The following is a 55,670-nucleotide window of genomic DNA, read 5'->3' on the forward strand; positions in this document are numbered from 1 at the left end:
TGTCACTATCTAGGAACTACAGGCTGGCGAAGTGCTATAGGCATTATACGTTGTGCTTATCGTCAGTTGGGGCTGCGTTGATATCGCTATTATTGACGTTGTCAGTAGCTGAGCGATCTGTGGTACGGGTATTGTTATCGTGATCAAGGACGGCGTGCTTTTTAGCATGCTCTGTATTTTCGTCTTTGACCGCTTCTTTGAAGCCCTTAACTGCGCCGCCCAAATCTTTGCCAGCATTTCTCAGTTTAGAGGTGCCAAATACGACGACCACCACAACCAATAGTATCAGCCAATGCGTAATAGAAAAACTGCCCATAAAGCTATCCTCATGTCTTGGTTTTCAGTCTGTATATGAATACTTTACATTTATAGCTTTGCGTTTATCACATAGCAATATAGTAAACAAAAAGTATCGACATATAATGCGACGTTAAAAGAGCTATATTATAACCTGCAGTTGTGACAAAAGGGTGAAATCGCAAAATAATCAAACACAGTAGCTGATTATTTTACGATTTCACAAGGCTGTCTTCATTAGACTGATTTTACAATATCACAAGTTATCGTGACGCCTTTTCATCAATGCCTGAGAGTCCAAAGCGACGACCTAACTCGTTTAATACAGCGTCTGATTCAATATCGAACCATGCCAGTCCAACCAACGTATGAAACCAGACATCAGCCACTTCATAAATGAGCTCATGACGTGCCTCATCATATTGCGCTTTGTCTAGGCTTTCATCACAACTGGCAAAGTCTTTGGCAGCGATGATGCTTTCGGTACTTTCTTCACCGACTTTTTCTAATATTTTATTCAACCCTTTGGCGTATAGGCTTGCCACATAAGAGCTATCAGCATCTGCTTGCTTACGTTCGGCCAATACATTATCAAGCTGCTGCAAAATAGAGGCGTTCTCTGTTTGATTAGACTCAGCGTTAGTGTCATCTTTAGCAGTGGTGTTATTGGGTTGCAGATTGGTTTGTAGACTGCTATCCGCCGTCTCAGTTGATGCATAAATATCCGCAGGGTCTTTTAGTACTTTATCAACGGTTTCCCACTCAGGCGTTTGTCCAGATAAATCTAAACGCTGATAAAAACAAGACTCTCGGCCAGTGTGGCAAGCAATGCCGCCAGCTTGGGTGACATTGAGTACAATCACATCTGCATCACAGTCCAAACGAATATCGTGGACGGTTTGAGTATGACCTGACGACTCGCCTTTATGCCATAATTTGGCACGTGAGCGCGAAAAATAAACCGCCGTCTGCGTTTGTGCAGTCAACTGTAAGGCTTCCGCATTCATCCATGCCATCATCAAAATACGCCCAGACTTATGGTCTTGAGCAATTGCAGGAATCAAACCATCATCATTAAATTTTATGGCAGCCAGCCAAGCAGGTAAAGTCATAATATATCTGTCATCTTATAAGTATGAAGTAAGGAATGGTCAATGCATCAAGCGTGCTCACTCTCTTGATATGGTGAGCGAAGAAGCTGCTTAAGCAAAGACAGTATTTTAAGAAAAACAATGTTAAAGATTAACTAAGTGTGGGTATAGCGCTTCTTTTAAAGTGTTATTGAGCGCAGTCACTTTATTTAGCCGGAAGTCGTAACTGAGAAAATGCAGCCGTGCTTTAGCCACTGTTTCACCCGTATGCATCCGAGTGGCTTTTATAACCATATTGCCGCCGTTATCATACAACGGCTCAACGCCTATCTCAAACAGGAGTTGGTCACGCAATCGTACACGACTATCAATGTTTAACTGTAACTCATCAATAATTAAGCCTTGATAGTCGGCATTGATCTCTTTAATTCCTTTGGAGTATAAGAATCGCGCGCGCGCTTCAGTTACCAAGGCTGTCAATGACTCGAGTGTCAGATGCTGGCCTATATCAACCTCAGTATGACGTACACGCATGACTGTTTCAAAGACAAATAAATCGTTATCAAAGTCCAACTCTTTTCTTGGCACATTATTTCCTAGTTTGACGGCAGGTGATGAGTTCTGCTGAGCTTGATATAGATTGGTAACATCGTAACGATGCCGACCGTATGATATACGGCTAATAAGTGTGATAAGCAGTTTTGTATTATTAGCGCCTAAACTATACCAATACTCACTCTCTACTTAAGCACAGCTTAAGCTGACATTCAATCTATTTGCAGAGGATTTTCCTGTTTTATTGGTGTTTTTATGAGAAAGGCTAGCAGTCGGTTCATACTCGTTATCTACTATGATGGTTTACTGGGGCAAGATTAAAACTTTCCTTGGCAAAACAGCGTGCTATCTGCTAAAATACGGCCTCCCACCTCGAGGCAAATAGAGGTTTAGTGGTTGTTTTTAAAGCCACTATTCGTTATGTACTATTTGACGACCAGGTTCTATCAAAGACAAAGAGGCAAATCATCATGAAAGTTAAGATGAAAACCAGAAGCGGTGCAGCTAAACGCTTCAAAAAAACAGCAAACGGCTTCAAGCGTAAGCAAGCAAATAAAAGCCATATCTTGACCAAGAAATCAGCTAAGCGTATTCGCCAGTTGCGCGGTCTTAAGATGGTGGACAAGTCTGACGAAGCAGCAGTTCGTCGTATGTGCCCATACATCTAATAGCCTATCGTCATATACATTTAATCAAGCGCTATTCAATTAATAGCCACTTAATTAAAAATATTTGACCTTGCAATCTGATAACGATGTCTACTATTCGATGACATCGTGATTCGTTTAATAATGATTAAAAATATCTTGGAGTAATTTATGGCCCGTGTAAAACGTGGTGTACAGGCGAATCGTCGTCACAAAAAAATCCTAAAACGCGCAAAAGGCTACTACGGTGCCCGTTCACGTGTTTACCGTGTAGCGGTACAAGCAGTGACCAAAGCTGGTCAATATGCTTATCGTGACCGTCGCAACAAAAAACGTACTTTCCGTCGTCTTTGGATTGCACGTATCAATGCTGGTGCACGCTTAAACGGTTTGAGCTATAGCCGCTTTATCAATGGCATGAAAAAAGCTAACATCGCAATCGATCGTCGCGTACTTGCTGACATCGCTATGCATGATGCAGCTACTTTCACTGCATTGGTTGAAAAAGCAAAAGCGGAACTAGCATAAATATTAGCCTATTTAAATGAATAGAACTAATATTGATTAATAGTACGATATTAATAAAAGCTACCGCTGGTCGGTGGCTTTTTTTATATTAAAATATTTTAGAGCTGACTTTGTTTGCACTATCCGAATTCAGAAAAATTTCGTTTGATGTGCAATTAAATTTTTCGTTGTCTAAATATTCAAGCCATTCATATTATTAGCCTTTATTTTAAAATGAATGGGTAAATGGTTTGCAATATTTGGTCAAACCCCTACAATTACCAATCACTATTATTAATAGTCCGTTTAAATCAGGAATAATGCGTCTTATGACTACCCCTGCTGCTATCAACGATTTGTCGGCGCTACCGACCTTATCCTCAGAGCTCAGTGAGCTGAATGAAGCTCAACTGACTGAGTTTGCTAGTGCCGCTGAAGCATTGGTTTTACAGATTACTGATGCGCGTGAGTTGCAAGATTTGCGTGTGCAATTGACAGGTAAAAAGAGCCCATTAACTGGCTGGTCAAAGCAAATGGGTAAACTCAGTGCTGATGACAAAAAAACCTACGGTGGCTGGTTACATCAAGTCCGTAGCCGTATTCAGCAAGCATTGACTGACCAGCAACAACAGTTGGAAGTGGCCGCATTAAATGCCAAGCTTGAAGCAGAAAGTATCGATATTACGTTGCCTGCTCGTGGTGGTCAAAAAGGTCATTTGCATCCAGTAACGATGATTACTCAGCGCATGCAGCAGTATTTTATTCAAGCAGGCTTCAATGTCGCGACTGGCCCTGAAGTTGAGAGTGATTATTATAATTTTGAAGCACTCAATATCCCGTCGCACCATCCAGCACGTGCGATGCATGATACATTCTATTTTGATGCGCATTACTTACTGCGTACGCATACCAGTCCTGTGCAGATTCGCACGATGGAAAAGAACGAACCACCCATTCGCATTATTTGCCCAGGTCGCGTCTATCGCAATGATTCAGATCAAACCCACTCGCCGATGTTTCATCAGTTAGAAGGGCTTATGGTTACTGAGTCGAGCACCTTTGCTGAGCTAAAAGGCTTGATTAGCGAGTTTTTAGAAGCATTCTTTGCCAAAGAACTGACCGTTCGTTTCCGCCCATCATTTTTCCCGTTTACTGAGCCTTCTGCTGAAGTAGATATCTTAGATGACAATGGCAAGTGGCTTGAGGTCATGGGCTGCGGTATGGTACATCCACAAGTACTAACCAACTGCGGCATTGATGCTGAAAAGTATACTGGCTTTGCATTTGGCATGGGTATCGAGCGCTTTGCGATGCTGTATTACGGTATTGACGATTTACGTCTGTTTTTCCAAAATGACGTGCGCTTCTTAAAGCAATTTGGCTAGAGTTTTCCTTATGCCTATATAGTCAGTTCAAGATAATTTAGATTCAAGGAAGGTGAGTGAAAGTGCTACAAATTGTAGACTGAGCGAGCCTGACGCTGTATCTAGTTTATATAGGATTTACTATAGCAAGTTAATTCGCCAAGCTTTACTCCAACACTTTATTATAAAATTCTGATCCGAGATATTTATGAAAATTAGCGAACAGTGGCTACGTCAATGGGTGAACCCCACGAATACCAGCGAACAGTTGGCCGAACAGTTAACCATGGCAGGGCTAGAGATTGATGATCGTTATGCGGTTGCTCGTGCTTTTAGTGGTGTGGTCATCGGAGAAGTCGTCAGCGTTGAGCAACATCCAGACGCTGATAAACTGCGAGTCACGCAGGTAAATATCGGTGAAGCTGAGCTGCTACAAATTGTATGCGGCGCACCTAATGTCACCGTTGGTATGAAAGCACCTGTTGCCACCGTTGGGGCAGTACTCCCAAGCGATGACAAGAAAGGCTTTAAAATTAAAAACGGTAACCTACGCGGCGTGGCTTCTAACGGTATGCTTTGTGGTGCTTCCGAAATTGATTTAACAGATAGCATAGACGGCTTGCTTGAATTACCTGCAGATGCGCCGATTGGTACAGATATCCGTGAGTATCTAGGCTTAGACAATCAAATACTAGATATCTCTATCACGCCAAACCGTGGTGATTGCTTTAGTGTACGTGGTATTGCACGCGAAATATCAGTCATCAACGACTTACCAATGCAAATGCCAACCATCGCTGAAAACATCACCATTACTGAAAATGCTGCAACGCCAAGCGTTACAGTAAATGCAGTTGAAGCATGTCCACGCTACTTATTACAATCGATTAGCAATATTGATCGTAGTATTGAGACACCAAAGTGGATGCAAGATGCCCTCGTTCAATCAGGACTACGCTCACACAACTTCTTGGTTGATGTGACCAACTATGTATTGATGGAATTGGGTCAGCCGCTACATGCTTTTGATGCAGATACCATCGTTGGTGATATCGTTGTGCGTTTGGCAGAGCCTGCTGAAACCATTACTTTGCTCAATGAGCAAACCATTAGTCTAACGGGTGATGAGCTCGTGATTGCCGATGATAAAGGCGCATTGGCACTTGCTGGTATTATGGGTGGCCAGCGTAGTAGCGTTACGGATAGCACGACCAATATCGTTGTAGAAAGTGCTTTCTTTGGTCAGCTTGCTATCGCTGCTCGTGCACGCCGCTTTGGTTTACATACTGATGCGTCGCAACGTTTTGAGCGTGGAGTAGATTTTGAGTTACCAGAGCTCGCATTGGCACGCGCTTGTGATTTGATTATTAGCGTCACTGGCGGTCAAGCAGGCCCTATCGTAAAAGCTGAGAGTAGTGAGCATTTACCAGCACGTGCGCCAATTACTTTGCCAATCGCGAAAGTACGTGATGTTATCGGGATTGATATTGAGCCAACAGAGATGGTACGTATATTGACTCAATTAGGGTTCGAAGTTGAGCAACAGGCAGATGCTTTAGTCTGTAAGCCTCCATCTTATCGTTTTGATATGAGTATCAAAGAGGATCTTATCGAAGAGATTGCCCGTATTTATGGTTATGACAATATCCCAAGCGTCCTGCCACATTTGCAAGTCAGCATGGATTATGATGATACCGCAGACTTGACTCATGAGATGAAGCTGGCGTTGGTTGATACCGGTTATATGGAAGCTATTAGCTTTAGCTTTAGTGATGCAAAAATAGAAGCATTACTTGATGATGAAGCACTAGGAGAGGTATTAGCACTTGCCAATCCTATCTCTAGTGATTTAGCCGTTATGCGCCGCACCTTACTGTCAAGTTTATTACCATGTGTGCAATATAACTTGAACCGTCAGCAACCACGCGTACGTTTCTTTGAAACAGGCCTTAGCTTTGTCGGCCAGAGTATCAGCGAATTAGTACAGACCCCAAGTATTGCTTTGGTCGCAGTCGGTAATGTGTGGGATGAGCAAGCCTATCAAAATCGTGCTTTAGACTTTTATGACCTCAAACATGATATCGAGCAGTTATTACCTGCGCAAATAGAGGGTGCTCGTATCCGTTATGAGCGCAGTGGACTAAACTTTTTGCATCCTGGTCAAAGCGCTAAATTATATATCGATGATCAGTACGTTGGTTGGCTTGGTCAATTGCATCCTAATACCGCAAAACAGTTAGACCTACCAGCTACTTGGGTTGCGCAGTTGTCACTTGCACCATTACTGACAGTCGCTCGTGAGCAGCATGCCATCAACACACCTAGCAAGTTCCCACAAGTACGCCGCGATATTGCCATTCTAGTCGATAGCGATATTAGTTTGCAGACACTAGAAACCACGATTCGTGCTGCTGCAGGTGAGCTATTGAGGGATCTGTGGTTATTTGATGTTTATCAAGGCGATAAAGTACCGGAAGGTCAGCGCTCACTGGCATTTGCACTAGTATGGCAAGACAGCAGCCAGACTTTGTCTGATGACGTGATAAAAACGTCTACTGATAAGGTTGTGCAAGCGCTAACAGAACAGCATTCTGCGCAGTTACGCGATAGCTAGTATTTAATATAGACAGTAAGCAATGCTCTGTAGCTTTTCTACTTATAAGGCTACGGGGCATTGCTATTAATAGAAAGCCTTAAAATACGTTAAGTAGTTATTAATAAAGGACTTTCATGCGCTTTTTATTAAAAAAACGTCCAAAAACCTTTATAATAGCTAACATTAACCCTCATACCGCTAAACCATGATATTCGACATCACGACATAGCATAGGAGTTGTACTGTGAGCACCTTAACCAAATCTGACATGATCGAGCATTTGATGAGTCACCTTAACCTAACACGCCAAGAAGGTCGCTGTTTGGTTGAGAACTTTTTTGATGAGTTGTCAGAGAGTTTGATTGATGGCAAAGAGGTCAAGCTTTCAGGCTTTGGCAATTTTGAGCTTAAAGATAAAAACAGCCGACCAGGCCGTAATCCAAAAACAGGGGAGCCCGTTGCGGTATCAGCACGCCGTGTGGTTACCTTTAAAACAGGACAGAAATTTCGCCAACAGGTTGATGAACGCCTATTTGATGCCTAATCTAGATGTTTGTATTGATGATGACGGCTTAAGTTTTGATATTTAGGTCGTCGATTGATACTCGTTATATAGTCTAGGTATGTAAGCTATAAGCTAAACATGTTGATGTGCTTAAACTATATATGAGTAGCAATATCAGTGAACATTACAGTATTAGCTTTTTATACATCATAAATAACAGGCACAAAAAAAGAGAGCTAATGCTCTCTTTTTTTTACTACAGTATATTCATCGTATAAACGATAAAATTACTGAGCTGGTTCTTCAACAACAACTTCGTCAGCAGCGTCAACAGCTGGAGTTTCGCTAGCTACATCCATGCTAGTAGTTGCTTCGCCGTCTACAGGAACTTCAGCGTCCATTTCGTCAGTAGCAGTTGCAGCTTGAGCATCAGCGATGTCAGCTTCAGCGCCAGCAACAGCAGCGTCAGCATCAGCAGTTACTTCGCCTTCAGCAGCAGCTTCGTCTAATTCTGCAGAAGCGTCTTGCACTTCTTCTGATGCGTCAGATAAATCTTCAGCAGCGTTTTCTTTGCTGCTGTCACAGGCAGTTAGGCCCATAGTTGCAGTCATGATACCAGCTAGAGCAAGTAATTTAAGTTTCATAGTGTTTTCTCCGGAAAAATGAAATGATCAATAGCAGCAACATGGGTTGAAATCCGAGATTTCTCAGTATTCAACGACTTCCAGTTACAGCTACTCAGCTTGCACGCATTCTATATGTTTTCTATCTAAATGGAAATAGTCCGTACAATTAAGTAACAATAAAATTGTAAGTTTAATTTTACTTCGTATATTGATTATAATTTTTAACACCCTGTTGGATATCAAAAAAATGTAATCAATGACATCAGATTGTTTTTAAAGAAGTTTTTTGGATATTAACTTCTAAATTTACTTGCAATAATTTACTGCTTTCACGATGATTAATCAGTAAATAAATGTAACGTTTGATGTAATGTGAGTAAATTAAAGAGGTGTTATCTATCGAAAGGCCTATTCAGGCTATTATTTTTAATATAATAGGCTAAAGCACCAAGATAAAAAGCAGTATTGGCCGTAACATTATATGAATAACTATCAATACGAGCAGCAGTACCTATCGTATGTTTGAGGAATAAAATTATGAAATGGCAAGGTCGACGTGGTAGTTCAAACGTACGCACCAGTAGTGGTGGCGGTGGAAAGATGGTTGGCGGTGGTATCGGCGGTATTATCATTGCTGGTATCTTATGGCTAGTATTTGGGGTAAACCCCATGACGGCTTTGCAGACAGGTCAAGCTGTTACTGGCGGTGGAAGTAGTGAAACCTCTACTGAAATTGCAACCAGTACGGATCGGGATACACAGTTTGTAAAAGTAGTACTGGCTGACACAGAAGAAGTGTGGCATCAAATATTCAATGAAGCAGGTAGTACCTATAAAGAGCCTTCATTGATTTTGTTTAATGGTCAAGTGAGCTCAGCATGCGGTAGCGCTAGCTCTGCGACAGGTCCGTTTTATTGCCCAGCAGATCAGACTGTTTATTTAGATAAATCATTTTTTGTAGAAATGAGTCAAAATCTGGGTATCACAGGTGATAAGCAAGGCTCTAGCGACGAAGGTAACGAAGGTAACGAAGGTAAAGCGGGTGATTTTGCTCAAGCCTATGTCATTGCGCATGAGGTTGGTCACCATGTGCAGACGTTGCTAGGTATTAGTCAGCAAGTCAACGAAGCCAGCCGTCAAGTCACGCGCGCAGAAGCCAATAAGTTGTCAGTGCTACAAGAGTTGCAGGCAGATTGTTTCGCAGGTGTTTGGGCGCAGCGTAATCAAGAGCGTGTACAGTTTTTGGAAGCGGGCGATATCGATGAAGCCATCAATGCAGCCAGTCAAATCGGTGATGATCGTTTAGCGAAGGCCAGTGGCGGAGCAGTTGTACCTGATAACTTTACTCATGGTACCAGTCAGCAGCGCGTGCAATGGTTTACTCGTGGTTTAGAGAGTGGTAGCGTACAGTCTTGTGATACGTTTAGCGGAGCGCTATAAGTGTATTAGGTATCACTATAAGCGTATCGTAGATCACGATAAGCGGATTTACTTTCAACTTATGAGTTAGAAACAAAAAAGCCTGCAATCAATTGCAGGCTTTTTTGTTTCAGCTAAGATTCCATCAAGGTAATATTCAGCCTTGATAAGATCAATTAACGAGTTTGGTCAAGAATATAAGCACCAGCACCACCTACAGCAGCACCACCAAGTGCGCCACGAGCGATATCTTTGCTGTCGCCGTTACTTTTAAGAACAGCACCTGCAGCAGCGCCCACAGCAGCACCTTTAGCAGTGTTGCTCAAGCCACTGCTATATCCGTTAGTTGCACAGCCGCCCATGATAAGAGCAGAGCTAGTAAGGGCAGTCATCGCAATAGTTTTAGCAAATTTCATAATATCACCTGTTAAGTTATCAAGTTGGTTGATCATAATCAAAACACGATATTTGTATTGTCCAAGTATTTTGATGCTGATATAAAGTATCAAGATACTTGGGCAATAGTCTTAGAATAACCTATTGTGTTACCGCAAGACATATCGTGGTCTGTATTAATAAAGACTGCATTAAATGTATCAAAAATTGATACTGCTGTCGATTTGTGTAGCAGAGTATGCCTATACTAACCCAACTAATAATTTATGCGCGTAGTAAAAGCGCTATTCTTTGCAAATATCCTGTAAAGGATGTTTCTCCACTGTGTCCTTGACGGATATTTTTCAGGAAGTTATTGCACTTGTATAGATAGTAGGTCGGTTGAGATTATCGATTACAACTTTCAGTCCTAAAAATAGAAAAGACCGCTCGAAAGCGGTCTTTTTTGTTTAAGCTAAATGTGTGCTGATTATGCTAAAGCAACTCGGTGTGAGCATTAGTTCTGTGATTTGCGTTTCATTTGCTCAAAGAATTCGTCATTGGTCTTCGCTTCTTTTAAACGATCCAATAAGAATTCAGTGGCTTGTACGCCATCCATCGGCTGTAGCAATTTACGTAAAATCCAAACTTTACGCAGTTTATCTTCATCAAGTAGACGCTCTTCGCGACGAGTACCAGATTTTTTGATATTAATCGCAGGGAAGACACGTTTTTCAGCCAAATCACGCTCAAGCGTAATCTCTTGGTTACCTGTACCTTTGAATTCTTCAAAGATAACGCTGTCCATCTTACTACCAGTATCGATAAGGGCACTGGCAATAATCGTCAAGCTACCACCTTCTTCAACATTACGTGCAGCACCAAAGAAGCGTTTTGGACGCTCTAGCGCATTGGCATCCAAACCACCCGTCAATACTTTGCCAGATGAAGGGATAACGGTGTTGTAAGCACGAGCAAGACGGGTGATTGAGTCAAGTAAGATAACCACATCTTGCTTATGCTCGACCAAACGCTTGGCTTTTTCGATGACCATTTCAGCCACTTGAACATGGCGCTGTGGTGGCTCATCAAAAGTAGAGGCAACCACTTCGCCGCGTACCGTACGTACCATCTCAGTGACTTCTTCTGGGCGCTCATCGATCAATAGTACGATGAGATAACACTCAGGGTTGTTACGGGTAATCGACTGTGCGATGGTCTGTAGCAGCATCGTTTTACCAGCTTTTGGCGGTGCAACGATAATAGAGCGCTGACCTTTACCAATCGGTGCGATCAAGTCGATGATACGACCTGTCAAATCTTCGGTGGTACCATTACCAAGCTCAAGTTTTAGCTGTTCAGTTGGGAATAGGGGCGTCAAGTTCTCAAAGATAAGCTTATGACGTGAGCGATCTGGCGTGTCAAAGTTGATTTCGCCGACCTTTAGTAGCGCAAAATAACGCTCAGAATCTTTTGGTGGACGAATCGTACCAGCGATACTATCACCCGTCTTTAGGCTAAAGCGACGAATTTGGCTAGGGCTGACGTAGATATCATCAGGACCCGCTAAATAAGAGCCTTCTGATGAGCGTAAAAAGCCAAAACCATCAGGAAGAACCTCAAGTACGCCGTCACCATAAATGGCTTCACCGTTACGGGCATGGGTTTTGAGGATAGCAAAGATGATGTCTTGTTTACGGCTACGTGCCATATTATCAAGACCCATTTCTTTGGCGATAGCCAATAGCTCAGCGATTGATTTTTTCTTTAATTCAGTAAGATTCATAGATAGGTCATTAGCAAGTGATCAGATGAGAGATGCCATTAGCAGCACAAGTCACGACATTGATTAAAACAACGATAATATGGCGATAGAGGGTGCGTGCACAGAGCTAGGATTTATGTAGTTTGGGTGTTACGTGTCAGCTTATGTACGAATTGCAGTCGTTTGGTGCAAGGTAATAAGAAATAAATATAAAGAAGGCTACATAAGAGTCTGCGTCAAAAACTCAATATCAGTAATTGTGTTTAGTCATTTCGTTCAGCAATGGTGTTTATAACGACGATTGTGTTTTTGTTGATAAACACGAGGAGAATAGCGATAAGACACTTATGAAAACAATTAGTTTTCTGTTGTCAGCAGACTATACGGTCTTCACAATGGCATTGTCAATAAATTTTGCCAAAAAAGTCATATAATCGAGTCTTTTGCATAAAAAATAAGCAAAAAAGCCACTATCTTAGTCAGATAATGGCTTCTTCTATTACATTGCAGTTTTTAACATGTGCTTGGCTAGCACAAGCTTATAGATGTTTGTCTAGTACTTTTGCCAATTCAGCTTTTGGCTGTAGACCCATTACTGAATCAACTTTTTCGCCACCTTTGAATACAAATAGGGTTGGGATGTTGCGAATACCGAAACGGCTAGCCGCTTGTGGATTGCTATCAACATCTACCTTAACAATTTTGATTTTGCCTTGGTAGTCAGCGGCTAAATCTTCTAAAATAGGAGCGATGGCTTTACAAGGACCACACCAAGCGGCCCAAAAGTCTACCAATACTGGTACGTCTGACTCTAGTACGTCTTTATCAAAGTCGGCATCGGTGGTGTGGAAAATAAGATCTGACATAGTTTTCTCTCTTGTTTTATTATTTCTATCATCATGCATCACATTATATCTTGGTTAGATAGTAGCGTGATGAGTGACCAAAGAATCGTTTAGAAGTGGTGAAAATGTGCCATTATATTAACATGTTTGCTCAAACTTGACAGATGCAGGCTGGTTAAATTGTTTAACAATTGCCATTAGCACAATAAATCGACACACAATAATATAGATTATATTTTGCCTGCCAGTTAATTCTGCCATTTGTATTTTTGATTGAATGATTGCCACTATTTAACATGTCTGACGTATCTCCTTTATACTTGAAATCGCTATCAGTCTCACATTTCAGTCCATAAATAAGTCTGTTTTTTACCTTTACGCCCTAATATAAGTAGCCCATTTTTATGCTTTTTACTGATGAAGAAGTCAACGCTCTTAACGCTCAAGAGAACGCCCGTCCGCTTGAGTTTTTTCAAGCATTTGCACGAGATATTACTGTCTATGAAGACGATGATATTTGGATAGTAGATAAACCCGTAGGGTTATTAAGCGTCAATGGTAAAACGCTGAATGTGAGCTTGCTGGCAAGGCTTGAGCGTGTCAATCCAGCAGTCAAGTTGATTCATCGTCTGGATATGGATACCTCAGGTTTGCTCATTTTTGCAAAAAATGCGGCAGCACAAACCCATATCAGTAAGCAGTTTATTGAACGTTTGCCACAGAAAAAGTATCAAGCCCGTGTCTTTGGACAGTGGGAGAGTGTTGGCGCAACTGGCAAGATATCAGTGCCAGTACGCTACGAGCCTGCGACCAAACCGCGCCATATCGTCGACCACGACTGGCCAAAGCATGCGTTAACTATGTATGAAATATTGGCTCATGAAGAGTGTAATGGTCATGCAGTGACACGAGTGATGCTAAAGCCGGTTACCGGTCGTAGCCATCAGCTGCGCGTCCATATGGTGCATGTTGATCACGTGATGATTGGCGACCCTATTTATGCTGAAGGTGCTGCGTTAGAGATTGCTCCAAGGCTCAATTTGCATGCACAGCACCTGCGTCTAAAGCATCCCGTATTGGGTGCATGGATGGACTGGGAAAGCCCAAACCCTTTTTAACCAAACCCTTTAGATAAGTCATGCAAATTGGATAAGTCATGCAAAAACAAGGACGGTATTATGCTTGATATCATAGCAGCAAAGCAGGCGGCAAAGCAGGCAATGAAGAGACGCTTTCAATCTAAAAAGGCGCGCTTAGACACGCCAGTAGATTATGAAGTGCTTATCATCGGCGCAGGAATTGCTGGTATAGGTATGGCTTGCCGATTGCAGCAGCAAAAACACAAAGGGCTGTTTGGTCATAAAAGCCCAAATCAACGTAAACGTCAATCATCAAAACAGCAGCAGAAAAGCTCACAGCGGTTTGCGATATTAGAAAAACGTGCAGATTTGGGTGGTACATGGGATTTATTTACGTATCCCGGCATTCGCTCTGACTCTGATGCATTGACGTTTGGCTACAGTTTTAGGCCGTGGTTGAACCACAGGATTTTGGCAAAAGGTGGGGACATTAAGCGTTATATTGCTGATACGGCGCAGGAGTTTGGTATTACTGAGCATATTCGCTATCAGCATGAGGTGCAGCAGCTTTCTTGGTCAACTAGCAGCCAACGATGGACGGCTATGGTAAAAAACCACGTTAGCGGTGAAGTGTTTACTCTGACAGCCAAGTTCGTCGTCGGTGCCACTGGTTATTACGATTATGAGCAAGGTTATAAGCCTCATTTTGATCAAGAAGAAGCATTTGAAGGCCGGATAGTCCATCCGCAGCATTGGCATAATGTCGATTACCAAGACAAAAAGGTCGTCATTATCGGGAGTGGTGCGACGGCGATGACGTTGCTGCCAGCGTTAGTAGATGAAGAAGCTGAGCAATGCGCACAACATGTCACTATGCTACAGCGTTCACCAACTTATGTGGCGAGCGTGCCAGGCGATGATTATGCGCTTGATTGGCTCTCAGGCAAGTTTTCACCTTTATCAAAAGAGCAGGCTTATACGGTATTGCGTACCCGCAATGTACTCATACAACAAGGTACTTACCGAGCGGCTATAGTAGCCCCCAAATTTATGAAAGCGCTACTAAAGCGCGGCGTCAAAACAGAACTAAAAGGCAGCGATGTCGATGTGACGCATTTTGTACCCGATTATAATCCTTGGGACCAACGGATATGCGCAGTACCAGACAGTGATTTATTCAAAGCATTACAGGGTAAACGTGCAGCAGTAGTGACTGACCAAATAAACCATTTCACGAAGACAGGTATCATGCTCAACTCTGGCAAACATCTCGATGCAGATATCATCGTGACAGCGACAGGTCTAAAGATACAAATGCTGGGTGGTGCAAAAGTATATATCGATGGACAGGCAGTAGATATCGGTACACGCATGACTTATAAAGCGGTCATGGTTGAAAATGTGCCCAATATGGCAGTGCTGTTCGGCTACACCAACGCCTCATGGACATTAAAGATTGATTTGGCCTGTCAGTATGTGATGCGACTACTTGGCTATATGGATAAGCATGGTTATCAAGCAGTATTACCAACAGCGCAAAGTGAGCATGGCACCGCCCATAGCCAATCAGAGACTGTGATGGGCGCGCTATCCTCAGGATATGTCAATCGCGCTCAACACGAGCTACCCAAGCAAGGAGACATATATCCTTGGCGGGTTACAAATAACTATCTCAGCGACCGAATAGTGCTCAAATACCGTAAGATAAAAGATGATTGGCTACGATTCAGTCGTTAGATTTGATGAGTGGTTGTCTTTTAATGCGTATTGATAAAATCCGCGACTTGTTTGCTTAGCATCTGCCACAGCGTCTCTTGTGCGCTCTTACTGCCCCAAGCGTTATGCGGGCTAAAGATGACACGTGGATGGTTCTTTAAGCTCAATAGCGGATCGTTGTTAGCAATAGGTTCTTGTTCAAACACATCACTGGCATAACCAATGATTTGCTCGTTATTAATCGCATTGGTCAACGCTTGGCTATCGACGATACCACCACGAGCGACATTGACGATGAGCGGCTGTTTGGCCATTTTTGCTAAAGTATCTGCATTAATAAGGTGCTGAGTTTGTGCATTTAACGGGCAGTGTAAGCTTAGAACATCGGACTGAGCAAGTACGTCCTCAAACGCTGTATAGTCGTCATTGCGCGGCGCACGTCCTTGTTGCTCCGCCCATAATACATTCATACCAAAGGCACGCGCGATTTCGGTGACGCGTTTACCGATGGTGCCAACCCCAATAATACCTAGCGTCTTATCTTCCAAATCTATCAGCGGGATATCAAGCAGGCAAAAATCACCTTTCGCTTGCCACGTACCATCAGAGACTTTTTGATGGTAATGGATGCCTGCGCGCATTGCGTTTAGCATGAGCATGAACGTATGCTCGGGCACGCTTTTGACCGCATAACCAGCAACATTAAAAAGCGCAACATCGTGCTCATTGCAAGCATCTTGATCGACATTGTTCATGCCAGTGGCAGTCAGTTGAATGAGTTTAAGCTTGGGCAGCTTGCTTATTACTTCAGCGTTAATCTGCACCTTATTGGTAATGATAATATCGGCATTTTTACAGCGCTCTAAAATAACAGCCGTATCTTTTGGGGTGTCGTTATAAGTAACGTAGTCGCTGATGCCTGTTGGGGCAGGTAAGTCGATGCCCTCAGAAAAAGTACCTTTGTCTAAAAAAACCGCTTGCATGGTTATTCCTTATCGAATGGTTATTTTAAAGTTTGTTTTAATGATTATCGAGGTAATGTAGCATGTTGCCTTGGTCAATCAAAAGCGGTTGATTAAAAACATTGTAGTATTAAAGCGACGATCAGAAGCAGTAATCAAAAATAATGCGTGGAAAGTTGAAGCTGACCTACTGAGCGACTATGAGTCAAAAACTGCGAGGTCTCAGTTATCAATGAGCTGTCTGGTGCTTAACGTTTTTAATATGAGAGATAAAATGATAAAAAACCCTTACGCCACAATTGATGTAAGGGTTTTTTATAAGGGTTTGCCGTGTTTATTGGTTATAAATAATAGGCTATAGCGAAAAACGCTTGCGCAATTTTCCAATAAAACTACGTACCCGATTGCTTAAATCAATACGAATATCATTTTCAGGATCGTGCTCTACTTCGTGACGTTTGACCAAATCAGGGCTGGCTTTGAGATTGCTATGATGGCGGAACGCGCGGTTGACGCTAATCTCTAGCAGGCTGGCACGCATCGGTTTTGGTAAGCAGCGATATACCTGACCTTTGTTAATAAGATCAATCAATAAACTGGCATCTTGAAATTGTGTTTGTACTAACACCACTAGGTGCGGTGCATCTTGCTTTAAGGTGAAGATAATAGGAGCGATATTCTCACCGGCAACATTAATATCTGTGATACAAACACCGATATCATAGTTCGCAAGATAATCGTAGGCAGTTTCTAAACTGGTAGCATGTAGTACTTTGTAGCTGTTTGAAAACTGCTTACGAATTTGCTCAATCAGCTCGTCGTTCTCATCTATGACCAATAGTGTTTGCTTATTATCTGAGCTGTCGATTTGATCTGCATTTTCATCAGGGTTGTACGTCAAAGCAATTTCGGTGGCGCGGCCAACAACTGATTGAAGCTCTTCAGATTTACACGGTTTGGTCAGATAACGATAAATTTCGCCGTCGTTAATAGAGCCAATAATAGCGTTTAGATCGGCATACCCAGTAAGCAAAATACGCATGGTCGATGGTGAAACTTCTTTGACTTCTCGTAATATGTCAACACCAACACGCTCAGGCATACGCTGGTCGCTGACGGCCACATGCACGTGGTTATTTTTGATGTAATCAATATATTCGTTGGGGTCAGTGGTGATAAAAACATCATGACTTTTGCGAAAGAGCAGTTTCATTGAGCGCAAAATGCGTTTTTCATCATCGATAAACGCAATTTTTGGTTTAGGTTCAGTACTTAGAACAGACGGCTGTATATTGTCTTCAATCTCATTCATGTTCGTATCCTTACGATGAATAGTAGGGGCTAAATTATAGGTATTGTTCCTTTTATCAGTGCAGCTCGGTTATGCGCTGCACTGACAATATAATTAACGCTTCGCTTATGCTTACATATTTTGTTCTGTTAAATTATTATCGATGGGTAAGGTTAGGGTAAACACCGTGCCAACGCCTTCGGTTGAGGTGGCTTGAATCGCACCATTATGTTGTTCCATAATTTGTTGACTGATAGCCATGCCGAGGCCAGTACCTTCACCTGCTGCTTTTGTGGTAAAGAACGGCTCAAAGATTTGATCCAATACGGACTGGCTCATGCCTTTACCGTTATCGCTGACCTCAATATAAACGTTGATATCATCAGCGTAGGTACGCACTTCGATTTTGTCATCAGGATTGCCGTCCATTGCTTGCGAGGCATTGTTTAATAGGTTGACCAGCACCTGATTGATTTGTGATGGTGAGCATTTGATTTCAGGCGTTGGGCCAAAGTTGGTGACAATGTCTTGATGTCTAATAGAATTACCAGCGATTTTTAGCGAAGATTCTATACATTCGCGAACATCGATCGTTTTGACTTTTGACTCATCAAGACGTGCAAAATTACGCAAATTGAGTACCATCTCAGTAATTTGTTCTACTCCAAATAAGGAGTCTTTAATCAGCTCTTTGAGCTCATCTGATAGGTCATCTTCTTCGATTTCATCAGAGGCACGAACGATATCTGCCAATAATTTCTCGATTTCAGTGGTAGGCACTGCTTCATTAGTATTAAGTGACTTCAACCCTTGCACCAAAGTAATCAAATCTTCATATTGTGCTGTCAATTGCCCGATGATTTCGAGGTTGTTCTGCACATAGGATAAAGGTGTGTTTACTTCATGAGCAACGCCTGCGACCATCTGACCGAGCGTGGCCATTTTTTCAGAACGTATCAATTGCAATTGTGAGTTCTTTAGCTCTTTTAGGGTGTCTTGCAACTCAGCAGTGCGTTCTTCGACTTTTACCTCTAGCTGTTGATTGATATTGGCAAGCTTACCTTCATTGGACTGAATACGATGAAGTAGCTCGTTAATAGAGTGGTTAACTAGACCAATCTCATTACGTCCACCCGCAAATTTGACCTCGCTGAGCTTGTTGTATTGCTTGTCATCAATCAGTTTTTCAGCGAGCGAGATTTTGTCTGTGGTCTCTTTCAATGGTTTAAATGCCAAGAATGTCAGCATGAAATAGATCAGCACAACGGTGATAAGTAACGCTAACATGATTGATCTGATCAGGTTTTTGCTTAAGTTATCTGCAATGGCATTGACAGCAGAGTCGGGCTGTACCACGATGAGTTTCCAGTAGGTTTCAGGAATCTGGAAAACATACGCCTGACTACCATTATAATAGTTGTCATTGGTCAACTCGAAATTCTGTAATAGGCGACTGTCCATCGTACTTTGATGGTTTTCACTGGCATTCACATAAGCTGCATAATTGATAAGTTCAGAGCTACTAACAGCAGTTGATTCCGTTTTATTAAGTGTTGCAATGATTTGCTGGGCTTCTGGAGAGATTTTCGCCGCAACTTGTTTGATGATATCGCTATGCTGAGTATCTAAAAAATCTAAGATAGGTTGCCAAGCAGGGTCCGAATCAATCACTTGCTTAATATCAAGCGGTGTACCAGTGTCTTCATCGATATAGTTTAGGCTTTCGGGGTTGGATGAGGCGATGACCTTATTGCTATTATCAAGCAATAGAATATAGCCTGAACCTGAGCTTTCACTCAGGTTGACGATGTTTTCTTGTAATTGATTGAGTGTAAAGTTGACTGTGCTCACACCCCAAAACTGATTGTCACGATCGATGGCCACGCCGCAGCTCATGGCAAGCTCGCCTTTGGTCTGAGTTGGGCTCACATCAGCCCAAATACAACCGTCAGGATTGAGGGCTCTTACCTTATTAAACCAGTCTTGTTTATAGTAAGGATTAGCAGGATTTGGATCGGTTAGTATGGCTCGGTAATCACCATCTTGGCGTACCATCAAAAATGGATGAGTAGCTGCACCCTCACCAAGCGCACCAATATCAGGCCAAATGCCACCACTGCCTAGCAAGCTATAGTCTCGCTTATCAAAAGCATTGGCAGTACTGGCTTGCAAAATATTTTCTTGTAGTGGTAGTGTCTGGGCACTTTGCTGTAGCTGCAACGCACTACGCATCACGCGATTGACATCTGAGGAGATACTATTGACTGCCGTATTACCTCGTTGAGCCACTAGTTTTCCGGACTCAAGTCGGATTTTTTCATAACCTTCTTTTTCGACAATATAGACGACAACGGCAAGAACAACGGCAAAAGCAAGAAACAAAATAACGGTCACTTGGGTACTGACTTGGTTGAGCAAGCCAACTTTTTTGGAGGCACTCATAAATGTATTCATCCTTGAATTATATAAAGTACGAAAAATACCAACAGCAGTATTTTTGGGTAGAAAAAGAGCCGTGATTATTAAAGCGTGTCCTCAATCTGAATATCAAATGTCGAATGGGCTAAAAGAAAAGGTCAAGCGAATAGCTTTAAGGCTTAACTGTTATGTTTATCTAAAAGTTAAGTGTCTATAAAAGCAGTGATATTCGTACAGTTTTGAACAAAACTAGTTTTAGATATTAGGCCACTAGATATTTTTGTTAATAATAAATATGAATAATCAACGTAACAAAAAAGACATCTATTTTCATAAAGTAACAGTATAGAAACAATTTTATGATGTAAATGTTTTTTATATACTTGCGAGTCGTTATCTTATTGTTTTATATGACCAACTTATGCTTAGCATTGACATAATCTTGCATGAATCTGCTCTTGAAAAGTCAACTTAACGCACTCATCTACCCGCTAACGTTATATAATGGTCGGCTAAACTGCTGGCTTGATTAATGTTGTGGCACTTTGTTTATGTCTTTTTGACATTTTACGGTGTGAACAACCTTATTTAGCGGTTATTAGCCGCCATTGCTGTTTTCTAAGCTATCTATCTAATTTCTTACTACCTGAGTACAAAAGACATCGCCCTATGACTATCTCTATCGCTTCATTGCACAGTACTGAATTCGCCGTTGGTCAACGTTATTTATCTGATACGGAGTCTGAGCTTGGCTTGGGTGTGGTCATCGATGTTGACGACCGATGTGTGCATATCTTATTCCCGCAAAGCGAAGAGACGCGCGTCTATGCCAAAAACTCTGCGCCACTATCGCGCGTGGTGTTCAAAGCTGGTGACAGCATTTATGACCAAGACGGCAAATGCTATACGGTCAATGCTGTCGATGAAGTGATGGGTGTGCTCAAATATAGTGTCGATGAACACGAGCGCGGCATCATGGAAACTCGTCTCGCTGCCAACATCACGCTTGCCAAGCCGCTTGAGCGCCTGCTGGCTGGTCGTATCGAACGTGGTGATTGGTATGAGCTGCGTCAAGATATCTTGCGTATGCAATCAGCGCTGGCTGGTCATCCACTCAAAGGCCTGATGGGTGCGCGTGTCGATATCATTGAGCATCAACTCTATATCGCTCATGAAGTTGGTAAACGTATTGCACCGCGTGTCTTACTCGCTGACGAAGTTGGCCTAGGTAAAACCATCGAAGCTGGCTTGATTATTCATCAGCAGCTATTGACTGGCAAGGCTGAGCGCGTGCTCATTCTTGTTCCAGATAGTCTGCAATACCAATGGATGATTGAGCTACGCCGTCGTTTTAATCTAAACTTTGCTTTGTTTGACTTGGTACGTACGGCAGCGATTAAAGAGCACGATCCTGAACAAAATGTCTTTGCGACCGAGCAATGTATCATCGCTGGTATGGATCTATTGCTTGACCATCCTGACTTGTATGACCAAGCGATGGATGCAGGGTTTGATTTATTGGTCGTCGATGAGGCGCATCACCTGCATTGGGATGAGGCACAAGGCGGCAACGATAAATATGACTTGATTGCTGACTTTGCAGAAGAGACGGCAGGCGTCATGCTATTGACAGCAACACCTGAGCAGCTTGGTGCACAAAGTCACTTTGCGCGTTTGCGTTTGCTTGATCCAGATCGTTTTGATGATTTAGATGAGTTTATCGATGGTCAAGCCGCTTTTGCTGAGACGGCATCGGTCGCTGGTGTACTGATAGAAGATAAGCCATTGAGTGACGGGCAAATCGCTGCTTTGAGTAGCTTGCTTACGCTCGGTGCTGATGAGTTGGCAGGGATCAATGACGACGAAAAACTGCGCACTTATGCACTTAACGAGCTGCTAGATCGTCATGGTACTGGTCGTATCCTGTTCCGTAATACCCGTGAGAGTGTCAAAGGGTTTTATGGTCGTAGTAGCCAGCCTTATCCGCTGCCACTACCTGATGCATGGGTAAACAGCTATCAAACCACGGGTAAATTGCGTGAGCAGCTATGGGGCGAAGAAAATCAACCTGATGGTGGCTGGCTAGAAGATGATCCACGTGTGTCTTGGTTGGTTGATATTTTGCGCGGCGAGCTGAAACATCAAAAAGTACTGTTGATTGCCCGTAGTGGCGCGACGGTTGAAAGTTTAGAAGCGGTATTACGTCTGCATGCAGGCATTAAGACAGCTATCTTTACCGAGCAGATGACATTGCTTGAGCGTGACCAAGCAGCCGCATTCTTTGCAGACAGTGAAGGCGCACAGATACTACTATGCTCAGAGATTGGTTCAGAAGGCCGTAATTTCCAATTTGCGAGTCAGTTGATATTGTGGGATTTGCCTGCGAATCCAGATACGTTAGAGCAGCGTATTGGTCGTCTAGATCGTATCGGTCAGACACAACAAATCATGCTACATGTGCCTTATGTACAGGGCACGGCGCAAGAGCGTCTGTATCAGTGGTATAACGATGCGCTCAATATGTTCAATCAGATTTCACCGACAGCGCAGAGCGTGCAAGAGCAGTACATTCAAGATCTAAAGCCAATGCTTGAAGGTGCAGATACGGCCGAAAACAAGGTTACTCTACAAGGTGTTATCGCAGAAGCGCTACAGACACGATTGGGACTAGAAGCACAGCTACAAGCTGGTCGCGATCGTCTGCTAGAGTATAACTCGTGCCGTCCACGTGTCGCTGGGCGTATCGCTGACGCCATGCGTGACTTTGATAGTCACAACCTATTGCCACAATTCATTGAGCGTTTCTTTGCTTCGGCCAATATCGATCATAATATTCAGCGTGATGGCTCATGGGTTATCGCACCGATTGATAGCACTGAAATTAGTGACTATATCGATGGTTTGCCACTTGGTGACGAAGACGGCATGACGTTGACGTTTGAGCGTGATCAAGCGCTACAGCGTGAAGATATCGAATTCATTACTCATGAGCATCCATTGATGCGTGCTATCTATGAGCTGGCGAGTACCAGTACCTTTGGTAATACGACAGTTGCAATGCTCAAAAGTGCTGCCGTACCACAAGGCATGGTACTGCTAGAAGTGAATTTCCGTGTAGAAGCGATAGCGCCAAAGCTGTTGAATTTACCAGCGACATTGACCACGCAAAATATCCGTGTCTTTATCAGTGAGCAGGGCAGTGATTTGTCAGCACGTATCAGCGCTGAGATGATTATGCCGCACATTGAGCGTTTGGATAAAAACCGTGCACGCCAAGTGATTAAAGTACGTGGTGATGTGATTGAGCAGCGTTATTATGAAGCTGAGGACATTGCCCGTCAGCAGCTGGCTGAGATTGGTGAGCAAGCAAGCGCGCGCTTTAGCCAACAGTGGTCACGTGAAATCAAACGTCTACAACATCTCCAAACCATCAACCCTAACGTGCGCCCTGCAGAGATTGAGCGTTTAGAGCAACTAAAAGCGCAAGGCGAGCAAGCACTAAGCAACTTGTCATTAGTACCTGACTCTATCCGTGTGCTAGTAGCTGTGAAGCCATAAGTTTAAAATAAACATAAAGAACGAGGCGTTATAACGCGCCTCGTTTTACTGTTTAAGTTGAATAAACGAATGGATACTCGCGAGTGGCCTGTCAGTCGCTAGCCAAAGCCACTGATATTGGGTAAGATGTTTATCGCTTTCTATTTATAATAAATACTAGTGCTGCTATGGCCGTATTTTCGTTCTAAAATTTCTCTTGTTTACATTCAGCAAGTGATTTCATATTATTTTAACTTCAAGTACAAATACAAAGGACCTGTCGATATAGCCTATTGATATCGTGAGGTGCTGTGCGTTTTTGATGAAAATAAGGAAACATATTGTCATGCCCGATTATTTGCAACTGATTGATGAGTTACTGGCTACTGTGGCACTTATCGAAGTTACCCCCGATGTCTTCGAGGGTAAGAGCCATGACTATGTGGGCAGTCGTATTTTTGGTGGGCAAGTATTGGCACAAGCCATCATGGCGGCAGCGCATACGCTCGAACAAGACAAACCTTGTCACTCATTGCATGGGTATTTTTTGCGCGGCGGCGATATCAACCAACCAGTGATTTATCAGGTGCGTCGATTGCGCGATGGCCGTAGTCTGTCTGCACGTGAAGTGACCGCAATTCAGTACAAAGAAGTGCGTGGTAAGCCACCGGTTGAGCAAGTCATATTTTCGATGATTGCCTCGTTTTCACCAATGGAGGAGGGGCTTGAATATCAAGAAGACATGCCGGTCTATCCGCCACCAGAAGATCTGCTGACTGAGCAAGATTTAAAAGAAGAAAATGTGGGCAAAGTACCAGAAGCACTAAAATCAAGGTTTATGCGTCGCCGTCATGTGGAGATTAAACCGGTCAAACCACGTAACCCGATCAGCCCAGAACCCATGAAGCCCAAGCAGGCAAACTGGCTACGTATCCGCGAGTTGGGCAATCAACCGGTGGCGATTCAGCAAGCATTATTGGCGTTCTCGTCTGACTTTTACTTGGTTGGCACGGGACTCATGTCGCATGGCGTCAGCTTTATGACCAGTGGTCTACAAGCGGCCAGTATTGATCACTCAATGCATTTTCATCGCGATTTTGATTTGAACGAATGGATGCTGTACGACATGTGGAGTGACACGACATCCAATGCGAAAGGGCTAAACCACGGACAGTTTTGGCAAGATGGTAAGCTGGTTGCCACGGTGCAGCAAGAAGGCCTGATGCGTTTGCGTGTGCCAAAGTCTTAGGTTTCTAGGGCTTATCTTTATTCCCACGTATGTCAAGGTTGCTTAGTAGGCGCAAAAAAATAATAAATACTTGTTGAGATTATAATAGTGAAAAATATCTTTCTTATTAGAGACTTAGCGTATCGGACTTTTGGAAAAAATGCTTTTGAGCATGGTTTATTTTCTTTGCATGAACAGTCACTGCGTTTCGAGCTATCTGTAGAGGGCTCATTTGTGGAGTTGTTTAATCAAGCTCTTTCAAAAGGCATTGAGATTCTTGACAATGTATTTGGTAAAAAAAATGACTTGTATGCATGTGTCAGTTTTTATGGTGGAAAAGGGTTATTAGCCAACTTATCAATCTTCAAGCAATTGAAGAGCCTTGATATTGAGCTTAATAAATCATCATGTGAAATTTGGCAAGAGCAATATTCTCAAGAAGAAAACGATGACTTAGAGGAAAATTATTTTAGAACATTTATTATCTTTCCTATCGGACGAACGGAGATGTTGAGCTTATTATGGTCTGCTGTTTCTTCTGACTTTAATATCAGTCCAAAAGTGAGTGCTCATATTTATTTTTTTAGTTCTAAATTGCAGATTCTAGCCCACCCATATGATGACAGAGGAATGGATATCATCGGATCGAATCATGATTTAAAACAAATATTATTTGATAGTTTTAATAGTTATTTGCTTGACTATGACCGTGAAATTATGAATAAAAACTTCATGAAGTTTTAAACCAAATTTTCCTTTGGTAATTCTATAAAAAACTATCCATATAACTTTTTAAATTGTTCTAAAGAATTCAGAAGATAGGTAATCCATAGAAACTACTGAAGTAGCTCAATAATTTTTTCCATAGCACGAGGTAGTCCTAAACTGTCTTGCGCCGTTTGTTCAGTAAGCCATTTAAAGTCAATCTCGGCCGCTGCTAATTTCTCATTAAGCTCTAGTATTTGCGCGGCATCAACAGTGAGTTTTTGCGGGGTTAAATACCAATGAAAATGGGTCAGTGAGTGCTTAATAGGCGCGTCATCAAGCAATGACTTACTGACTGATTGTGCGGCTAGCTTATTCTTCGTCAACCATTCATTGATAATTTGCTCAGCCGTGGTAAATTCTGTCTCGTATACTTTTTCATGACTACGGACGTCACTTGGTATATTAGTTGGCTTATCATCGCTCGCTGGTTTTTTAGCATCAGTCTTACCAGTGGCTTTACTACTTGTCTTACCGTCAATTTTTTCTATAAACTGTAAGGGTAAGCTCCACAGTCCACCCCAAATACCATTATCAGGACGTTGTAGCCATAAAATGTCGTCATCAGTATTTTTAATTAATAGCGCATTACTAAACTTACTAGGCTTGGGCTGCTTTTTTGCTTTGACGGGATAATCTGTCTCGCGCCCTTGCGCATGTGCTAGGCAGTCTTCCTTGAGTGGACATAATAGGCAGGCAGGCTTGCTACGGGTGCATAATGTCGCGCCCATATCCATCATCGCTTGCGCAAATAGTCCTGAGTTCTCTGTAGGTGTCAGGCGCTCTGCCAATGCCCACAGCTCTTTAGTCGTAGCAGACTTGGTGATATCACCATCAATCGCTGCCCAACGCGTGATTACTCGTTTGACGTTGCCATCACAGATGACGCCATAATGATGCAATCCCATCGCCATAATGGCACCAGCGGTCGACGGCCCAACACCAGAGATAGCTTCCCATCCTGCTAGTGTCTGTGGAAACTCGCCCGTTTCTTCGATGACTTCAACCAACTGCTTGGCACCTTTATGCAAATTACGCGCGCGCGCATAGTAGCCAAGCCCTGCCCAATGCTCTGCTACGGTATCCCACTCTGCTGTGGCCAAATCCTGCACGGTCGGAAATGATTCCATAAATCGCGCAAAGTAGGGCAGAACAGTGGTTACTTGTGTTTGCTGGAGCATGACTTCTGATAACCATACGATATAAGGGTTGGGCGTATCAGTCTGGTGCTGTTGCCAAGGCAGATCATGGCGACCATTTTCGGCAAACCAATCGAGTAGGCGTGGGGCGAAGGAGTTTAGGGAAGAGGTGGAGTGGCTAAAGTTGGTATCAGAAGGTGTAGAGTTGGCAGTTAGCTGGGTCATAGGCTCTTATATTTGGTTTTTTAAAGGTATCCAATTATAGCTGATATACGTATTTGCTACGACCCAACTTTGACGTGATATTATTGAACAATATAATAAAAATAACTACTTAACAATATCAAAAAGTAAGAGGTTATTGATTGTATGGTCTATATATTCATAAATGTAAGAATTATTATCTTTAAATTTCATTAAATAATTTGTTTCTGCACCAAACTTATAAATAGCTAGGAATTCACCTAGTCTCTGAGTAGCACGTTGGCGATCAAAGTAGTTTGTAGGTAAGAATAAACACTCTTGACCAAAGTATTTATTAAAAATAATAGAAATTATATCCTTTAACTCCAAGTCCTCTACGGAGTATTCATACTCTGAGACAGTGGACTGAGATGCATTAGTAAAGCGTAAAAAATTAACGTCATCGATTTCTTTATTATTTATCTCCTGAAATATTCCTTCATCCATCATATAAACAAATGATAGGAAGACCATCAAAATCTGCTCAACAATCGGTGACTTACTTTGCTCTTCATTTTCAAAAATGGTTAGCGTTTCTATACAACGAACAGTCTGTTCAATTTTACGAAGTGATAACTTTCCCACATCAAGAAAGGTTGGAATCTCGTAGATAAATTCGTTGTCTTTAAATTCTTGTCGGATGACTTTGCTGGCTTGTACTACCGTTCTAAAGTAAGTGACATTATTTTCGACTGATCTACCCTCAGTATCTTTGGCAGCAGTTGGTAAATTGATCTGATACTTAAAGAATTTATATAGATAGTCGTGGGAGTTGGTTTCGCTGCCATAACTGTGTTTGATAGTAGCTTTTAACTGCTCAGCATTTGTAATCAAAATGATCTGTACATTTTCAACGTCAAAAACGTGTTTAATAGTCTCTAACATCATTACTGCAAAATCTGGACGGCAGCGGTCTAACTCGTCAATCAGTAAAATAACAGGATTGTCTGTTGCAACATTATTCAATGCATTTTTTAGGGTGTTTAGGCTTCTGTCAGCCTCAGCTTGGTCTTCAATAAGAGATTCTAAAGAAAGGTCTATTAACTCTTTTGAACCTTCTTCTATGGTTTCCATACCCTTAGAAAACTCTGTAGGTATATCTGCAGCATAGCGCCCAAAAGCAAAGCCTAATCCTGCCTTCAAACCAACACCACCGACTAAGCGTAAATAAGGAACAGCATTTTTTATCAGTCTTTTTCGCTGATAACTTTTTTTAGGGTAAAAACTTACAATCTCTGAAATTAAAGTCAGTAACGGCTCGTTAGTGTGGTCAGCTTGAAAGGCGTTCACGTAGCCAACTTTATAATTATTGGGATTAACGTCTTCAATGAGGTTTTTGAGTTTGAAGCAAAACTCTGTTTTACCTGTACCCCATTTACCGTCGATGATAAGTGGTGAGACATCAATATCTGAATCTAATAACTTAATGATTTTTTCAGCGATAGGCTTACGTGTGAACTCATCTCTACTAGAAAAAGTTAACTCTTTCATTACGCTGTAATCTGTCATTAAGCACTCTCTATATTTATAATTTTGATATACGATACTGATGTTATACAGATAATACAGACATAAAAAAAGCCCATAAGGGCTTTTTTATAGGTAGTAGCTTTTTGAATGAGCTTTTAAACCAAACCTACTTCCGATTCTTCCGCGTCTTCAAACGACGTAAACGCTTTTCTTCTTCTTTGGCCTTCTTTTTCTCTTCAGCTGCAATGCGTTGTTTAGCGACCACAATTTCTTCAGCTTCCGTCATGGCTGGAGTCTCAAGCGTAATACGTCCAAGTTTCGCACTACGTAGCTCGTTAACTAGAATCTCAGACATGCGGTACGTATCGACTTGATTGCCCGAACGTACACAGCCGCGATTGCGTCCAGCGACTTCAAAAAACTGCCAATCGGTCTTTGGTAGTTCTTCAATTTTATAACGGGTTTTTAGCAGCTCAGGATAAGCATGCATTAGGTACTCAGCGGTGTAACTGGCCACATCAGCGAAGTCAAAAGCCGTATCACGAATACCACCAGTCGCTGCCAGACGATAGCCAGAGTTCTCGTTCTCAACTTTTGGCCACAGCATGCCAGGCGTGTCATAGAGCATGATGTCATCGTCTAGCTTGATTAGCTGCTGCGATTTGGTCACGGCGGGTTCATCACCGGTTCTGGCCACAGCGCGCCCTGCTAAGGTATTAATCAACGTTGATTTACCAACGTTTGGAATGCCCATAATCATGGCTTTGATTTGACGACCCGTACCGACTTTATTCGGAACGAGTTGTTTGCAGATGGCGATGATGCGTTTTACGTCGTTGGCCTTTTCAGTATCACAAGCAATGGCTCTTACACCGCTCTGCTGCTCAAGATAATCCATCCATATTTGGGTCAACTCTGGATCAGCAAGATCAGCTTTGTTCAGGATTTTGATGACAGGTTTTTCGCCGCGTAGTGCCGCGACCATTGGGTTTTCACTACTATAAGGGATACGCGCATCGATGACCTCGATGACCAAATCCATCTGTGGCATGATTTCTTTGATTTCGTTACGGGCTTTGTTCATATGCCCAGGGAACCACTGAATACTTGCTCTCTTATCCATCTGCTTTCATAACCTTTTATAAAAAATGCTAAAAGTAAAACAATCAACGTTTACTTTCTAATGGTGCTCAGTTTACTACAGAACCACATTGCTCACGCCACAATTTCACTTAACCATCATGTGAGATTGTGATCAGGTTATGGTTACGTCTTGTCCGTGATCTCATCTTGTGTGGGTGGTAGTGGTGCCAAATAACCAATGAGCAGAATCAAACTACCCGCGCCAAGGAAGGATATCACCCGCCAAATCGCTTCAGTCTGTGACAAATCGACTAAGACCAGTTTGAGGACGACGACACCCAATAGCCCAATACCCATAAACCACAGCGCACGCTGCCAGTAGCGGCTAGCGATGATAGTGGCGACCAAGGCAAGGAGCGTCCACAACATGGTCAGTCCAGTCTGCACTTGCTCGCTTTGCCAAGCACCTGCATACCATAATGGTGTGTCAATAAAGGCATGAAGCGTTCTGATGAGGATGCTAGATATCAGCCAAAAGCCAACAAGTCCTAAAATAATCAGCAAATTATGAGCGGTAAATACTTTCTGAATATTCTTTTGGATGACTGCGTTTTCTTGGTTTGACTGCTCGTTATGATATTGCTTATTCAGATAATAAATGCTAAAACCAACGAGTAGCGCTAGCCCTGAGGTAACATCATATAGGTTCAACAATGGAAAATAGGACATGCCCCAAATCACACCATCATAAGACCAATTGGTAATAATGACCCAACTTAATGTAATGGGCGCAATGATGGCGGTGCAGCTCAATAATGCCTGTTGCCAATCAAACCAGTACAGTAATCCATGCGTTGAGGTCTCACTGATTGATGGGGCTGTCTGATAATAGTTGCCATAACGATAACCACACCACAGTCCTGCTAGTATTAAAATGGTTGGAGTTAAAATAGCCATCACGCCAGCAGAGGCGGGCAGACCATAATGTGCCGCCGCCGCGATGACTAAAATACCAGCGCCGAGCCAACTCGCACCATCATAGCGCGATAGACTGGCATCGTCGTGCCAGACCTTTAACCACAGTTGTCCAATAGTGAGCCAACCAATGAGTAAACTGGCAAATACCAGCCATTCTGCTGATGACCATGATAGATTCAGCTCAAACTTCTGTGGTAGTTGCAGTACGAGCATCAGATAAAATAGGAGTAGCAATCCATGACTCAGCTGTTTGGCTTCTACCCATGGCTGATAGCGGTTGATACTCCAATAGATAGCAAGACTGACCAGTGCAGCCAATGCAATCGTCATCGTATCGGGCTGCCAAACCTCAAACCAATGATTTAAATCAAGTACTAAGACTTGTAGCATCCATACCACAGCCGTCAAGGTCAGACACCATATCAATCTAGGACTGCGCCAAACGAGGCCAAACACTTTGCTTTGGCTATTGACTGAAGTCAGCCACTGCTGCGCGGCTTGGTCACTGATACCCAATGCACTGGCGTATGTCGTGATTGAGTCTGATGTGGTGTTTTTTTCTTTAGCATGTGCTAAATGACTGTCTGAGTTTGCACTTAATTCGACATCCAAGCGGTCGTTTAACATGGCTGGCGAGTTGCTAGCGCGCAAGATGAATACGGTGGCTAGATAAGCAATCGCTGAAATACTTAAGGCTAAAATTGGATAGTCATTGCTAGAGAATACGATGGTCGCCATCAACATGACGACACTGACGAGCTGCAATAGCACACCGAATAATACCGACCATGCGCGCAGTGAGCGTCGTCCAAACCATGCCAAGGCTAATCCTTGTACCGACCAGCCAAAGGCAATCCATTCTGCATCGAGTGCCAACGGAATTACTAAGGCCAAAAATCCAAACCCTAACGCCAACATACCTTCAGTAATTAAGGCATATCGCTGACTACGTTGGATAAATAGCCAGCCTAAACCAAGGTAAACCGTGCCTAAAACCGCACTGACGATAGTCAAAGCATGAGGAATATCTTCTAATAAAGCAGAAAATAAGCCGAAAGCCAGTAGCGGTACTGAAAACAATAAGCCGGTATCAATGGGGAATAAATACGTGCTACTGCCCACATGGACTTCGTTTAAATACTCTATGTCATCTGCGCTATCGGTATGGCTGAGATCTTCTTCATTGAGCGTGTTATAGGCAATGATTTGTTGTGCATAGCGAATCACGACAAAGAGATACAACATTAAATGTAAAGCAACCAGTAATACCAATGACCAGCGCTGTGTCTCAATGATGGCGGTTAAGTTCTCACTGATGCCCCAGTAGTAGGCCAAGCCAAAGGTTACCGTCACACCGAATAAATTCAATATTTTCCACGGGCGATAATGAGCGATGACGGCAATCGTGACGTTCAATAATAGATAATAGCTGAACAAGGCGACCAAGCTGCCAGTATCATCACTGGTCAAAATAGGCGCAAAGAAACCACCAGATAATGACAGTAAGGCTAAAGGAAAAGCGTTCTGACGGACGGCGAGCGCAATGGTGATAGCGGACAATAACCCAAGTCCGATAAAGCTCGGTAAACTCGGAATGATTTCATAAACGCTGTATGCAAAAAAGGTGCTCAAATATGCAATGGCTAAACCTGCGCCTTGTAAAGTAATACCATAAGAAAAGCGTTTGGCGGTTAATTTCAGCCCCAATCCCGCCAATCCTAACCCTACGCCACCGATTGCCATCAGCTTGAAGGCAATCGGAATCTCAATATAATCACTCAGTAAGCGCAGTAATAGTACGACGCCCACCAGTAGTACCAATACACCGACCCGCACCACTAAATTGCCACCAAAAAACCAGTTTTTAACAGAGTGGAATAGCGAGGTGACGATAGGTAGCGAGCGCTCATCCGGTTGAATAGATGTGATGGGCGTTTTGTTTTTGATTAAATTTGGGTTTTCTACAAGTTTATTATTAGAAGTGTTGGATACAGGGGTTACTGTCAGGTCTGAGGTAGAAGAAACCGTTGGCGGTAATGATGGCCACGTAGATGTCGAGGTATCGGTTGCTGATTCTTTTGTATTAACGGATGTATTTTCAGTAATATGCTCTGAAATAGTATCGTCGTTAGTATAAAAGTTCTTGTTAGCTAAGTGACGGTTACTATCTTTTTGCTGCTCAAGCTCGGCTTGTAGCTTGGTGACATCACGGTGCAGTTGTCCAATATGCCGATTTATCCTGACATATAGGGCGACCACCACAATTAATAGTGCGGCAAAAGCCATCCAGCCTAATTGGGCTATTAATAGATAGAACATCCTCATTACTCAATACAGCTTATAATGCAGTGATAATGACGCTATTTTCCTAGAAGTACAATACTGTCCTTGCGACTTATAGTCAGAGAACGACTAAACTGCTACTGCGTTACCCTCCTTAAATTTACTACTTGTACAATTTGCAGTCGGCTGTCTTGTATCTGTTTTAGACTTTTTTGACCATATTTGAAAAGTAACTTATGAAAAGCTATTCAAAAAGAAGGGCCGCTTAAATATTAAGCGGCCCTTCTTTTTCTTTTATTTGCTATTTAAGCTTTACGATATACAGAGAGCATTTAGGCTTCTCTGCTGTTGCAACTTATGCCAAGTTAGCTTTCATAAACTCAAGCATGTTTTCCCAGCTCTGCTTTGCAGCGGCTTCATTGTAGCCAAGATCCACTTCATTTTTGGCAGCACGTTCGTCAGCGTGCGGGTTGGTAAACCCATGCTTGGCGTTGTCATAGACATCGATAGTGTAATCAACATCGGCTGCGTCTAGCTCTGATTTTAGACCTTCGATGGTATCCATTGAGACCATCGAATCATCACGGCCGTGGGCGACCAACACTTTTGCTGTGAAGTTTTTGTCTGCTGGCTGTTTCGCTGATGGATTACCATGGAACGTGGCAACTGCTTTTAATGGCATGCCTTCACGTGCCATATCGAGGACAATTTTTCCGCCGAAGCAATAGCCAATGGCTGCTAAGTTGTCACCATCAACGGCCAATTGATCATTGAAGTCATTGAGAATCAAGCGGCAGCGTGCCATGAGCATGTCTTGATCAGCCAATACTTGCTCCATCCACATATTGGCTTGCGCTGCATCGGTGGTCAATTTACCTTCGCCATAGACATCCATTGCTACTGCTGCATAACCTGCTTCTGCCAAGCGTTCAACCACTGATTTTGGATGCTCGACCACGCCCCACCATTCTGGAGCCACTAAAATACCTGGCACTGAGTTATCGTCTGATGCGTTTTCTGGCAATGCCACATAGCTAATAAGTTCGATGCCATTTTCGGTAGTGCTGATTAATTCAAATGTTTTAATTGACATATTATTGTCCTTTTTTATGTTGTGAGTTTTATTTATTTGTCATTGTAATAGTTCGTTTTTCTAACTTGTACTACCTTAACGCCCATAATCAGCAAAAACAGCTATAATAGTGTAACGCTCTTTATCAAAATGCTACTGCGACGCTATGACTATAAATTTGTTGAACAAATCCGCTGATAACTTACCTGATATTACTGTTTCGCAGGTGCAATCAGAACCAAAACCAATCGTGAGCTTGTTTTCTGACAGCGAATCAAATGAAGCATCTGAGACATTGCGCCCACAGTTTTGGGAACGCTTTAAGCTAGATGAATTGAACCATAGCGAATGGGAAGCGTTATGTGATGGCTGTGGTAGTTGCTGTTTAATTAAGTACATCGATGAAGATGAGAATGGTGATGTCGATGAAGAGCTAGTCGAATATACCGATGTCACTTGTCAGCTGATGGACTGTACGACGGGATACTGTGGTCACTATGCGACACGTCAAGAGCATGTCCCTGACTGTATTCAATTGACCATGGACAACTTACCGCAGATGATGTGGCTACCCTCGCACTGCGCTTACAAGCGATTGTATAAAGGGCAAAACTTGCCAAGCTGGCATTTATTACTGACCCAAGATGCGGTGGTCACGCAACAGCAAATGCGCGCTGTCAATGTCGGTGTGGCGGGGCGCTGTGTCTCTGAAACAGGCATGTCTGATGAAGAAATGGAAGATCGGGTGGTTAATTGGGTGAAGCCTTAGCCAACCTTCACCAACCCTGTATAAATGCCAAATTATTTTTAGTCAGAAGCCTGAGCCGTAGACTTAGCTTTGGCTTCAGCGCTATCTTGTGAGTCAGCCAGTGGCGGGATAGGAATGTCCTGACGAATCTGCTCAGAGAACTCGCGACCATTTAGACCAGACGCTAGATTCACTTGATTATCAAATCCTTTTACCTTTGGGTTGATATAAGCATGCTCATACCAAGTGTCCATTGACCATGGCTGATCGCTCTTTTCTGGATTGGCATCTAGCATACCCACATTATATAAATAATTTGGTAGCCAGCCAGAAACCCAAATTCGATAATCCCACGACAGACGATCGTCACTGACGATGCGCGCCATATAAAAAATAATATTGGTACAGTTGCTCGTCAACGTATTGTACCAAGCGGGCTTTGCATTTAGCTCATCGGCAGCGGTCAAGTAAGACTCAAACAGTGATTTGACCTCGTGTTGCTGCAAGCTGCTAACAGGAAATAGATAAACTTGCTCGCCGCGTGCATTGCTACGTGTATAGATAATATCGCGTTCTTCTGCGGCAATCAGACTCAGCTCATAGCGTCTAAAAAACCCAGCAAGCGCGGAGAACGACTCACCATTCTCTTTACGAATCTCAAATGAGAAGGCAAGTGGTCTATCATCTTCAAAGCGAAAGCTGACTAGGGTATGGGCAATCAATGGCCCCATCCAATAAGAGTTGATGACATCGACACCAGAGAGTTTGGACATATCGACTGTGCGAGTGTCCCAATGCTCGGTTGCATCCTCGGCAGTATGCCAATCAAAGTTACGAATATTGGTCAGAGTAATCAAATCAGGATTGCTCGCATCGCGTTCATAAGAGACACGCTGGCTGACCTCGCTCATCCAGTCATGCTCTTGCTGCGGTTCAATAGAAAAAAACCAGCCAATGCCAACCAACCACATTGCAGCATATAAAGCGGTCAGTCGTTTAGTAATGATTTTGCTGCTAGTTTTTGCTTTAGTCGTTAAGGGCTGTTTATCTAATGGCTGAGTACTTTTTGGCCAATAGCGGCTTTTGAGCAATACGGTCAGCATACCAACAATCATTATCCCTGCTAGCCAAGTGATGGCCGAGCGCTCGCCAAACTGATACCAAATAGCAAGCAGCAACCAAATGGCTGATAGTAATAAAGTGATGATGATTAGACACTGTACAATATAGTGTCGCCAAGTAGGCTTTGATGTAGTGTCATTCACAGAGTTGCTTTTCACAGAGCTGCTTTCTACGTTATGCATATTTACGTTACAGTTATCTACGTTATGATCATCTAGGCTGCTATGATTTACGCCACCACGAGCCATGTCGTTATCTGAACGATGATGATTTGAGCGCGGTGAAAGCAGGCGAGAAAAAACAGAACGTAGCGACATAGCGTTTTACTTAGTGGATTGAGGCTTTGACCATAGCAAAATTCATAACACACTGACAATACAATTTGAGTGAATTTGTCGTTGAATGTCGGTGAGTCATAAGATAAAGTGAAGCTAATTTGTCGTGGTTTGTTTATGATTTAATACTGAATTAATGATACGCGACCTATTTTGTTTACAGTTTTTATCCCCATCTACGTTTTACCTGTTGTTTGTTCTTACTTTGATTTTTATTAACTAAATTTTTATTAACTAAAGAGGTTAAATCACACCACCATGTCTGACGACACTCCCAGCCCGAGTAGTTGGTCGATGCGCGGCTTAAAACGCTGGCTATCGACCGCCCCTGAAACCCGTGATGAATTGATTCGTTTGGTACAAGACTCGCGTCAATTCTTAGAGCCTGATACTGTCGATATGTTAGAAGGCGTGCTCGATCTGCCTGCGACCCAAGTGCGTGAAATCATGACCCCGCGCCCGCAAGTGATTGGTCTACATGAGAGCACCAGTCTCGCTGAAGTGATGGATATCATTCTTGAGACCACACACTCGCGCTATCCTGTATTTGACAGTCAAGATGATGATGCCGTCATTGGTATCCTCTTGGCAAAAGATCTGATACCTATTCTCGTCCATATGGTGCGTGACCAAGAAGAGAAAATAGACAGTAAACGTCTCAGAGATTTGGTGCGTCAGCCACTATATATTAGTGAGACGGCTCGTTCTGATACCTTGTTACGCTCACTACAGCGTACGCAAGTGCATATGGCCATCGTCGTCGATGAGTTTGGTAACTTTGGCGGCGTGGTCACTATGGAAGATTTGCTCGAGGAAATCGTTGGTGATATCGTCGATGAGCATGATGACTTTGATGAGGACAGTGATATTAATAATATTATCGCTGATCCTGACAAGCCAAACACGTGGCGTGTGCAGGCTTCTACGGTGATAGAAGACTGTAATGATGAGCTTGGCTGTCACTTTGATGATACCGATGTCGATACAATGGGCGGTCTGGTCATGCAAGCACTTGGCTTCGTGGGTGATCTAGAAGGCGAGAGCGTCATAATAGATGATTGGAAAATCACCATTACTGATGTCGAAGGACGTTTTATCCAAAACTTAGAGTTGACCAAAACAGATGTTAATCAGCAAGTTTTGATAGGCAGTCATTGATCTGGTGCTAGGGCGTGTCCTCAATTCAATCGATAGTTATCTAAATGGGTTAAAAATGGCTAAATCTTGCCAAATGGCGTCAAATAGCTGACTAATATCTCGATATTATCTGCGCTATTTTCCTTGTTTGACTGCGATTTATCTCATTTTTATCACCATTTTTAAAATGAGGACACGCCCTAGTCATCTAAAAGCTTATCGAGAAATATAAGAAAAACACGATTGCGGTCGTGTTTTTTTTTGGTCTGCTATTAGCGTTTGCTACGCAATGTTACCTATTAATAGATTGAGACTGGTATCATGGGCAGGTTTAATTTTTAGATACGGTATAGAATATTATACGGTCAGTTTCAGCTTGGTTTTTACCTGGATTACTGACGCTTAAAATTTTGAAAAATATGGTTTTGGATACCTGCTATGCGTCTGTCTACTGTTGATTTGCAAAAACGCCTGAACCCCGAGAAGCCAAAGGGCTTACCTCTAGCATTGACTGTGCTAATTGCCTTGCTGGCAGGTGCGGTGTTTATCTTTGCACTCGCGCCCTATGGTGTGTGGCCTGTAGCATTGGTGTCGCCTGCTATTTTATATGCATTATTGATGCCTGATATGAGCGGTAAACGTGCTTTTCTTATCGGTCAAGCCTATGGCACAGGGCTTTTTTGTGTAGGCGCGTTTTGGCTTTATACTTCTATTCATACGTATGGTGCCATTCCAGTATGGCTTGCGCTACTGATGATTGCCATCATGGGGCTAGGCATGGGCTTGTTCCATGGATTTTTGGCACTGGTTTTCAATCGAGTGGTTGGCCGTCAGCCGTTATCCTTTGCCGCGCTGTGGATACTACAAGAGTGGATGAAGACATGGTTGCTCACTGGATTTCCGTGGTTGTTTGTTGGCTATGCCTTTACAGAGCAAGCTTGGCTATCATCGCTCGCGCCAGTCGCCGGGGTATTTGCTATCTCGTTCGTTGCCGTATTACTGGCAGCCAGCGTGGTCGAGCTGTTGCGTCGCCGTGGCGGTTATATGATTCCTTCGATCGCTTTGTTAGTAATTAGCAGCGCGTTATGGCTGATAAATCCGCAATGGACCAAGCCAAAAGGTACGCCCGATCTTTCTGTATCGTTGATTCAAGGCAATATCCCTCAAGACCTAAAATGGTTGAATGAATATCAACTCGAAACCCTTAACATCTATGCAACGCTAACGAGCACAGAATGGGGAAGTGATCTTGTGTTATGGCCTGAATCGTCCATTCCTATGTCTCAGCTAGCCGCAGCTGACTTTATCAATGAAATGGCAAAGCTGGCCAATGAGACTGATACGACATGGGTGACGGGCATACCTTATGTGGATGAAGCCGCCTACGATGCCAGTACTGATAAGTATGCACCGTTTTATAATAGTGTGATTGCATTGGGCGCAGAGGGAGAAGGGTTGTATAAAAAGCAGCGTCTGGTACCGTTTGGTGAGTACATTCCGTTTCAGGGATTGCTAGATGTTTTACCTAACTTGGCTGGTAGCCAAGATATCATGAGCTATAGCCGTGGCAGTGACGAGCAGTCACCACTGCGCGTACGTGGTCATAACTTAGGTACGGCAATATGTTATGAAGTGGCCTATCCCGATACTACCCGTAGAAATGCGGTCGGTACGGACTTTTTATTGACGATCTCAAACGATGCATGGTTTGGTAAGTCGGCAGGTCCATTGCAACATTTACAGATGGTACAGATGCGTGCGTTAGAGAATGGTCGTTGGTTTATGCGTGCGACCAACACGGGCGTCACGGCTATTATCGATCACAAAGGCCATATCATTGAGCGTGCGCCGCAGTTTGAGCGTACCGTATTACGAGGCAATGTCCAAGCGCGAGTTGGCAGTACACCTTATATGCGCTTCGGTAATTATCCTATTTTGTTCATTATGACGCTGCTATTGCTATTAAGCTATTTTGGCAAGCGTGGGGTCGCTCAACTTCGTTTGGGTGCGTCACGCAAATAAGAGATGGTGCTCGACTATAAAAGAGACTGGCAAAATTTGTCGATAATAAATCCTTTAAATACTTAAGGGTTTTAACAAATCGGTACAAATTGCGATATAATAGGCCAATATTTCAAATATTTTGTGCAAGGTGGATCAGGTATGTCAGAAGGTATCGTCAATAACAATCCAAAAAAAGAGCTGTTATACACTTTAGGTGGCATTGCCTTGTTTTTAGGTATTGTCTTACTTATTGGTGTTTCTGGATTTTTACGTCCAGCAGGACAGCACATTACTGTTCAGACTGCTGAGGAATTAGCCGCTGCGGATGAAGCAGAAGCGACTGCCGCTGAAGAAGATGCTGCGCCAGCTGATGAAACAGCATCGGCAGAAACTGACACTGCAGCAGATGCAACTGTCACGCCAGCCACAGATGCTGGAGATTCTACTGCTGAAGGTTCTACTGACAGCGCAGTAGTGACTGCCGAAGCAGGTACCGCGACTGCCTCTGGTACTGTAAGCCAGACCGCTGTGGCTGATGCTGACTTGGCTGCAGAGCAAGCAGATGGTGATTTAGAAGCTGGCGACGCAGCTGATGATACGGCAGCGGCACAGTAGTCTGTAGCATGGTCATTTTGATCTAATAGTGCTACTTAGCTATTAAGTAACAGGTATTCAAGTGACAGCATTATGAAGTCTCTATCAACAGTGCTATAAGTATAATAGTAGTGTCTTCGAGACTAAGAAAAAAAGCCCTTTCTCAACTATTGAGAACGGGCTTTTTTTATGGGTAATTGTGTAATTTTTAACCAACTTTTTCTTTACTTGATTATAACCAAGTGCAACAATACTTCGCCTATATGACCGCTCATCGGAATAAATAGGGGCTTGGTCATTACCAATATGATCTTTAAAGGAATAAAGTTATGGGCACAGAAACAAAATCGGGGGCTCATGCTGCTGAATTAGACGCACTAGATACTGGCTTTATGGGGCATCCCACGCCGCTACGTCCATTGTTCTTCACTGAGATGTGGGAGCGTTTTTCTTATTATAGTATTCGCCCGCTACTGGTCTTATTTATGGTGGCGACGGTAGGTAGTGGTGGTTTTGGCTTTGATGAGGTCACCGCTTCTGCTATCTACGGTATTTTCGCGGGTTCATTATACTTGGCAGCTGTACCTGGAGGCTGGCTAGCAGATAACTGGCTAGGTCAGGAGAGAGCACTGTGGTGGGGCAGTATCATCATTGCCCTTGGTCATTTGTGTATTGCACTCTCTGCTATGTTTGGCATGACACTGTTCTTTGTCGGTTTAATCTGTATTGTCTTGGGCTCAGGGTTATTTAAGACCTGTATCTCAGTGATGGTTGGAGCCCTATACCCGAAAGATGACTCTCGCCGTGATGGCGGTTTTACCTTGTTCTATATGGGTATTAATATCGGCGCGTTATTGGCTGCGCTAATTGTTGGTGTATTCAAAGAAAAAGGTATGTGGCATGTCGGCTTTGGCGTTGGTGGCTTGGGTATGCTGGTCTCATTACTCATATATCGCTTTGTAGCACAAAAGAATTTAACAAAATATGCTCGAGCTAAAGGCATCTCTGCCGAGTGGGAAAAATCCAATGATCAATACAAAAATGTCGGTCGCTGGGTTGGTGGTTTTGTAGCATTATTAGTAGCTGTAGTGTTATTGGTTTCTACAGGAATGATATCATTCAATCCTGAGATGGTCGCAGAGTATATGACTTATATCATTGCTGCGGTGGTCATCCTATACTTCGCTATTATGTTCATTTCACCTAAGCTAGATAAAACAGACAAGCTGCGTTTGTTGATTTGCTTTATCTTAATTATTGGTTCGACGCTGTTTTGGTCGAGTTTTGAGCAGCAGCCAACGTCTTTTAACTTGTTTGCTGATCGTTATACCGATCTTAACGTTTTAGGGTTTGAAGTCCCTAGTATTTGGTTCCAGTCCTTGAATCCTTTATTTATTTTAATACTGGCACCTATCATCAGTATCATCTGGGTCAAGCTTGGTAACCGAGGTCTTGAGCCGAGCAGTATGGCTAAGTTTGCACTGGGTATGCTACTGGCTGCTGCTGGTTTTGCATTGATGATTTTTGCTTCAAAAAGCATCTTGGCGCCTGGTGCTGGCTTGGCATCGCCACTATGGTTGGTAGGCAGTCTATTGCTATTAACGTTGGGTGAGTTAGCACTAAGTCCCGTTGGTTTATCTGCAATGACGAAGCTGGCGCCAGAGGGTATGCAAGGTCAAATGATGGGTCTGTTCTTTGCTTCTATTGCCATGGGTAACTTGGTTGCGGCCTTCTTTGGTGGTCATGTATCTGCTGACAAAATCGAAGGGTTACCAGGTCTATTTACAACCATGACAATATTCTTGGTGGTTACGGCTATATTCTTGCTGATATTAGCAAAACCTATCAATAAAATGCTTAAAGATAGCGAGCGTGAGAAACAATTGGCCAAGTAATAAGGGATAGTCTGCCCACTATAAAACCGCTACAGCGTCAACCTCGCTAACCATACGAATGTATAGCTTGCACTCGGTTTTCTTGTAGCGATATTATTTTGGATTAACTATAGGCTGATATACATTTGTGAATAACAACAGTACAAGTGACGTATGATGAGACGTGTTACCATTATTGGTAGCACGTTTTATTGTTTCAATTGGTGAGATATTTCTCTTGCGCCATTGAAACCCTGCTATCTGCCCAAACATCTAATGATGTTCTGCTGTCATACTATTCTGCGTTAATCATAGGTAGTTCCGTTTACTTGGTTATTTGCAAACCTTTAACTCTTAAACGATTGAATGTAATTGACTCTAATTCAAATAATAATATATCAATGAATGCTTAAACTGTTTCCACTCGAATAAGACGACTATCCATAGTCGCCGCACAGCAATAATTTTCTAGATCTAATTTCTTTCTAATTAATTGCTCTATCTCTAATAAGGACACTTTTAATGAATAAACAAATCATTCACGATCGTATCGATAGTCTGCGTCAGACAATTGCTGCACAAGACCTGACAGCAATTATCGTACCGTCTGCCGATCCACATTTATCTGAGTACTTGCCTGAATATTGGCAAGCACGCTTATGGCTGTCAGGATTCACAGGTTCGGTCGGTACGCTCGTTGTGACTGCTGACTTTGCTGGTCTATGGACAGACAGTCGTTATTGGGTACACGCTGCGGATCAATTAGAAGGCACGGGTATTACTTTAGAGAAGCTGGCTCCAGGTCAGCCCAATCATATCGATTGGCTAGCTGAGCATTTACAAGAAGGTGATAGTGTCGCAGTCGATGGCAATGTGTTGTCTATCGCTGAGCAGGATCGATTGTTGAATGCATTTGATGCCAATGACATTACTTTAATCACTGAGCGTGACGTGTTGACAGAGATATGGTCAGATCGTCCAGCGCTACCAGCTGCCAAGTTATATGCTCACGATGAACAATTTCTTGCTCAGTCTGCCACCTCAAAGCTTGCCGCTGTGCGTGCAGGTATGGCAGAGGCAGGAGCGACGCATCACTTACTCTCAAGTTTAGATGACATCGCATGGTTGACCAACTTACGCGGTGCTGATGTTGATTACAACCCTGTGTTTTTGTCACACATGCTCATCAGTGAAAATGACGCGACGTTGTTTATCGATAACAATAAAGTCAGTGCTGATATCGCCACAGCTCTAAAAGATAGCGGTATCACGCTTGCTGATTATGATGCAGTACAAGAAGCATTGAGCGCGCTGACGCCAGAAGACTTATTGTTATTAGATCCAAGTAAAGTTGCAGTCGGTACGCTATCGAAGATGGCAGACGGTATCGGCTTTATTGAGCAAATGGCGCCCAGTACGTTACTCAAATCTGTTAAAGCGGATGCTGATATCGATCATGTGCGTGAAGCCATGCGTCAAGATGGTGCTGCCTTAGCTGAGTTTTTTGCGACATTTGAGCAGCGCCTAGCAAACGGTGAGCGTTTAAGTGAGTTAGACGTGGATAGCATGCTAATTGACGTACGTAGTCAGCAGCCACACTATGTATCGCCAAGCTTTCCAACGATTGCAGGTTTTAATGAAAACGGTGCGCTGCCACATTACCGTGCAACACCAGAAAAATTCAGCTACCTTGATGTGGCCGAGGGCGAGGGTGGATTACTACTGATTGATTCAGGCGCGCAATATCAAAACGGCACGACTGATATCACTCGTGTGGTCGGTATCGGGCAAGTCAATTCTGAGCATAAACGTGACTTTACCACAGTGCTAAAAGCCCATATTGCATTGGCAAAAGCACATTTTCCTGATGGTATCGCTTCACCATTAATCGATGCCATTTGCCGTGCACCTCTATGGCAGGCACAGATGGACTATGGTCATGGCACCGGTCATGGGGTTGGTTACTTCTTAAACGTTCATGAAGGCCCACAAGTCATTGCTTATAGTGCCAGTACGCCGAAAGAGCGTGCGATGAAAGAGGGTATGATTTCAAGTAATGAGCCAGGTCTTTACCGTGAAGGCAAGTGGGGCATTCGCATAGAAAACCTAATGGTTAATACGCGTGTGGCAAGCCCTACCGAGACAGAGTTTGGTAAATTCTTAAACTTTGAAACCGTTACCTACTGCCCGATAGATACTCGTTTGATTGAGCCGTCATTATTAAATCAAGTAGAGATTGACTGGCTCAACGACTATCACAGCCAAGTGTATGCAGAACTAAAAGACCGTGTTGACGGCGCAGTACTTGAATGGCTAACTGAGCGTACGCAGGCTATTTAAAGTAAGAGCCTATATCTGCGAATCTAAAATAGAAAAAGCCCTGTAAATCATTTACAGGGCTTTTTCGTTATCGTAACGCAGCATTTATCTTCGTTACGATTCTTTATTGGTCTGTGATTTATCTTGATCGCTTAGATTTTGAATGACTTCAGCACGTAACCAAGACTTTAGATTTTCAGACATTAGCATCATTTGCTCACTGAGATAGTCATCAATTTGCACCTCAAGTTCACGGATCAGTTCTTGATGCGTGGTACTCAGTTTGGCATCTTTTAATGCTAACTTGATGGCAGTACTGGCTTTATCATTAACGGCTTTAATAGCGCTATCACTTTTAATGCTGCTATCATTATCAACCGTATTGTCTTCAACAGCATTTGCATGTTCGCTGATGGTTCTATGGTTCGGTGTAGGATTTTCAGTAGCCACACTTTGGGTATTATTTTTTTCAGAGCTATCAGAGCTATCAGTGATGTTACTATTAACATTGTTTTCAGTATTTGTCTCAACTGCTACTACTGACTTGTCATTGTTCTTATCAGCGGCTATTGCTGCATTTTTTTCTTGTTCTTTTTGTGCAGCCTCCGCTTCTTCACGCAGCTTGGCCTCTTGTTTTAATTTGGCTTCTTCTTTGAGCTTGGCATCCTCTGCCGCTTTTATTTTCTGTGCTTCTTCGATATGTTGTTGTTCAACGGCTGCGCGTGCTTGCTCTTGTTTATCAGCAATGGCCTTTGCAATGGCTTGCTCGGCTTCGTGGTTTTCGTAGAGCTCATCGATATGAGCATCTAAATCATGGGTTTGAAATTCAAAGCTCTCAAACGGTGTATCGCTTTGCAGTAAAGTGGTAATGTCTTTTAGCTCTTGGGTAATAGCTGCGCGGATGGGTTCGGGCGCACACGTCCAGCGTTGGTAAAACTGATGGGAAAATGAGTAGCTTGACATGGTATCTTCCATAAATGTTCCAAAAATTACCCCTTATCATACGCAAGTATAATAAGGGGCTGCAAGTGGACAAACGTAGTCAGTCTGACGGTATCGTTACATTTTCGCTCTTAAGACATTATAATCGACTGCTTTTATGACCATTTTGCAAAAATCAACGAACCGTTAGTGCCACCAAAGCCAAAGCTATTAGATACCGCATATTGCAAGTTGTCGACTTTACGTGATTGGTTGGCCACATAGTCGAGGTTGCAATTGTCTTCGAGATTATCCAAGTTAATAGTAGGTGGTACATGCTGATGCTGAAGCGCCATCACAGTGAAAATAGCTTCAATACCGCCCGCGGCGCCAAGCAAATGGCCTGTCATAGACTTGGTGGAACTGACCAATATAGTGTCTTTAACTGCTGAAAAAACGGTTTCGATAGCCAGTGATTCGGCGACATCGCCAGCGGGTGTGCTGGTACCATGTGCATTGACATAACCCACGCAAGACGCTTCGATACCCGCATCATGAATTGCATTTTGCATGGCTCGTGCAGCACCGCTACCATCTTCTGGTGGCGAGGTAATGTGGCTGGCGTCATCACTCATGCCAAACCCAACCAGTTCTGCCAATATCGTCGCACCACGTGCTTTAGCATGAGCAAGGCTTTCTAATACCATTACACCAGCACCATCACCGAGTACAAAGCCATCACGGTCTTTATCAAATGGGCGTGAGGCTTTGGTTGGTTCATCATTGCGTGTTGATAATGCATGCATCGCGGCAAAACCAGACATACCTAAAGGACTTGAGCCTTTTTCACTACCACCTGCCAGCATGACATCGGCATCACCATGTGCAATCAATCGCGCTGCTAAACCAATGGCGTGCGTTGAGGTCGTACAGGCTGTTGATGTGGCAAGGTTAGGGCCTTTTAGCTTATGTTTGATGGCCACAAGACCGGCTGCCATATTTACAATAGAGCCAGGAATAATAAAAGGTGATACTTTTTTTGGCCCGTTAGCATTGAGCGTCGCACAGCTGTTTTCGATGGTTTGAATACCACCAATACCTGATCCAATAATCACGCCAAAACGTTCTTGATCGACATTTTTAACGGGCGCATCAGCTGCACCAATCTCATCGATGAAGCCAGCATTATGTAAGGCCATGGTAGTTGCGCCGATGGCATAATGCATAAACTCATCATAGCGGCGAGCATCTTTTGCATTCATATATTGCTTGGCATCGAAGTCTTTGACCACACCGGCAATTTGAGCGCGGTACTCTGTGGCATCAAAGTGAGTGATGGGTACGATACCACTTTCGCCATTCAGAAGTTTGGTCCATGTGCTCTCAAGATCTAGGCCCAGTGGGGTGATAGCTCCCATACCGGTAACGACCACTCGAGTGTCATCATCGCGCTCATAATGAGGCTTTTTTGGACGGCGCTTTATGCCAGTCGTCGTCGGTGATGTGGCTGTATTGATGTCTTGGCTCATGCTATATGTCCTGTACTTGCGTTCCTAAAAGGATGGTTTTTTCTGATATTATTTGATTGCGCTGTCGTCATATCGTTTGTTGCTGTCGCGTTATACTCTTTATAGCGTCATACATGCATTTTTACAACCATTATAAAACACTTAAGTGTACATATGTAAACTTAAGTGTAGTGTACTTGCGAAGCCTAACGAGTGTAGCAAAGGCTATCTGTTATTTTAGCTACCTGCTGTTCTAGGTATCTATTGCTTTAATAGTATAAAGGTATTGCTGATGACTGCCTATACTTTGACTACGCAGTTTATCCACGATAAGGCCGTTACTATCTATCTATGGTGAAGGCACTGTATTGTCGTCTTGCTAAATATACTCATGTATAACTTATACTGGGCTTATTTATATCAATGTACCGAGAATATAAATATAACCATGTTTTATGGGGCAGGTAATAGCAACACGTGCTAGTGAGACCAGTAGTATGGTAATGAGTGCTACTAAGCGAAGCACACCTGCCCCAACACCACGTTTTTACTTGCACCCGTCACTGCTGGCAAATTACCTGTTTCACCCATCAACGTCTGTCTCGCTAGCCATGCAAAAGCAACGGCTTCTACCCATGTTGGATCCAGTCCTAAGCTCGCAGTCGTTTCTACTGTGCAATGGGGCAGGTGTACTTGCAAGCGCGTCATTAAATAGCTATTCAATGCACCGCCACCGCAGATGTACACCGAAGTGTTTTTATCAACGTCGATAAATTGGTTGATTTGCGCACTCGCACTAATGGCCGTCAGCTCAGTGAGTGTAGCCTGTACATCCGCTGACGAATAACGAATGATCGCAGATGCCTGATCGAATTTTTGTAGCTCGTCTTGTAGCCATGCTAAGTTAAAGTCTTCACGGCCCGTACTTTTGGGATAAGGTTTGGCAAAAAACGGATGACTTAAAAGTTGGTCGAGTAACGGCTCAATGATCTGACCAGACTGTGCCCAAGCCCCACCTGCATCATAATCTTTATCTGTATGCAATGCGGTCCACGCGTCCAATAATAAATTGGCAGGGCCAGTGTCGTAACCCACAACAACATTACCTATGACATTGTCTGGTTGATTTGATGAGTTATTAGTAGACGCTGGCAAGACAGTAATATTAGCAATACCGCCCAAGTTCAATAACACGCGAGTACTGTCAGGCGTGGCAAACAGTGCTTGATGAAAGGCTGGAACCAATGGCGCACCTTGACCACCAACGGCCATGTCACGGCGCCTGAAATCGCTAACCACACTGATACCTGTACGCTCAGCGATGATATTGGCATCGAGCAACTGCAAGCTAAAGCCCATCTGCGGACGATGGCGTACAGTCTGTCCATGACAGCCAATGGCCAGCACCAACTCTACATCGGTATCGGCTTGTTTTAATAAAGTATTGACCACCTCGCTTGCAAACTCACCATACTCGCGGCTTGCCCAGCCGAACCAGTCCAGTTCGCTATTTGGTTCATCAGCCGTGGGTACTAATGTCTGAATACCGTTGGGCTGACATAATGCCAAAAGCACCTCACGCAGTCGCGGTGGGAAGTCTTGGCTATAAGAGGCTAACAAACGCATGGGCTGCTGCGTTTCTTCTTCATTGCCAGTATCTGTACCGAATTGACAAAGAACGGCATCCATACCGTCCAAACTGGTGCCCGACATCATGCCGATATATAAGCCATCATCGAAGTTTTCAAACACAGTCTGCTCAAGTGCTTCAGTCAGTGTGGCATAATTTAAATCGTCAATATTGTCCAAACTGTGAGCCAAATCACTATTTATATCTAAATCTGGATGAATATTATCAGGAGTATCAGTAATCGATGCGGGGTTGGTCATGGCAATTTACCTTAAAAAACGCTAGTATATCCGTCAAATTCTAACATTTTTTTGGGCGACAAGACTTGAATACCAGTGCCAAAATCAGAGTAGCCAAGAAAATAAGTGCAAGTACTGATTTAGCAGACTAAACGAGTTTATCATCGCTCATCGTGTTTTTTGGTTTGGTATGATTTAGTATCAATAGCCCAAACGCTTTACCCTTTCAATAAAGACAATAAAGAGATCATCATGACCACGCAAACTTACACCCTAGAAGAACAACTTGCGCTTATCCAACGCGGAACACAAGAAATCCTATCTGAAGAGGATTTAGTGGCGAAGCTTAAGCTAAACCGTCCATTGCGTATCAAGGCAGGCTTTGATCCTACCGCACCTGACTTGCATTTAGGTCATACCGTGCTGATTAATAAACTTAAGCACTTTCAAGATTTGGGTCATGAAATTTATTTTCTAATCGGTGATTATACCGCCAAAATTGGTGATCCTTCTGGCAAAAACAGCACGCGTCCACCATTGACGGTTGAGCAGATCAAAGCCAATGCCACGACTTATGCTGAGCAAGTATTTAAAATTTTGGACAAAGAAAAGACTCGCGTAGTTTTTAACTCAGAATGGTTCAATGACATGAGCGCCGCTGATATGATTCAGCTTGCCAGTCAGCAAACGGTTTCGCGTATGCTTGAGCGTGATGACTTCTCTAAGCGCTATGCCTCACAGACCCCAATCTCTATCCATGAGTTTTTATATCCGCTCGTGCAAGGCTATGATTCTATCGCGCTAAAAGCTGATGTTGAGCTTGGCGGTACCGATCAGACCTTCAACTTATTGATGGGTCGCACGTTGCAAGGCCGCTATGGTCAAGAGCAGCAAGTATGTATCACCGTACCAATTTTGGAAGGGTTAGATGGCGTTAATAAAATGTCTAAGTCTTTAAACAACTACGTGGCCATTTATGATGCACCGGGCACTATGTATCAAAAAATATTATCTATGCCAGATACGCTAATTCGCCGCTACTTTGAATTTTTAAGCTTTAAACCAATGGATGAAGTCGAAGGTTTACTAGCAGAAATGGAAAATGGTCGCAATCCACAGGAAATCAAGCGTATTCTGGCCGAAGAGTTGATCGAGCGTTTCCATGACGCTGATGCCGCTGCCAATGCGCACAAATCAGCCGGTAATGTGTTGGCTGATGGCGAACTGCCAATCGATTTGCCAGAAGTAACGTTAGATCTAGAAGGTCAGGATGCACTGTTTATCACTCAAGTACTGAACCAATCTGGGCTTGCAAAAAACAGCTCATCTGCCAAAGATATGGTAAAACGTGGCGTAGTAAAAGTAGATGGCGATGTGGTTGATGCAGGTTTTAGCTTAACATCAGGTCAGACAGTCGTGATTCAAGCAGGCAAAAAAGCTTATGCGAAAGTGACAGTTGCCTGAGAAACTACTGCCTAAACTGAGAGTGGCTTGAGGAAAAAACATGTTAGATTTACCTACGTTATCCAGTAATGGTATTACCCTTAAGCCGCTGATGCTCAGTCACGCAACTGACTTAGCCGAAGCTTGCCAAGATGGTGAGTTATGGAAAATAAACGAGACGTCGGTACCTGAGCCAGACAAGGTCATCGATTATATCAATACCGCAGATTCAATGTCTGATAGACAGGCTTTTGTGGTCATTGATGAATCAAGTGGTAAAGCGATTGGCACAATGAGCTTTCATGATATTTTACCTATCAGCAAACGCTTAGAGATTGGCTATACTTGGTATGCTAAATCGTATTGGCGAACGCATGTTAATACGACTTGCAAGCTCATGCTGCTAACCTATATATTTGAAACCTTAAAGTATCAAACCGTAGGCTGGCGCACAGATATTGACAATAATCGCTCACAACAAGCCATTGAGCGCTTAGGTGCTAAAAAAGATGGCGTGATTCGAGGTAATCGTGTACGCCGTGATGGCATCATTTCAGATACAGTCATGTATAGTATGGTCAGTTCTGAATGGCCAGAGATAAAGCTTGAGCTCGCAGAAAAATTACAAAGCGTTTATTAATCCTTAAACTATCAATATGAATGAGCTGTTTATGTCCCAACAAAATCAAACTACTATTGCCCAAGGCATTTACCGCCACTATAAAGGCAGCTTGTATCAAGTATTGCATATGGCGCAGCATTCAGAAACCGAAGAATCGTTAGTGGTATATCGTTGTCTGTACGGTGAGTATGGCGTGTGGGCACGCCCGTTAGCTATGTTTGCTGAAACGGTTACGATAGAAGGCAAACAAGTGCCACGCTTTGAATTGATTAAAGACTTAGCTGGCTAGTATTAGTTTTTTAGATAATGTGAACGGCTCAATAAACAAATAAAAAAGCGACTTTAAAAGTCGCTTTTTTATATCTATTAAAATCTAGTTAGCCAAAAACTGCTTTAATACCTTATAAAACGCCACAGGTGCATCCATCGGCACCGCATGGCCAGATTTCGGTAAAATAATGCTGTGCGCATTGGGCAGTAACTCAAGCAACTGTTGTTGCCGTTTCGGATCATACAACTGCGAGCGTCCACCAATTAACAGGGTGGTTGGAATAGCTACCGTTGGCAAAACGTCGCGGTAGTCATAGGGCAGTGCAACATAGGCAGATAGACAGCGCAGTTTGTGTTGCCAAGTCGCGTGCTTCATTAATGAGATTTTGTGTGGTGCACGATAACTCAAGGTTTTCGTCAATACTTGTGAAGGCTTGGTACTGACAGAGAGCAGTGAAAATGAGCGCTCCATGTCTAACAAATTAGCTTTTAATCGATAGGGCAGATGACGAAAATCATCAACGTGCATGTATGGCTCAGCGTTAGAAATTAACCGCGTAAACTGAGCAAATAATTCTGTCTGACGTGTACCAAAGACGCCGCCATCTTGCCAGTCTGGCTGATTATGAATGAGAGGTGCTTGGTCGATATTCAGATAGCGGCTGACACTGTCATGACCAAAACGCTTAAAGTATGCCCACATGACCAATGCGCCCATCGATATCGCAGCAATAGGCAAGGCGTCCACGGTTGTCTGTTGACGAATATGCTGTACCACTTGTTGCGTGTCTTCTGCATATTGTTCAATAAAATCAAACGTTGGCAACGTCAAATCACTGGCCAAGCCAAAACCACGAAAATGCGGCAAATAAAAGCAATAGTGTGGGGTCAGCGATAATATAAACGGCAGAAACTGCCGCGCGTCCATACCAAAAGCATGTAATAGCAGCACGGGCTGACCTTTACCAATCACAGACATCGGTATCAGCGTACTGTCAGTCGCTGTCACATGAGTGGTTTGCAATTGGTATTGCTCAGGTATTTTGAATGCCATTTTAAATGTCGCTTTGAACATGTGGGGTTTATATGGATTTGACTATACTACTGCCAGAGTTTGGCGTAGTTAGCATCACTAATGTTAGCAATATCCAATTCTGCTAGCATGTCACGTAGGGCAGTCCAACGTTCGGCATCTGGTTGGATAGGCGCTATCAAGCGCTTCAAAGTATCGTTGATAATGTCATCCATCAATGCAGATGGTGTCTCACCTGTATAGGCATAATAAATCGTGCGTGCTTGTTCGGGGTTGTCGATACACAACTGCGCCATTGCTGTACTGACAGCTACAAACTGTATCAACGCTTCTGACTTTTCTTCCCAAATACTGTGGGTGGTCATCAGTTCCAATGCCGAAAAGTTAGGATATGGTGATAAATGTTGATCAATAAAGGTATAGTCAAGCCCTGCATGATTGGCCTCAATACCTTCAAAGTTATAAAAGCACAACCATGCCCCATCGAATTCGCCTATTGCATCGCCTTTTTGTAGGTTTTCTAAATGTTGAAAGTCGGTTTCTACAAAGCTGACATTAGCGGCATCTAACACAAAACCATTTTTCTTGGCATAACGGCTTAAAATTTCAAAGCCAATTTTATTGGTAATAGGGTTGGCTGCAGGCGTTGTAATACGAATCGGTTGGTTTTGATGTAATTTATCAAGACTGCTTTGCTTGATAAGCACGCCACCGTCTGTCACAAAAAAACAGCCCAATGCTTTTAAGTCTTCAAAATAATGCTCGAATAGGTGAATCGGTTCGTTCACGTGTAAATCAATATTGCCTGCTTCTAATTCTGCAAAGCCATCGTAATGTTCAGTTGGCTCTACCATATTGATATCAAGCCCTGCCTCGGCATAAGCACCAGTATGAATGCCTGCAATAAAAGGTAGGTGATCTGGATTTAAAAACCATTCTAGCGTCAGAGTGAGTGCAGTGTTTGGCATAACATATCCTTATATCATTAACAGAAGTAAGTCACAGGTAGGTCACATTAAAAGTGACAGCGTTGACCATAGCATAAAATAACGGTAAAAATGGCTGAAAAAAATCAGGCCGCGATACAGTATCAAAATAAGATATTGTATCGTGGCCTGATGGTAGTGATGTTAACGCTTAATAGGGATTAGCCATTGTTTTTTGCGATGGTTAAGCCATTATAGGTCTGCGCAACTGGCATCACTTCTAAGCGGTTCACGTTGATATGTGCAGGCGACTCAATCAGCCATAATAAAATATCGCCAACATCGTCACCAGTCATGGTTTTGAAGCCATCATAAACTTTGGCAGCTTTATCGCTATCACCATGATAGCGCACGTTTGAAAACTCAGTGCCCGCGACGTTACCTGGCTCAAGATTGGTCACGCGAACTTGGGTCCCGATCAGATCAGCTCGCAAGTTTAGACTGAACTGTTTTACAAATGCTTTAGTCGCGCCATAGACGTTGCCACCAAAGTACGGCCAGCTACCAGCAATCGAACCGACATTAATGATATAGCCGCTATCGCGAGCGACCATCGCTGGCAAGACAGCATGGGTCAGCGCTATCAACCCTTTGATATTGGTATCGGTCATGCGCATCCAGTCATCTAGATTGGATTCTTGGGCAGGCCCAGCGCCTAGCGCCAATCCTGCATTATTCACCAAAACATCGATTTGATTAAAACCGTCAGGCAAGTCAGTAATGATTTGTGGAATAGAAGTTGTATCGCTCACATCCATGACCACAGGTAAAAATGCCTCGCCCAAATCTGCAGCCAAGGCTTGTAACTTATCGAGGCGTCTAGCACAGCCAATCACGCGATGGCCTTTTGCCACCAAACGTTCAGCCAATGCTTTACCAAAACCTGCGCTCGCGCCTGTAATCAATACGTTCATGTTATATCCTTATCATTGATACTGTATGCTTTTGTCATGACTATCTAAGATAATCGAATGCCTTGCTAAGATGACTGAATACCTTGGTTTAAAGGTTACTGATTTAGTTGCTTACCAAATATCTTATCACCAGCATCACCAAGACCTGGAATGATATAGCCGTGCTCATCCAAATGGCTATCCAATGCAGCAGTATAAATAGTTACATCAGGATGTGCTTCGTTGACCACACGCACACCTTCAGGTGCAGCTACTAACACGAGTGCTTTAATATTAGTACAGCCGTTTTTCTTTAGCATATCAATAGTCGCAACCATAGAGCCGCCTGTTGCTAGCATCGGATCGATGATAAGTGCTGGGCGTTTGTCCATGTGGCTGACGAATTTTTCAAAGAATGGTACTGGCTGTAAGGTTTCTTCGTCACGTTGCAAGCCCACGACAGAGATTTTTGCAGTAGGAATCAGGTCGAGCACCCCGTCAAGCATGCCAATGCCTGCACGTAAAATCGGTACAATTGTCGCTGTCTTACCGATGATTTGCTCACCAGTGATTTCGCCACACCATCCTGCCATTGGGAATGTTTCAATCTCGAAGTCACGGCTTGCTTCATACGCCATCAAGCGCGCAAGCTCTTTGGTCAACGTACGGAACTTATAAGTACTACAATCTTTTTCACGCATAAGGCTAAGCTTATGACGAACTAGTGGATGATCGATTACCGTAATTTTTAAACCGCTATTTAGGTCGCTCATAGAATCTCTCTTGATTTTGGGGCTGATGCTTGCGCAGTCACTGCGGTTGCTATTAGTATAAAAGATACAAACACTTACTTCACTTTAACCGTATTTTTGGCACACAAATAGTAAGCTTAATATATTACTAGTAAAGCCAACTGAATACATTCAATGCTTATATAAGGGTCTTAACCTTAATTAATTTACAGTGCTTTTATTCATAACCTACATTTAGGATCACAATAATTAGATCCAAAACAATTGAAGCCATCATGATTCAAGCAACTATAATGAAAGCCACAATTATTCGAATCAAACACCGCATCATTCTATATATTTAAGCCATTGACCTCTTAAGCCGACTATATTTCACTATCGCAGCACTATAATAAGTGAAGTAAGGTTTAGGCCTGCTATGATACCAAAAAAACCGCTTTTCTGATGAAGAATCTTATGACTACATACCCATCTTACGCGCATAAAAATACCAATAAGACTTATAGCAACTCAACATTATCCGAAACGAATGCAGCAAAAATAGAAACACATCCATTTCCACCTGTGTTGCCGCCCAATGCCACCGTCATGATGATGGGAACGTTTCCACCGACTATCGATAAATGGGCAATGAGTTTTCATTACCCCAATTTTTATAATGATATGTGGCGTATCTATGGTCGCGTATTTTTTGATGATGCAGATTATTTCAGAGTAGGGGATAACAAATGCTTTGATCCTGAACGTATTCGCGCCTTTATGTTTGAGCGCGGGATTGCCTCTTGTCCAACAGTCAAACAAGCCATTCGTGAGACGGGTAATGCGTCTGACAAGAACTTAACGGTAGTAACGCCTGTTGACTTAGATAGCATCTTGCTACAAGTGCCAAAAGTTAAAATGTTGTTTACCACAGGTGGCAAAGCGACAGAGGTACTACTCAATTTATTAAGCGAGCCACCTACTAAGTCCAAGTATCCTAAGACCAATCAAAGTATGGATTATCCTTATGAATGGCAGAGTACAGGTAACAAAGCTGATGTGAATAATCTAACTTTATATAGGTTGCCATCAACTTCACGGGCATACCCTTTATCATTAGATAAAAAAGTCGCTGCTTATAAAGAGTTTTTTGAAAAGATGGGTAAGTTATAAACAGTTATATAGAAAAGAGTGGTGTAGCAGTATTGGTATATTAGATAGATTTCAATCATATATCATTGCTAAAGTAGAAGTGCTTTTCTAAAGAAGTAGGAAATCATAAGAGTTTCAACAGCAGTGTCTAAAATTTTGAGTAGTTAAATTTATCTTAACCCATTGAAAAGAATAGATTATTAAATATACTGTTAAGTTAGTCAAGAAACCTTTGGCAAAGCAGTTGACACAG

Annotated in this window: 44 protein-coding genes; 21 read left to right on the forward strand and 23 right to left on the reverse strand. The window is 43.0% G+C overall.

The genetic code is table 11. The annotated features are described in order from the left end of the window. Positions 1 to 43 precede the first annotated feature (43 nt). The 3 genes from tatA to AAEY75_RS10800 all read right to left on the reverse strand — a co-directional run bounded on the left by tatA (position 44) and on the right by AAEY75_RS10800 (position 1,976). Positions 44 to 316 (reverse strand): Sec-independent protein translocase subunit TatA, encoded by a 273-nt coding sequence (gene tatA, locus AAEY75_RS10790; RefSeq protein WP_197218084.1) that lies wholly within the window; start codon positions 314 to 316, stop codon positions 44 to 46. Positions 317 to 560: 244 nt separating this feature from the next. Continuing rightward, positions 561 to 1,409, reverse strand: coding sequence for a bifunctional phosphoribosyl-AMP cyclohydrolase/phosphoribosyl-ATP diphosphatase HisIE (hisIE, locus tag AAEY75_RS10795; protein ID WP_352259566.1), 849 nt, complete (start codon positions 1,407 to 1,409; stop codon positions 561 to 563). 123 nt (positions 1,410 to 1,532) lie between these two features. Beyond that, positions 1,533 to 1,976, reverse strand: a complete 444-nt coding sequence (locus AAEY75_RS10800; RefSeq protein ID WP_352259567.1) for an acyl-CoA thioesterase family protein — start codon at positions 1,974 to 1,976, stop codon at positions 1,533 to 1,535. Positions 1,977 to 2,413: 437 nt separating this feature from the next. Here AAEY75_RS10800 and rpmI point away from each other — a divergent pair, with 437 nt between their 5' ends. From rpmI to AAEY75_RS10825, 5 genes are all read left to right on the forward strand, one after another. Further along, complete coding sequence (rpmI, locus tag AAEY75_RS10805) at positions 2,414 to 2,611, forward strand: 50S ribosomal protein L35 (RefSeq protein ID WP_010197866.1); 198 nt, start codon at positions 2,414 to 2,416, stop codon at positions 2,609 to 2,611. 150 nt (positions 2,612 to 2,761) lie between these two features. Beyond that, positions 2,762 to 3,118, forward strand: a complete 357-nt coding sequence (gene rplT / locus AAEY75_RS10810) for a 50S ribosomal protein L20 (protein WP_011281252.1) — start codon at positions 2,762 to 2,764, stop codon at positions 3,116 to 3,118. 308 nt (positions 3,119 to 3,426) lie between these two features. Then, on the forward strand, positions 3,427 to 4,482 hold the full coding sequence (pheS, locus tag AAEY75_RS10815; protein ID WP_110923575.1) for a phenylalanine--tRNA ligase subunit alpha: 1,056 nt from the start codon (positions 3,427 to 3,429) through the stop codon (positions 4,480 to 4,482). A gap of 187 nt (positions 4,483 to 4,669) precedes the next feature. Next, the gene (gene pheT, locus AAEY75_RS10820) at positions 4,670 to 7,075 is read left to right on the forward strand and encodes a phenylalanine--tRNA ligase subunit beta (protein WP_352259568.1); all 2,406 of its coding nucleotides are present in this window, start codon (positions 4,670 to 4,672) and stop codon (positions 7,073 to 7,075) included. Between the two features lie 226 nt (positions 7,076 to 7,301). Continuing rightward, complete coding sequence (locus AAEY75_RS10825; RefSeq protein ID WP_110923573.1) at positions 7,302 to 7,601, forward strand: integration host factor subunit alpha; 300 nt, start codon at positions 7,302 to 7,304, stop codon at positions 7,599 to 7,601. A 248-nt stretch (positions 7,602 to 7,849) separates the two neighbouring features. Here AAEY75_RS10825 and AAEY75_RS10830 read toward each other — a convergent pair whose 3' ends face one another. Then, positions 7,850 to 8,206, reverse strand: a complete 357-nt coding sequence (locus AAEY75_RS10830) for a hypothetical protein (protein ID WP_110923572.1) — start codon at positions 8,204 to 8,206, stop codon at positions 7,850 to 7,852. A gap of 519 nt (positions 8,207 to 8,725) precedes the next feature. Here AAEY75_RS10830 and ypfJ point away from each other — a divergent pair. After that, complete coding sequence (gene ypfJ, locus AAEY75_RS10835; protein ID WP_352259569.1) at positions 8,726 to 9,628, forward strand: KPN_02809 family neutral zinc metallopeptidase; 903 nt, start codon at positions 8,726 to 8,728, stop codon at positions 9,626 to 9,628. 155 nt (positions 9,629 to 9,783) lie between these two features. On the opposite strand, the gene AAEY75_RS10840 is transcribed toward ypfJ, so the two are convergent. The 3 genes from AAEY75_RS10840 to trxA all read right to left on the reverse strand — a co-directional run bounded on the left by AAEY75_RS10840 (position 9,784) and on the right by trxA (position 12,613). Beyond that, entirely contained in the window at positions 9,784 to 10,023 is a 240-nt protein-coding gene (locus tag AAEY75_RS10840; RefSeq protein ID WP_110923570.1) for a YMGG-like glycine zipper-containing protein, read from the reverse strand. A gap of 476 nt (positions 10,024 to 10,499) precedes the next feature. Next, on the reverse strand, positions 10,500 to 11,768 hold the full coding sequence (gene rho, locus AAEY75_RS10845; protein ID WP_025651526.1) for a transcription termination factor Rho: 1,269 nt from the start codon (positions 11,766 to 11,768) through the stop codon (positions 10,500 to 10,502). A gap of 518 nt (positions 11,769 to 12,286) precedes the next feature. Next, complete coding sequence (gene trxA, locus AAEY75_RS10850; protein ID WP_194197946.1) at positions 12,287 to 12,613, reverse strand: thioredoxin; 327 nt, start codon at positions 12,611 to 12,613, stop codon at positions 12,287 to 12,289. Between the two features lie 383 nt (positions 12,614 to 12,996). Between trxA and AAEY75_RS10855 the strand changes: the two genes are divergently transcribed. Both AAEY75_RS10855 and AAEY75_RS10860 read left to right on the forward strand, forming a co-directional pair. After that, the gene (locus tag AAEY75_RS10855; protein ID WP_352259570.1) at positions 12,997 to 13,710 is read left to right on the forward strand and encodes an RluA family pseudouridine synthase; all 714 of its coding nucleotides are present in this window, start codon (positions 12,997 to 12,999) and stop codon (positions 13,708 to 13,710) included. A 102-nt stretch (positions 13,711 to 13,812) separates the two neighbouring features. Next, positions 13,813 to 15,408, forward strand: coding sequence for a flavin-containing monooxygenase (locus AAEY75_RS10860; RefSeq protein ID WP_502944403.1), 1,596 nt, complete (start codon positions 13,813 to 13,815; stop codon positions 15,406 to 15,408). A gap of 20 nt (positions 15,409 to 15,428) precedes the next feature. On the opposite strand, the gene AAEY75_RS10865 is transcribed toward AAEY75_RS10860, so the two are convergent. The 3 genes from AAEY75_RS10865 to AAEY75_RS10875 form a co-directional block, all read right to left on the reverse strand. Then, positions 15,429 to 16,370, reverse strand: a complete 942-nt coding sequence (locus AAEY75_RS10865) for a D-2-hydroxyacid dehydrogenase (RefSeq protein WP_352259572.1) — start codon at positions 16,368 to 16,370, stop codon at positions 15,429 to 15,431. Positions 16,371 to 16,704: 334 nt separating this feature from the next. Continuing rightward, the gene (locus AAEY75_RS10870) at positions 16,705 to 17,661 is read right to left on the reverse strand and encodes a response regulator (RefSeq protein ID WP_352259573.1); all 957 of its coding nucleotides are present in this window, start codon (positions 17,659 to 17,661) and stop codon (positions 16,705 to 16,707) included. A 111-nt stretch (positions 17,662 to 17,772) separates the two neighbouring features. Further along, positions 17,773 to 20,082 carry an ATP-binding protein gene (locus AAEY75_RS10875; protein ID WP_352259574.1) on the reverse strand — a complete coding sequence of 770 codons (2,310 nt, stop codon included), beginning with the start codon at positions 20,080 to 20,082 and terminating at the stop codon, positions 17,773 to 17,775. Positions 20,083 to 20,727: 645 nt separating this feature from the next. Here AAEY75_RS10875 and rapA point away from each other — a divergent pair. The 3 genes from rapA (at position 20,728) to AAEY75_RS10890 (ending at position 25,567) form a co-directional block, all read left to right on the forward strand. Then, the gene (gene rapA / locus AAEY75_RS10880) at positions 20,728 to 23,616 is read left to right on the forward strand and encodes an RNA polymerase-associated protein RapA (protein ID WP_352259575.1); all 2,889 of its coding nucleotides are present in this window, start codon (positions 20,728 to 20,730) and stop codon (positions 23,614 to 23,616) included. Positions 23,617 to 23,941: 325 nt separating this feature from the next. Then, the gene (locus tag AAEY75_RS10885; protein WP_110923563.1) at positions 23,942 to 24,844 is read left to right on the forward strand and encodes an acyl-CoA thioesterase; all 903 of its coding nucleotides are present in this window, start codon (positions 23,942 to 23,944) and stop codon (positions 24,842 to 24,844) included. Between the two features lie 87 nt (positions 24,845 to 24,931). After that, positions 24,932 to 25,567 (forward strand): DUF3885 domain-containing protein, encoded by a 636-nt coding sequence (locus AAEY75_RS10890; protein ID WP_352259576.1) that lies wholly within the window; start codon positions 24,932 to 24,934, stop codon positions 25,565 to 25,567. 92 nt (positions 25,568 to 25,659) lie between these two features. On the opposite strand, the gene mutY is transcribed toward AAEY75_RS10890, so the two are convergent. The 5 genes from mutY to AAEY75_RS10915 form a co-directional block, all read right to left on the reverse strand. Beyond that, positions 25,660 to 26,952, reverse strand: coding sequence for an A/G-specific adenine glycosylase (mutY, locus tag AAEY75_RS10895; protein WP_352259577.1), 1,293 nt, complete (start codon positions 26,950 to 26,952; stop codon positions 25,660 to 25,662). A gap of 105 nt (positions 26,953 to 27,057) precedes the next feature. Next, a complete protein-coding gene (locus tag AAEY75_RS10900; protein ID WP_352259578.1) occupies positions 27,058 to 28,479 on the reverse strand; it encodes a KAP family P-loop NTPase fold protein in 1,422 nt (473 codons plus the stop codon). A 127-nt stretch (positions 28,480 to 28,606) separates the two neighbouring features. Then, positions 28,607 to 29,563 (reverse strand): ribosome biogenesis GTPase YlqF, encoded by a 957-nt coding sequence (gene ylqF / locus AAEY75_RS10905; RefSeq protein ID WP_352259579.1) that lies wholly within the window; start codon positions 29,561 to 29,563, stop codon positions 28,607 to 28,609. 143 nt (positions 29,564 to 29,706) lie between these two features. Continuing rightward, entirely contained in the window at positions 29,707 to 32,820 is a 3,114-nt protein-coding gene (locus tag AAEY75_RS10910; protein WP_352259580.1) for a DUF2339 domain-containing protein, read from the reverse strand. A gap of 319 nt (positions 32,821 to 33,139) precedes the next feature. Further along, positions 33,140 to 33,877: a dienelactone hydrolase family protein gene (locus tag AAEY75_RS10915; protein WP_352259581.1), complete on the reverse strand. Its 738-nt coding sequence runs from the start codon at positions 33,875 to 33,877 to the stop codon at positions 33,140 to 33,142. Between the two features lie 145 nt (positions 33,878 to 34,022). Here AAEY75_RS10915 and AAEY75_RS10920 point away from each other — a divergent pair, with 145 nt between their 5' ends. Further along, complete coding sequence (locus tag AAEY75_RS10920) at positions 34,023 to 34,625, forward strand: YcgN family cysteine cluster protein (RefSeq protein ID WP_197218101.1); 603 nt, start codon at positions 34,023 to 34,025, stop codon at positions 34,623 to 34,625. A 38-nt stretch (positions 34,626 to 34,663) separates the two neighbouring features. Here AAEY75_RS10920 and AAEY75_RS10925 read toward each other — a convergent pair whose 3' ends face one another. Continuing rightward, positions 34,664 to 36,043 carry an Lnb N-terminal periplasmic domain-containing protein gene (locus AAEY75_RS10925; protein ID WP_197218102.1) on the reverse strand — a complete coding sequence of 460 codons (1,380 nt, stop codon included), beginning with the start codon at positions 36,041 to 36,043 and terminating at the stop codon, positions 34,664 to 34,666. Positions 36,044 to 36,319: 276 nt separating this feature from the next. Between AAEY75_RS10925 and AAEY75_RS10930 the strand changes: the two genes are divergently transcribed. The 5 genes from AAEY75_RS10930 (at position 36,320) to AAEY75_RS10950 (ending at position 44,010) form a co-directional block, all read left to right on the forward strand. Beyond that, complete coding sequence (locus AAEY75_RS10930) at positions 36,320 to 37,219, forward strand: CBS domain-containing protein (RefSeq protein ID WP_110923555.1); 900 nt, start codon at positions 36,320 to 36,322, stop codon at positions 37,217 to 37,219. 417 nt (positions 37,220 to 37,636) lie between these two features. Further along, positions 37,637 to 39,220: an apolipoprotein N-acyltransferase gene (lnt, locus tag AAEY75_RS10935; protein WP_197218103.1), complete on the forward strand. Its 1,584-nt coding sequence runs from the start codon at positions 37,637 to 37,639 to the stop codon at positions 39,218 to 39,220. Positions 39,221 to 39,361: 141 nt separating this feature from the next. Further along, entirely contained in the window at positions 39,362 to 39,817 is a 456-nt protein-coding gene (locus AAEY75_RS10940; RefSeq protein WP_197218104.1) for a hypothetical protein, read from the forward strand. Between the two features lie 308 nt (positions 39,818 to 40,125). After that, a complete protein-coding gene (locus AAEY75_RS10945) occupies positions 40,126 to 41,691 on the forward strand; it encodes a peptide MFS transporter (protein WP_352259582.1) in 1,566 nt (521 codons plus the stop codon). A gap of 501 nt (positions 41,692 to 42,192) precedes the next feature. Next, positions 42,193 to 44,010, forward strand: coding sequence for an aminopeptidase P family protein (locus AAEY75_RS10950; RefSeq protein WP_352259583.1), 1,818 nt, complete (start codon positions 42,193 to 42,195; stop codon positions 44,008 to 44,010). A gap of 93 nt (positions 44,011 to 44,103) precedes the next feature. On the opposite strand, the gene AAEY75_RS10955 is transcribed toward AAEY75_RS10950, so the two are convergent. The 3 genes from AAEY75_RS10955 to AAEY75_RS10965 form a co-directional block, all read right to left on the reverse strand. Next, a complete protein-coding gene (locus AAEY75_RS10955) occupies positions 44,104 to 44,964 on the reverse strand; it encodes a hypothetical protein (protein WP_352259584.1) in 861 nt (286 codons plus the stop codon). Positions 44,965 to 45,086: 122 nt separating this feature from the next. Beyond that, on the reverse strand, positions 45,087 to 46,439 hold the full coding sequence (fabF, locus tag AAEY75_RS10960; RefSeq protein ID WP_352259585.1) for a beta-ketoacyl-ACP synthase II: 1,353 nt from the start codon (positions 46,437 to 46,439) through the stop codon (positions 45,087 to 45,089). 492 nt (positions 46,440 to 46,931) lie between these two features. Next, complete coding sequence (locus AAEY75_RS10965) at positions 46,932 to 48,308, reverse strand: anhydro-N-acetylmuramic acid kinase (RefSeq protein ID WP_352259586.1); 1,377 nt, start codon at positions 48,306 to 48,308, stop codon at positions 46,932 to 46,934. A gap of 231 nt (positions 48,309 to 48,539) precedes the next feature. On the opposite strand from AAEY75_RS10965, the gene tyrS reads away from it, so the two are divergent. Genes tyrS through AAEY75_RS10980 form a run of 3 tightly spaced genes read left to right on the forward strand, consistent with a single transcriptional unit; the run spans position 48,540 to position 50,641 of the window. Next, positions 48,540 to 49,751: a tyrosine--tRNA ligase gene (tyrS, locus tag AAEY75_RS10970; RefSeq protein ID WP_352259587.1), complete on the forward strand. Its 1,212-nt coding sequence runs from the start codon at positions 48,540 to 48,542 to the stop codon at positions 49,749 to 49,751. Positions 49,752 to 49,791: 40 nt separating this feature from the next. Next, entirely contained in the window at positions 49,792 to 50,370 is a 579-nt protein-coding gene (locus tag AAEY75_RS10975) for a GNAT family N-acetyltransferase (RefSeq protein ID WP_352259588.1), read from the forward strand. 31 nt (positions 50,371 to 50,401) lie between these two features. Next, positions 50,402 to 50,641 carry a DUF1653 domain-containing protein gene (locus tag AAEY75_RS10980; protein WP_352259589.1) on the forward strand — a complete coding sequence of 80 codons (240 nt, stop codon included), beginning with the start codon at positions 50,402 to 50,404 and terminating at the stop codon, positions 50,639 to 50,641. A gap of 84 nt (positions 50,642 to 50,725) precedes the next feature. Here AAEY75_RS10980 and AAEY75_RS10985 read toward each other — a convergent pair whose 3' ends face one another. The 4 genes from AAEY75_RS10985 to upp all read right to left on the reverse strand — a co-directional run bounded on the left by AAEY75_RS10985 (position 50,726) and on the right by upp (position 54,307). Continuing rightward, positions 50,726 to 51,676 carry an alpha/beta fold hydrolase gene (locus tag AAEY75_RS10985; RefSeq protein WP_352259590.1) on the reverse strand — a complete coding sequence of 317 codons (951 nt, stop codon included), beginning with the start codon at positions 51,674 to 51,676 and terminating at the stop codon, positions 50,726 to 50,728. A gap of 47 nt (positions 51,677 to 51,723) precedes the next feature. Then, positions 51,724 to 52,623 carry an ABC transporter substrate-binding protein gene (locus AAEY75_RS10990; RefSeq protein ID WP_197218121.1) on the reverse strand — a complete coding sequence of 300 codons (900 nt, stop codon included), beginning with the start codon at positions 52,621 to 52,623 and terminating at the stop codon, positions 51,724 to 51,726. A 179-nt stretch (positions 52,624 to 52,802) separates the two neighbouring features. Beyond that, positions 52,803 to 53,555, reverse strand: coding sequence for an SDR family NAD(P)-dependent oxidoreductase (locus tag AAEY75_RS10995; RefSeq protein WP_197218123.1), 753 nt, complete (start codon positions 53,553 to 53,555; stop codon positions 52,803 to 52,805). Between the two features lie 95 nt (positions 53,556 to 53,650). Further along, positions 53,651 to 54,307, reverse strand: a complete 657-nt coding sequence (gene upp, locus AAEY75_RS11000) for a uracil phosphoribosyltransferase (RefSeq protein WP_110923541.1) — start codon at positions 54,305 to 54,307, stop codon at positions 53,651 to 53,653. A gap of 567 nt (positions 54,308 to 54,874) precedes the next feature. On the opposite strand from upp, the gene AAEY75_RS11005 reads away from it, so the two are divergent. Further along, complete coding sequence (locus AAEY75_RS11005) at positions 54,875 to 55,438, forward strand: DNA glycosylase (RefSeq protein WP_352259595.1); 564 nt, start codon at positions 54,875 to 54,877, stop codon at positions 55,436 to 55,438. Positions 55,439 to 55,670: the final 232 nt, after the last annotated feature.

Source organism: Psychrobacter sp. TB55-MNA-CIBAN-0194 (genome assembly GCF_040309505.1).
Taxonomy (GTDB): domain Bacteria; phylum Pseudomonadota; class Gammaproteobacteria; order Pseudomonadales; family Moraxellaceae; genus Psychrobacter; species Psychrobacter fozii.

Coding starts and splice junctions, on each gene's coding strand:
- rho (WP_025651526.1), bottom strand. CDS start 11,768: ATGAATCTTACTGAATTAAAGAAAAAATCAATCGCTGAGCTATTGGCT.
- AAEY75_RS11005 (WP_352259595.1), top strand. CDS start 54,875: ATGATGATGGGAACGTTTCCACCGACTATCGATAAATGGGCAATGAGT.
- AAEY75_RS10930 (WP_110923555.1), top strand. CDS start 36,320: ATGTCTGACGACACTCCCAGCCCGAGTAGTTGGTCGATGCGCGGCTTA.
- AAEY75_RS10940 (WP_197218104.1), top strand. CDS start 39,362: ATGTCAGAAGGTATCGTCAATAACAATCCAAAAAAAGAGCTGTTATAC.
- upp (WP_110923541.1), bottom strand. CDS start 54,307: ATGAGCGACCTAAATAGCGGTTTAAAAATTACGGTAATCGATCATCCA.
- AAEY75_RS10855 (WP_352259570.1), top strand. CDS start 12,997: ATGCTTTTTACTGATGAAGAAGTCAACGCTCTTAACGCTCAAGAGAAC.
- AAEY75_RS10920 (WP_197218101.1), top strand. CDS start 34,023: ATGACTATAAATTTGTTGAACAAATCCGCTGATAACTTACCTGATATT.
- AAEY75_RS10925 (WP_197218102.1), bottom strand. CDS start 36,043: ATGTCGCTACGTTCTGTTTTTTCTCGCCTGCTTTCACCGCGCTCAAAT.
- tyrS (WP_352259587.1), top strand. CDS start 48,540: ATGACCACGCAAACTTACACCCTAGAAGAACAACTTGCGCTTATCCAA.
- trxA (WP_194197946.1), bottom strand. CDS start 12,613: ATGTCAGATCTTATTTTCCACACCACCGATGCCGACTTTGATAAAGAC.
- AAEY75_RS10990 (WP_197218121.1), bottom strand. CDS start 52,623: ATGCCAAACACTGCACTCACTCTGACGCTAGAATGGTTTTTAAATCCA.
- pheT (WP_352259568.1), top strand. CDS start 4,670: ATGAAAATTAGCGAACAGTGGCTACGTCAATGGGTGAACCCCACGAAT.
- AAEY75_RS10870 (WP_352259573.1), bottom strand. CDS start 17,661: ATGAATGAGATTGAAGACAATATACAGCCGTCTGTTCTAAGTACTGAA.
- hisIE (WP_352259566.1), bottom strand. CDS start 1,409: ATGACTTTACCTGCTTGGCTGGCTGCCATAAAATTTAATGATGATGGT.
- tatA (WP_197218084.1), bottom strand. CDS start 316: ATGGGCAGTTTTTCTATTACGCATTGGCTGATACTATTGGTTGTGGTG.
- AAEY75_RS10985 (WP_352259590.1), bottom strand. CDS start 51,676: ATGGCATTCAAAATACCTGAGCAATACCAATTGCAAACCACTCATGTG.
- mutY (WP_352259577.1), bottom strand. CDS start 26,952: ATGACCCAGCTAACTGCCAACTCTACACCTTCTGATACCAACTTTAGC.
- AAEY75_RS10885 (WP_110923563.1), top strand. CDS start 23,942: ATGCCCGATTATTTGCAACTGATTGATGAGTTACTGGCTACTGTGGCA.
- AAEY75_RS10840 (WP_110923570.1), bottom strand. CDS start 10,023: ATGAAATTTGCTAAAACTATTGCGATGACTGCCCTTACTAGCTCTGCT.
- AAEY75_RS10945 (WP_352259582.1), top strand. CDS start 40,126: ATGGGCACAGAAACAAAATCGGGGGCTCATGCTGCTGAATTAGACGCA.
- fabF (WP_352259585.1), bottom strand. CDS start 46,439: ATGAGCCAAGACATCAATACAGCCACATCACCGACGACGACTGGCATA.
- AAEY75_RS10860 (WP_502944403.1), top strand. CDS start 13,813: ATGAAGAGACGCTTTCAATCTAAAAAGGCGCGCTTAGACACGCCAGTA.
- AAEY75_RS10830 (WP_110923572.1), bottom strand. CDS start 8,206: ATGAAACTTAAATTACTTGCTCTAGCTGGTATCATGACTGCAACTATG.
- AAEY75_RS10910 (WP_352259580.1), bottom strand. CDS start 32,820: ATGTTCTATCTATTAATAGCCCAATTAGGCTGGATGGCTTTTGCCGCA.
- ylqF (WP_352259579.1), bottom strand. CDS start 29,563: ATGGATAAGAGAGCAAGTATTCAGTGGTTCCCTGGGCATATGAACAAA.
- AAEY75_RS10995 (WP_197218123.1), bottom strand. CDS start 53,555: ATGAACGTATTGATTACAGGCGCGAGCGCAGGTTTTGGTAAAGCATTG.
- pheS (WP_110923575.1), top strand. CDS start 3,427: ATGACTACCCCTGCTGCTATCAACGATTTGTCGGCGCTACCGACCTTA.
- AAEY75_RS10950 (WP_352259583.1), top strand. CDS start 42,193: ATGAATAAACAAATCATTCACGATCGTATCGATAGTCTGCGTCAGACA.
- rplT (WP_011281252.1), top strand. CDS start 2,762: ATGGCCCGTGTAAAACGTGGTGTACAGGCGAATCGTCGTCACAAAAAA.
- AAEY75_RS10955 (WP_352259584.1), bottom strand. CDS start 44,964: ATGGAAGATACCATGTCAAGCTACTCATTTTCCCATCAGTTTTACCAA.
- ypfJ (WP_352259569.1), top strand. CDS start 8,726: ATGAAATGGCAAGGTCGACGTGGTAGTTCAAACGTACGCACCAGTAGT.
- AAEY75_RS10865 (WP_352259572.1), bottom strand. CDS start 16,370: ATGCAAGCGGTTTTTTTAGACAAAGGTACTTTTTCTGAGGGCATCGAC.
- rapA (WP_352259575.1), top strand. CDS start 20,728: ATGACTATCTCTATCGCTTCATTGCACAGTACTGAATTCGCCGTTGGT.
- AAEY75_RS10975 (WP_352259588.1), top strand. CDS start 49,792: ATGTTAGATTTACCTACGTTATCCAGTAATGGTATTACCCTTAAGCCG.
- rpmI (WP_010197866.1), top strand. CDS start 2,414: ATGAAAGTTAAGATGAAAACCAGAAGCGGTGCAGCTAAACGCTTCAAA.
- lnt (WP_197218103.1), top strand. CDS start 37,637: ATGCGTCTGTCTACTGTTGATTTGCAAAAACGCCTGAACCCCGAGAAG.
- AAEY75_RS10980 (WP_352259589.1), top strand. CDS start 50,402: ATGTCCCAACAAAATCAAACTACTATTGCCCAAGGCATTTACCGCCAC.
- AAEY75_RS10915 (WP_352259581.1), bottom strand. CDS start 33,877: ATGTCAATTAAAACATTTGAATTAATCAGCACTACCGAAAATGGCATC.
- AAEY75_RS10965 (WP_352259586.1), bottom strand. CDS start 48,308: ATGACCAACCCCGCATCGATTACTGATACTCCTGATAATATTCATCCA.
- AAEY75_RS10900 (WP_352259578.1), bottom strand. CDS start 28,479: ATGACAGATTACAGCGTAATGAAAGAGTTAACTTTTTCTAGTAGAGAT.
- AAEY75_RS10875 (WP_352259574.1), bottom strand. CDS start 20,082: ATGAGTGCCTCCAAAAAAGTTGGCTTGCTCAACCAAGTCAGTACCCAA.